This is a genomic window from Cellulosimicrobium sp. EB106-03-01-XG111 (assembly GCF_058792115.1).
This window is the reverse complement of sequence record NZ_JBYTEQ010000022.1, coordinates 55,938-99,053: the sequence shown is the minus strand read 5'-3', so window position 1 is coordinate 99,053 and position 43,116 is coordinate 55,938. Positions and strand designations below refer to the sequence as shown.

38 protein-coding genes (1 of these 38 cut by a window edge) are annotated in these 43,116 nt (G+C 74.2%); 7 read left to right on the top strand and 31 right to left on the bottom strand.

From position 1 onward, the window contains the following. Positions 1-88: 88 nt before the first annotated feature. The 26 genes from pyk to AC3WT4_RS16650 all read right to left on the bottom strand — a co-directional run bounded on the left by pyk (position 89) and on the right by AC3WT4_RS16650 (position 32,338). A complete protein-coding gene (gene pyk / locus AC3WT4_RS16775) occupies positions 89-1,519 on the bottom strand; it encodes a pyruvate kinase (RefSeq protein WP_021480418.1) in 1,431 nt (476 codons plus the stop codon). A gap of 112 nt (positions 1,520-1,631) precedes the next feature. After that, positions 1,632-3,098, bottom strand: a complete 1,467-nt coding sequence (locus tag AC3WT4_RS16770) for a glutamate synthase subunit beta (RefSeq protein WP_108046872.1) — start codon at positions 3,096-3,098, stop codon at positions 1,632-1,634. Continuing rightward, a complete protein-coding gene (gene gltB / locus AC3WT4_RS16765) occupies positions 3,091-7,674 on the bottom strand; it encodes a glutamate synthase large subunit (protein WP_492315969.1) in 4,584 nt (1,527 codons plus the stop codon). The genes AC3WT4_RS16770 and gltB overlap by 8 nt, the downstream gene beginning before the upstream one ends. Before the next feature lie 138 nt (positions 7,675-7,812). Beyond that, positions 7,813-8,826, bottom strand: a complete 1,014-nt coding sequence (gene lgt / locus AC3WT4_RS16760) for a prolipoprotein diacylglyceryl transferase (protein WP_074806739.1) — start codon at positions 8,824-8,826, stop codon at positions 7,813-7,815. Next, positions 8,823-9,719, bottom strand: a complete 897-nt coding sequence (gene trpA / locus AC3WT4_RS16755) for a tryptophan synthase subunit alpha (protein ID WP_074806742.1) — start codon at positions 9,717-9,719, stop codon at positions 8,823-8,825. The genes lgt and trpA overlap by 4 nt, the downstream gene beginning before the upstream one ends. Beyond that, complete coding sequence (gene trpB, locus AC3WT4_RS16750; RefSeq protein WP_492315973.1) at positions 9,716-10,972, bottom strand: tryptophan synthase subunit beta; 1,257 nt, start codon at positions 10,970-10,972, stop codon at positions 9,716-9,718. Before trpB ends, trpA begins: the two co-directional genes overlap by 4 nt. Before the next feature lie 139 nt (positions 10,973-11,111). Beyond that, on the bottom strand, positions 11,112-11,924 hold the full coding sequence (trpC, locus tag AC3WT4_RS16745; RefSeq protein ID WP_074806749.1) for an indole-3-glycerol phosphate synthase TrpC: 813 nt from the start codon (positions 11,922-11,924) through the stop codon (positions 11,112-11,114). A 185-nt stretch (positions 11,925-12,109) separates the two neighbouring features. Further along, a complete protein-coding gene (locus tag AC3WT4_RS16740) occupies positions 12,110-12,541 on the bottom strand; it encodes a DUF2752 domain-containing protein (RefSeq protein ID WP_492315968.1) in 432 nt (143 codons plus the stop codon). 12 nt (positions 12,542-12,553) lie between these two features. Further along, positions 12,554-13,087 carry a DUF4190 domain-containing protein gene (locus tag AC3WT4_RS16735; RefSeq protein WP_492315967.1) on the bottom strand — a complete coding sequence of 178 codons (534 nt, stop codon included), beginning with the start codon at positions 13,085-13,087 and terminating at the stop codon, positions 12,554-12,556. Further along, a complete protein-coding gene (locus AC3WT4_RS16730) occupies positions 13,084-13,359 on the bottom strand; it encodes an HGxxPAAW family protein (protein WP_228075274.1) in 276 nt (91 codons plus the stop codon). The genes AC3WT4_RS16735 and AC3WT4_RS16730 overlap by 4 nt, the downstream gene beginning before the upstream one ends. Before the next feature lie 87 nt (positions 13,360-13,446). Beyond that, entirely contained in the window at positions 13,447-14,088 is a 642-nt protein-coding gene (locus AC3WT4_RS16725) for a Trp biosynthesis-associated membrane protein (protein WP_492315966.1), read from the bottom strand. Then, on the bottom strand, positions 14,085-15,662 hold the full coding sequence (locus tag AC3WT4_RS16720) for an anthranilate synthase component I (protein WP_257419014.1): 1,578 nt from the start codon (positions 15,660-15,662) through the stop codon (positions 14,085-14,087). Before AC3WT4_RS16720 ends, AC3WT4_RS16725 begins: the two co-directional genes overlap by 4 nt. Then, entirely contained in the window at positions 15,659-16,114 is a 456-nt protein-coding gene (hisI, locus tag AC3WT4_RS16715; RefSeq protein ID WP_108046887.1) for a phosphoribosyl-AMP cyclohydrolase, read from the bottom strand. The genes AC3WT4_RS16720 and hisI overlap by 4 nt, the downstream gene beginning before the upstream one ends. A gap of 85 nt (positions 16,115-16,199) precedes the next feature. After that, the gene (locus AC3WT4_RS16710) at positions 16,200-18,092 is read right to left on the bottom strand and encodes an ABC transporter ATP-binding protein (protein WP_492315965.1); all 1,893 of its coding nucleotides are present in this window, start codon (positions 18,090-18,092) and stop codon (positions 16,200-16,202) included. Then, positions 18,089-19,996, bottom strand: coding sequence for an ABC transporter ATP-binding protein (locus AC3WT4_RS16705; protein WP_492315972.1), 1,908 nt, complete (start codon positions 19,994-19,996; stop codon positions 18,089-18,091). The genes AC3WT4_RS16710 and AC3WT4_RS16705 overlap by 4 nt, the downstream gene beginning before the upstream one ends. 252 nt (positions 19,997-20,248) lie before the next feature. Next, positions 20,249-21,019, bottom strand: coding sequence for an imidazole glycerol phosphate synthase subunit HisF (gene hisF, locus AC3WT4_RS16700; protein ID WP_108046891.1), 771 nt, complete (start codon positions 21,017-21,019; stop codon positions 20,249-20,251). Then, entirely contained in the window at positions 21,016-22,119 is a 1,104-nt protein-coding gene (locus AC3WT4_RS16695; RefSeq protein WP_492315964.1) for an FKBP-type peptidyl-prolyl cis-trans isomerase, read from the bottom strand. Before AC3WT4_RS16695 ends, hisF begins: the two co-directional genes overlap by 4 nt. A 13-nt stretch (positions 22,120-22,132) precedes the next feature. Then, a complete protein-coding gene (pafA, locus tag AC3WT4_RS16690; RefSeq protein WP_074806769.1) occupies positions 22,133-23,494 on the bottom strand; it encodes a Pup--protein ligase in 1,362 nt (453 codons plus the stop codon). A 6-nt stretch (positions 23,495-23,500) separates the two neighbouring features. Continuing rightward, entirely contained in the window at positions 23,501-24,292 is a 792-nt protein-coding gene (gene prcA / locus AC3WT4_RS16685) for a proteasome subunit alpha (RefSeq protein WP_492315963.1), read from the bottom strand. Then, entirely contained in the window at positions 24,289-25,212 is a 924-nt protein-coding gene (prcB, locus tag AC3WT4_RS16680; protein WP_083385061.1) for a proteasome subunit beta, read from the bottom strand. The genes prcA and prcB overlap by 4 nt, the downstream gene beginning before the upstream one ends. A gap of 19 nt (positions 25,213-25,231) precedes the next feature. Continuing rightward, complete coding sequence (locus AC3WT4_RS16675) at positions 25,232-25,432, bottom strand: ubiquitin-like protein Pup (RefSeq protein WP_021479766.1); 201 nt, start codon at positions 25,430-25,432, stop codon at positions 25,232-25,234. 150 nt (positions 25,433-25,582) lie between these two features. Continuing rightward, positions 25,583-27,220, bottom strand: coding sequence for a depupylase/deamidase Dop (gene dop, locus AC3WT4_RS16670; protein ID WP_492315971.1), 1,638 nt, complete (start codon positions 27,218-27,220; stop codon positions 25,583-25,585). 85 nt (positions 27,221-27,305) lie between these two features. Further along, positions 27,306-28,964 carry a proteasome ATPase gene (gene arc, locus AC3WT4_RS16665; RefSeq protein ID WP_400111152.1) on the bottom strand — a complete coding sequence of 553 codons (1,659 nt, stop codon included), beginning with the start codon at positions 28,962-28,964 and terminating at the stop codon, positions 27,306-27,308. Between the two features lie 180 nt (positions 28,965-29,144). Beyond that, positions 29,145-30,176 (bottom strand): tRNA (adenine-N1)-methyltransferase, encoded by a 1,032-nt coding sequence (locus tag AC3WT4_RS16660; protein WP_492315970.1) that lies wholly within the window; start codon positions 30,174-30,176, stop codon positions 29,145-29,147. A 206-nt stretch (positions 30,177-30,382) separates the two neighbouring features. Continuing rightward, entirely contained in the window at positions 30,383-31,561 is a 1,179-nt protein-coding gene (locus AC3WT4_RS16655; RefSeq protein ID WP_074806777.1) for a site-2 protease family protein, read from the bottom strand. Between the two features lie 72 nt (positions 31,562-31,633). Next, entirely contained in the window at positions 31,634-32,338 is a 705-nt protein-coding gene (locus tag AC3WT4_RS16650) for an HAD family hydrolase (protein ID WP_492315962.1), read from the bottom strand. Positions 32,339-32,562: 224 nt separating this feature from the next. On the opposite strand from AC3WT4_RS16650, the gene AC3WT4_RS16645 reads away from it, so the two are divergent. The 3 genes from AC3WT4_RS16645 to AC3WT4_RS16635 all read left to right on the top strand — a co-directional run bounded on the left by AC3WT4_RS16645 (position 32,563) and on the right by AC3WT4_RS16635 (position 35,247). Continuing rightward, positions 32,563-32,826: a helix-turn-helix transcriptional regulator gene (locus AC3WT4_RS16645; RefSeq protein WP_108046903.1), complete on the top strand. Its 264-nt coding sequence runs from the start codon at positions 32,563-32,565 to the stop codon at positions 32,824-32,826. Further along, the gene (locus AC3WT4_RS16640; RefSeq protein ID WP_492315961.1) at positions 32,823-34,241 is read left to right on the top strand and encodes a type II toxin-antitoxin system HipA family toxin; all 1,419 of its coding nucleotides are present in this window, start codon (positions 32,823-32,825) and stop codon (positions 34,239-34,241) included. Before AC3WT4_RS16645 ends, AC3WT4_RS16640 begins: the two co-directional genes overlap by 4 nt. A 139-nt stretch (positions 34,242-34,380) precedes the next feature. Beyond that, positions 34,381-35,247 carry a PAC2 family protein gene (locus AC3WT4_RS16635; protein ID WP_074806789.1) on the top strand — a complete coding sequence of 289 codons (867 nt, stop codon included), beginning with the start codon at positions 34,381-34,383 and terminating at the stop codon, positions 35,245-35,247. A 49-nt stretch (positions 35,248-35,296) separates the two neighbouring features. On the opposite strand, the gene mshC is transcribed toward AC3WT4_RS16635, so the two are convergent. Further along, complete coding sequence (gene mshC / locus AC3WT4_RS16630; RefSeq protein ID WP_108046908.1) at positions 35,297-36,571, bottom strand: cysteine--1-D-myo-inosityl 2-amino-2-deoxy-alpha-D-glucopyranoside ligase; 1,275 nt, start codon at positions 36,569-36,571, stop codon at positions 35,297-35,299. Between the two features lie 119 nt (positions 36,572-36,690). Between mshC and AC3WT4_RS16625 the strand changes: the two genes are divergently transcribed. Further along, positions 36,691-37,824 carry a magnesium and cobalt transport protein CorA gene (locus tag AC3WT4_RS16625; protein ID WP_108046910.1) on the top strand — a complete coding sequence of 378 codons (1,134 nt, stop codon included), beginning with the start codon at positions 36,691-36,693 and terminating at the stop codon, positions 37,822-37,824. A 16-nt stretch (positions 37,825-37,840) separates the two neighbouring features. On the opposite strand, the gene AC3WT4_RS16620 is transcribed toward AC3WT4_RS16625, so the two are convergent. After that, positions 37,841-38,716 (bottom strand): undecaprenyl-diphosphate phosphatase, encoded by an 876-nt coding sequence (locus tag AC3WT4_RS16620; protein ID WP_074806793.1) that lies wholly within the window; start codon positions 38,714-38,716, stop codon positions 37,841-37,843. A gap of 143 nt (positions 38,717-38,859) precedes the next feature. On the opposite strand from AC3WT4_RS16620, the gene AC3WT4_RS16615 reads away from it, so the two are divergent. Further along, on the top strand, positions 38,860-39,828 hold the full coding sequence (locus AC3WT4_RS16615; protein ID WP_108046914.1) for an aldo/keto reductase: 969 nt from the start codon (positions 38,860-38,862) through the stop codon (positions 39,826-39,828). Between the two features lie 31 nt (positions 39,829-39,859). Here AC3WT4_RS16615 and AC3WT4_RS16610 read toward each other — a convergent pair whose 3' ends face one another. Next, positions 39,860-40,186, bottom strand: a complete 327-nt coding sequence (locus AC3WT4_RS16610; protein WP_074806798.1) for a primosomal protein — start codon at positions 40,184-40,186, stop codon at positions 39,860-39,862. A 101-nt stretch (positions 40,187-40,287) separates the two neighbouring features. On the opposite strand from AC3WT4_RS16610, the gene AC3WT4_RS16605 reads away from it, so the two are divergent. Together AC3WT4_RS16605 and AC3WT4_RS16600 are read left to right on the top strand one after the other, a co-directional pair. Further along, positions 40,288-40,521: a DUF5703 family protein gene (locus tag AC3WT4_RS16605; protein WP_009861400.1), complete on the top strand. Its 234-nt coding sequence runs from the start codon at positions 40,288-40,290 to the stop codon at positions 40,519-40,521. A 24-nt stretch (positions 40,522-40,545) separates the two neighbouring features. Beyond that, positions 40,546-41,394, top strand: coding sequence for a fructosamine kinase family protein (locus AC3WT4_RS16600; RefSeq protein ID WP_108046916.1), 849 nt, complete (start codon positions 40,546-40,548; stop codon positions 41,392-41,394). Positions 41,395-41,412: 18 nt separating this feature from the next. Here AC3WT4_RS16600 and AC3WT4_RS16595 read toward each other — a convergent pair whose 3' ends face one another. Together AC3WT4_RS16595 and AC3WT4_RS16590 are read right to left on the bottom strand one after the other, a co-directional pair. Continuing rightward, a complete protein-coding gene (locus AC3WT4_RS16595; protein WP_492315960.1) occupies positions 41,413-42,786 on the bottom strand; it encodes a M20/M25/M40 family metallo-hydrolase in 1,374 nt (457 codons plus the stop codon). Positions 42,787-42,874: 88 nt separating this feature from the next. Further along, positions 42,875-43,116 carry the 3' portion of a multicopper oxidase family protein gene (locus tag AC3WT4_RS16590; protein ID WP_492315959.1) on the bottom strand. 1,423 nt of this gene lie beyond the right edge of the window, so 242 of the gene's 1,665 nt are visible here — the last part of the coding sequence; its start codon lies off the right edge, out of view; it ends in the stop codon at positions 42,875-42,877.

The window sequence follows — 43,116 nt, the reverse complement described above, 5'->3', positions numbered from 1 at the left end:
AGTTGGCATCGTCGGCAGCGTCAGATGTGGAGAAGAGACAGCGCCCGGGTCGGGCGCGCGGCGTCAGCTCCGGTGAGAGCTCCGGACGTCAGTTCCGGGTGTCGGAGTGGTCGCCGATCTTGTGCACGAGGATCGAGTTCGTCGTGCCCGGCTGGCCCACGGGGGCGCCGGAGACGACGACCACGAGGTCGCCGACCTCGGCGAGGCCGTTGGCCTGCAGGGTCGTGTCGACCTGGCCGACCATCGCGTCGGTGTTCTCCACCTCGGGCACCTGGTACGTCTGGGTGCCCCACGTGAGCGACAGGACGTTGCGCACGTGCTCGCGCGGCGTGAACGCGAGCAGCGGGATGGACGAGCGCAGGCGCGACATGCGGCGCGCCGAGTCGCCCGACTGCGTGAACGTCGCGAGGTACTTCGCACCGAGGATCTCGCCGATCTCGGCCGCCGCGCGCGTGATGGCGCCACCGCGGGTGTGCGGGGTCGAGCCGAGCGGCGCGATGCGCTCGCGGCCCGCCTCCTCCGTCGCCTCGATGATCCGGGCCATCGTCTGGACCGTGAGGATCGGGTACTCGCCCACGCTCGTCTCGCCCGAGAGCATGACCGCGTCGGCGCCGTCGAGGACGGCGTTGGCGCAGTCGGACGCCTCGGCGCGCGTCGGGCGCGGCGAGTTCGTCATGGACTCGAGCACCTGGGTGGCGACGATGACGGGCTTCGCGTTGCGACGCGCGAGCTCGACGATGCGCTTCTGGACGAGCGGCACCTGCTCCAGCGGGAGCTCGACCGCGAGGTCGCCACGGGCGACCATCACGCCGTCGAACGCGTCGACGATCTCGGCGAGGTTCTCGACGGCCTGCGGCTTCTCGATCTTCGCGACGACGGGGACCGTGCGGCCCTCCTCGTCCATGATCCGCTTGACGTCCTCGAAGTCCTTCGCGGACCGCACGAACGACAGCGCGATGATGTCGGCGCCGAGCGCGAGGGCCCAGCGCAGGTCGTCCTGGTCCTTCTCGGAGAGCGCCGGCACGGAGACCGCGACGCCCGGGAGGTTCAGGCCCTTGTTGTTCGACACCGGGCCGGCGACCTCGACGCGCGTGACGACGCGCGGGCCCTCGACCGCGGTGACGCGGACGAGCACCTTGCCGTCGTCGATGAGGATCGGGTCGCCGACGCGGGCGTCGCCCGGCAGGCCCTTGTGCGTCGTGGAGACGAGCTCCTTGGTGCCGACGACGTCCTCGGTCGTGATCGTGAAGGTGTCACCCTCCTCGAGCCAGTGCTTCTCGTCTCCCGCGAAGCGGCCCAGACGGATCTTCGGCCCCTGGAGGTCGACGAGGACCGCCACGGAGCGGCCCGACTCGGCGGCGGCCTCGCGCACGCCGTGGTAGACGGCCGCGTGCTCCTCGGCGCTGCCGTGGCTGCGGTTGATCCGCGCCACGTCCATGCCCGCGTCGACGAGCGCGCGGAGCTGCTCCTTCGACTCGGTCGCGGGTCCGATGGTGCAGACGATCTTTGCTCTGCGCATATCTCCAGCCTCTAGTCTTCCGACCGGCCAGGGGCCGGTCGTCGCGGGGTGCCCCTCCCTAGGATGCCCCGCTCATCGTCCCGGCGCCGGACATCCGACGTCGGGGTGCACGTCAAGCGCGCAAGGACACGGTGTTCGCGCGCACGGGCGCGGGCAGCTCGGTCCCTCCCTGAAGGTAGGCGTCGACGGATGCCGCCGCCGCCCGCCCCTCGGCGATCGCCCACACGATCAACGACTGCCCACGACCGGCGTCGCCGGCCACGAAGACCCCGGGCAGCGACGACGCGAAGTCGTCGCCGCGCGCCACGAGGCCGCGCCCCGTGAGGTCCGCGCCCGTCTGGGTCGTGAGGGCAGCCGTCTCCGGCCCCGTGAAGCCCATCGCGACGAGCACGAGGTCCGCGGGGATCTCGCGCTCGGTGCCCTCCTTGGGCACGCGACGGCCGTCGGGCAGGTACTCGGTCTCCGCGACGCGCAGCGCGCGCACGGTCCCGTTCTCGTCACCCAGGAACGCGACGGTCGACGCGAGGAACTCTCGCTCGCCGCCCTCCTCGTGGGACGAGGACACCTCGAACACGATCGGGTCCGTGGGCCACGGCTGGGTCGCGGACCGCTCGAGCGGCGGCTGCTTGCCGATCGCGAGCGTCGTGACGCTCGCCGCGCCCTGGCGCAGCGAGGTGCCGAGGCAGTCCGAACCCGTGTCGCCACCACCGATGACGATGACGTGCTTGCCGGTGGCCGTGATCTGGTCGGGCACCTCGCGCCCGGCCACGACGGCGTTCGCCTGGTGCAGGAAGTCCATCGCGTAGTGGATGCCGCCCAGCTCGCGCCCCGGCACCGACAGGTCGCGCGGCACGGTCGCGCCGGTCGCGACCACGACGGCGTCGTACCGCGCCCGCAGGTCGTCCCACGTGATGTCGACGCCGATCTCGACGCCGGGGCGGAACCGCGTGCCCTCGGCCTCCATCTGCGCGACGCGACGGTCGATGTGGTGCTTCTCGAGCTTGAAGTCGGGGATGCCGTAGCGCAGCAGACCTCCGACGGCGTCGTCGCGCTCGTAGACCGCGACGGTGTGCCCGGCGCGCGTGAGCTGCTGCGCGGCGGCGAGCCCGGCGGGACCGGACCCGACGACCGCGACCGTGAAGCCCGTGAGCCGCTGGGGCACCTGCGGCGTGACGTACCCGCGCTCGAACGCCTCGTCGATGATCGAGACCTCGACGTTCTTGATCGTCACCGGCGGCTGGTTGATGCCGAGCACGCAGCTCGACTCGCACGGCGCCGGGCACACACGACCGGTGAACTCCGGGAAGTTGTTCGTCTCGTGGAGGCGGTCGATCGCGTCGGCCCACTGCTCGCGGTAGACGAGGTCGTTCCACTCGGGGATGAGGTTCCCGAGCGGGCAGCCCTGGTGGCAGAACGGGATGCCGCAGTCCATGCAGCGGCCCGCCTGCTCCTTGAGGAACGGCTGCCCCTCCTCGAGGTGCGCGTGCACGTCCTTCCAGTCCCGCAGGCGCACGGCCACCGGGCGGTTGGGCGGGAGCTCGCGCTCCCGCACCTTCAGGAATCCGCGGGGGTCAGCCACGGGCCACCTCCAAGATCTGGTCCCACACGCCCGGCGCGGCCGGGTCGAGACCGGCCGACTCGGCCTTCTCGAGCGCCGAGCGCATGCGGGCGAAGTCGGTCGGCAGCACGCGCGTGAAGCGCTGCACCGCCGTGGTGAAGTCCTCGAGCAGCTCGGCCGCGAGCGGCGAGCCGGTCTCCTCGTGGTGACGGCGGACGAGCTGCTCGACGAGCTCGACCTCGGCGTCCTCGAGCGGGCTCAGCCCGAGCTCGCCGGTCGCGAGCGCGCTCGTGTTCACGGCGCTCTCGCGCAGGTCGAGCACGTAGGCGGTCCCACCGGACATGCCGGCGCCGAAGTTGCGCCCGGTCGGGCCGAGCACGACGACCGTGCCGCCCGTCATGTACTCGCACCCGTGGTCGCCCACGCCTTCGACGACGAGCGTCGCACCGGAGTTGCGCACGCCGAAGCGCTCGCCCACCCGGCCGCGCAGGAAGATCTCGCCCGACGTCGCGCCGTAGCCGATGACGTTCCCGGCGACGACGTTGCTCGACCCCGTGAGGACCGCGTTGCGGTCCGGCCGCACGACGATCCGGCCGCCCGACAGGCCCTTGCCGACGTAGTCGTTCGCGTCGCCGAACAGGCGCAGCGTGACGCCGCGCGGGAGGAAGGCGCCGAGCGACTGGCCGGCGGACCCGGTGAGGGTGACGTCGATCGTGTCGTCCGGCAGGCCCTCGCCGCGGAAGCGCTTGGTCACCTCGTGGCCGAGCATCGTGCCGACCGTGCGGTTGACGTTGCGCACCGGCAGCGAGATCCGGACCGGCTCGCGCCGCTCGAGCGCGTCCTCGGCCAGCGCGACGAGCTGGTTGTCGAGCGCCTTCTCCAGGCCGTGGTCCTGCGTCGTGGTGTTCCGCAGCGACGCGCCCTCGACGGGGACGGGCTTCTCGAGGATGGGCGCGAGGTCGAGACCCTGCGCCTTCCAGTGGTCGATCGCCTGGCGCGTGTCGAGGTACTCGACGTGGCCGATCGCCTCCTCGATGCTCCGGAACCCGAGGCGCGCCAGGTACTCGCGCACCTCCTCCGCGATGAACTCGAAGAAGTTCACGACGAACTCCGGCTTGCCCGTGAACCGTGCCCGCAGCTCCGGGTTCTGCGTCGCGACGCCCACCGGGCACGTGTCCAGGTGGCACACGCGCATCATGACGCAGCCCGAGACGACCATCGGCGCGGTCGCGAAGCCGAACTCCTCGGCCCCGAGCAGCGCGGCCACGACGACGTCGCGCCCGGTCTTCATCTGCCCGTCGACCTGCACGACGATGCGGTCGCGCAGGTTGTTCAGCACGAGGGTCTGCTGCGTCTCGGCGAGGCCGATCTCCCACGGCGTGCCCGCGTGCTTGAGCGACGTGAGCGGGCTCGCGCCCGTGCCGCCGTCGTGACCCGAGATGAGGACGACGTCCGCGTGCGCCTTGGACACGCCCGTCGCGACCGTGCCGACGCCGAACTCGGAGACGAGCTTGACGTGGACGCGCGCCGCCGGGTTCGCGTTCTTCGCGTCGTGGATGAGCTGCGCGAGGTCCTCGATCGAGTAGATGTCGTGGTGCGGCGGCGGCGAGATGAGGCCGACGCCCGGCGTCGAGTGCCGGGTCTTCGCGACCCACGGGTACACCTTGTGGCCCGGGAGCTGACCGCCCTCGCCGGGCTTGGCGCCCTGGGCGAGCTTGATCTGGATGTCGTCGGCGTTCGTCAGGTACTCGCTCGTGACGCCGAAGCGTCCCGACGCGATCTGCTTGACCTTCGAGCGACGCTCCGGGTCGTACAGACGCTCCGGGTCCTCGCCGCCCTCGCCCGTGTTCGACCGGCCGCCGAGGCGGTTCATCGCGATCGCGAGGGTCTCGTGCGCCTCGGCCGAGATGGAGCCGTAGGACATCGCGCCGGTGTTGAAGCGCTTGACGATCTCGCTCACGGGCTCGACCTCGTCGAGCGGGACCGCCGGGCGCTCGCCCTCGCGGAGCTCGAGGAGGCCGCGCAGCGTCATGAGCCGCGAGGACTGCTCGTCCACGCGGTGCGTGTACTCGCGGAAGATGTCGAACCGGCGCTCGCGCGTCGAGTGCTGGAGCCGGAACACCGTCTCCGGGTCGAACAGGTGCTCCTCGCTGTCGCGGCGCCACTGGTACTCGCCGCCCGTGGTGAGGCGGACGTGCGGCCGGTGGTTGCCGGAGCGCGGGTAGGCGTCCACGTGGCGGGCCGCGACCTCGGCCGCGACGACGTCGAGCCCGATGCCGCTGAGACGCGACGTCGTGCCCGTGAAGAACGCCTGCACGAGGTCGTGCGACAGACCCACGGCCTCGAAGACCTGGGCGCCGCGGTACGAAGAGATGGTCGAGATGCCCATCTTGCTCATGACCTTGAGGACGCCCTTGCCGAGACCCTTGATGAGGTTCGCGACGGCCTTGGCCGGGTCGACCGCGAGGTAGCCGCGGCGCGCGAGGTCCTCGACGGTCTCCATGGCGAGGTAGGGGTTCACCGCGGCCGCGCCGTAGCCGATGAGGAGCGCGACGTGGTGCACCTCGCGCACGTCGCCCGCCTCGACGACGAGCGACACCTGCGTGCGCGTGTGGCGCCGCAGGAGGTGGTGGTGCACCGCGCTCGACAGCAGGAGCGACGGGATCGGCGCGTGCTCGGCGTCCGAGTCGCGGTCCGACAGCACGATGAAGCTCGCGCCGGCGGCGACGTGCGCGTCGACCTCGGCGAAGATCTCCTCGAGCCGGGCGAGCAGCGACTCGCCGCCGCCCGCGACGCGGTACAGGCCCTTGATCGTCACGGCGCGGAAGACGCCCGCGAGGTTCGGGTCCTTGTCGACGCGGATGATCTTCGCGAGCTGGTCGTTGTCGAGCACCGGGAACGGCAGCATGAGCTTGCGCGCGTGCTCCGGGGTGTCGACGAGCAGGTTCGGCTCGGGGCCGATCGCGCCGCCGATCGACGTGACGAGCTCCTCGCGGATCGCGTCCAGCGGCGGGTTCGTGACCTGCGCGAACATCTGCGTGAAGTAGTCGAAGAGCAGGCGCGGCCGCTTCGCGAGGACCGCGATGGGCGTGTCCGTGCCCATGGCGCCCAGCGGCTCGGCGCCCGTGTTGGCCATCGGCGTGAGGATGACCTTGAGCTCCTCCTGCGTGTACCCGAAGGCACGCTGGCGGCGCTCGACCGACGCGGGGCTGTGCGCGACGTGCTCGCGCTCGGGCAGCTGGTCGAGGTAGACCGCGTTCTCCGCGACCCACCGCGCGTACGGGCGCTGCGCGGCGAGCTGAGACTTGATCTCCTCGTCCTCGATGATCCGGCCCTGGCCGGTGTCGACGAGGAACATGCGGCCCGGCTCGAGGCGGCCCTTGCGGACGATCGTCGCCGGGTCGAGGTCGAGCACGCCCGCCTCGCTCGCGAGCACGACGAGGCCGTCCTCCGTGACCCAGTAGCGCCCGGGGCGCAGGCCGTTGCGGTCGAGGACCGCGCCGATGAGGGTGCCGTCGGTGAAGTTGAGGCACGCGGGGCCGTCCCACGGCTCCATGAGCGTCGAGTGGTACTCGTAGAACGCGCGCAGGTCCGGGTCCATCTCGGCGTGGTTCTCCCACGCCTCCGGGACCATCATGAGCACGGCGTGCGGCAGCGAGCGGCCCGACAGGTGCAGCAGCTCCAGCACCTCGTCGAAGCTCGCCGAGTCGCTGGAGCCGTCGGAGCAGACCGGCAGCAGCGGCGCGAGGTCGCCGAGGGCGTCGCTCGCGAGCGTGCCCTCGCGCGCGGCCATCCAGTTCCGGTTGCCGCGCACCGTGTTGATCTCGCCGTTGTGCGCGATCATCCGGAACGGCTGCGCGAGCGGCCAGGACGGGAACGTGTTCGTCGAGAACCGCGAGTGCACGAGCGCGATCTCGCTCGCGTACCGCGGGTCGGACAGGTCCGGGAAGAACGGCTCGAGCTGCGCCGTCGTGAGCATGCCCTTGTAGGTGAGCGTGCGGGCCGACAGCGACGCGAAGAAGAGACCGAGCTCGTTCTCCGCCCGCTTGCGCAGGCGGTAGGTCCGGCGGTCGAGGTCGACCCCGGCGAGCTCGCGCGACGGGTCGGCCACGACGACCTGACGGAACAGGGGCATCGACGCTCGGGCGCTCGGGCCGACGAGGTCGGCCGTCACGGGCACGTCGCGCCAGGCGAGGACCTCGAGCTTCTCCTCGGCGGCGATCGCCTCGACCGCGCGGGCGGTGGTCGCGGCCGTCTCGGGGTCCTGCGGGAGGAACGCCATGCCGATGGCGTAGTGCCCGGCGGGCGGGAGCTCGGCGTCGACCACGTCGCGCACGAAGGCGTCGGGGATCTGCGTGAGGATCCCCGCGCCGTCGCCGCTGTTCTCCTCGGCGCCGACCGCGCCGCGGTGGTCCAGGTTGAGCAGGGCCGTGAGCCCCGCGTCCACGATGTCGCGTCCGGGCGTGCCGCGGAGCGTCGCCACGAAGGCGACGCCGCACGCGTCGTGCTCGGCGGCGGGGTCGTACAGACCGGATGCCGTGGGAGGGGCGGACAGGGCGGGTGCCCGGTGCGCGTCCCGATACTGCGGCGTGGTCATCAACACCGTCCTCACAGGCGCCCGACCGAGACGGCCGGGCTGGTTCCAGCTGGGGGGTTCGGGACGTCGTCGGCCCTGGTGGACATGACGGAACCACCGGGCGGTCGCCCGGCGGATTCGCCGTTGAGTGACGGAGGCTCAGCGACCGGGGTCTGGTCGCGCGGCATCTGCCTGCTCGGACTCCTCCGAGTCGTCGGAGTCCGCGGTCTTCTCGGGGTCCGCGGCGTCGGTCGACTCCTCGACCGGCTCCGTGGGCTCCGTGGCGGGCGCCTCGCCCGGCGCGTCGAGGGACACCGTCTCCTCGCGCCCGGGGTGGCGACGCCCGACAACGATAAACGCTACCAACGCACCGACTCCGACCAGGATCGAGGTCCAGACGTTCAGCCGGAGACCGAGGACGAGCTCGGCCTCGTCGATGCGCAGCATCTCGATCCACACCCGACCGAGCGTGTAGACGAAGACGTAGAGCCAGAATACCCGACCATGACCGAGCCGGAACCGACGGTCCAGGTAGATCAGGAGCAGGGCAGCGGCGATGTTCCAGACCATCTCGTAGAGGAACGTCGGGTGGAACAGCGTGCCCGGCGGGTAGCCGGCCGCGGCGGCGACCGAGTCGTCGACCCGCAGGCCCCAGGGCAGCGTCGTGGGCGAGCCGAACAGCTCCTGGTTGAACCAGTTGCCGAGGCGGCCCACGGCCTGCGCGAGCAGCAGGCCGGGGGCGAGCGCGTCCGCGAACGCCGGGAAGCTCACGCGCTGGCGCCGGCACCCGATGTACGCGCCGACGGCACCGAGCGCGACCGCGCCCCAGATGCCGAGGCCGCCCTCCCACACGTACAGCGCGCGGACGGGATCCCCGTTCGGGCCCCAGTACGGGTCGGGCGTCGAGAAGACGTGGTAGAGCCGCCCGCCGACGATCCCGAACGGGACCGCCCAGAAGGCGATCTCCAGGACGTCGTCGGCCTCTCCCCCGCGCTCGACCCAGCGGCGGCGCGTGAGCCACAGGGCGACGCCGATCCCGGCGAGGATCGCGAGCGCGTAGGCGCGGATCGGGAACGGACCGAGGTACCAGGTGTGCTGGGGCGGGCTCGGGATCGCGGCGGGCAGGGCTCCCGCCGCCTCCACGAGCTGCCCGACGGCGAGCGCGGCGCTCATGCGACCACCCCGCCGGGCGTCGTCGTCCCGGGTTCCGCGGCGCGGGCGGAGCGCACCCCGGCGGCCAGCGAGGCCGCGACCGTGCGGAGCGCGGCGAGCCGCTCGTCCCACGGCGCGTCGCCCAGCAGGGGTCGGACGAACGCCGAGCCGACGATGACGCCGTCGGCGTAGCGCGCGACCTCCGCGGCCTGCTCGGCCGTGGAGACGCCGAGGCCGACGCACACGAGGTCGGCGCCCGCCGCCCGCGTGTCGGCGACGAGCCGTGCGGCCTGGGGCCCGACGGCGGCACGCACGCCCGTGACGCCCATCGTGGAGGCGGCGTAGACGAAGCCGCGCGACGCGCGCGCCGTGAGCTGCAGGCGCTCCGGCGTCGAGCTCGGCGCGACGAGGAACACGCGGTCGAGACCGTGCGCCTCGGCGGCGTCCAGCCAGTCGCGGCCCTCGTCGGGGACGAGGTCGGCCGTGATGAGGCCGGCTCCCCCGGCCGCGGCGAGGTCGCGCGCGAACGCGTCGACGCCGTAGCGCAGCACGGGGTTCCAGTACGTCATGACGAGCACCGGCACGCGCCCGCCCGTGCGCTCCGTGACGGCCGCGACGACGCGGAAGACGTCGGCGACGCGCGCGCCGCCGTCGAGCGCCGCCTGAGCAGCGGCCTGGATGACCGGGCCGTCCATGACGGGGTCCGTGTAGGGGATGCCGAGCTCGAGCACGTCGACGCCCGACTCGACGAGCGCGAGCGCCGCCTCGACGGAGCGCTCGACCGTCGGGAACCCGACGGGCAGGTAGCCGACGAGCCCCGCGCGTCCCTCCGCGCGCAGCTCGAGCAGGCGACGCGCGGTAGCCGACGCCGTCGCTGGCGCCCCGGGTGCGTCCTGGGTCTGGGCGGCGCTCACAGCTGTCCCTCCGTGCCCGTCGCCGTCTCGGCGATCGCGTCGTCGTCCACGAGGTCGAACCACCGGGCGGCGGTCGCCACGTCCTTGTCCCCGCGCCCCGAGAGGTTCACCAGGATCACGTGGTCCGTGCGGCCCGCGGCCACGGCCTCGCGCCCGATCCGCAGCGCGCCCGCGAGGGCGTGGGCCGACTCGATCGCGGGGATGATCCCCTCCGTGCGGCACAGCAGGCGGAAGGCGTCCATCGCCTCGGAGTCGGTCACGGGCAGGTACGTCGCGCGCCCGAGGTCGTGGAGCCACGAGTGGGCCGGGCCGACGCTCGGGTAGTCGAGGCCCGCGGACACCGAGTGGCTCGGCAGCGTCTGTCCGTCCTCGTCCTGGAGGAGGTACGAGCGCGCGCCGTGCAGGACGCCCGGCGCACCGCCGCTGAAGCGTGCCGCGTGCCGGCCCGTCTCGATGCCCTCGCCGCCCGCCTCGAAGCCGAAGAGCTCCACGCCCTCGTCGTCGAGGAAGGCGTTGAAGAGCCCGAGCGCGTTCGAGCCGCCGCCCACGCACGCCGCGAGCGCGTCGGGCAGGCGCCCGATCCGGTCGAGGATCTGCGTGCGCGCCTCCTCGCCGATGACGCGGTGGAACTCGCGCACCATCTCGGGGAACGGGTGCGGCCCGGTCACGGTGCCCAGCAGGTAGTGCGTCGTGTCGACGTTGGCGACCCAGTCGCGCAGCGCCTCGTTGATCGCGTCCTTGAGGGTGCGCTGGCCGATCGTCACGGGGACGACCTCGGCGCCGAGCAGGCGCATGCGCGCGACGTTCAGCGCCTGACGTCGCGTGTCCTCCTCGCCCATGTAGACGACGCACTCGAGGTCGAGCAGGGCCGCGGCCGTCGCCGTCGCGACGCCGTGCTGGCCCGCGCCCGTCTCGGCGATCACGCGCTTCTTGCCCATGCGCTTCACGAGCAGCGCCTGGCCGAGGACGTTGTTGATCTTGTGCGAGCCCGTGTGGTTGAGGTCCTCGCGCTTGAGGAACACGCGCGAGCCCCCGGCGTGCTCCGCGAAGCGCGGCACCTCCGTGAGCGGGCTCGGGCGGCCCGTGTACTCGCGCTGCAGGCGCGCGAGCTCCGTGACGAACGCCGGGTCGTCGAGCGCCTTGCGGTACTCGGTCTCGAGCTCGTCGAGCGCGGCGACGAGCGCCTCGGGCACGAAGCGCCCGCCGAACTCGCCGAAGTAGGGACCCTCCTGGGTCGCGAGGGAGCGCGTCAGGTCGGCACGGACGGAGTGCGCGTCGCTCCGCGGGCTGGTCGATGGTGTCGAGTCGGGCACGGGGCCGGTCCTCCTGGATGGTGGGGTGTGCTGGGCCGGGGCGCGGCGCCTGTGACGTGACGGACGGTGCCGTCGTGCCTCAGGGCCGCACGGACCACAGCGACGGGTGCGACCCGGCCGCGACGAGGTCGGCGACGGAGGCGCGCGGCGCGTCGTCGGTCACGAGCGCCTCGCCGACGAGCACCGCGTGCGCGCCGGACCGGGCGTAGTCCATGACGTCGTGGGGGCCGCGCACGCCGGACTCGGCCACACGGACGACCTCGTCGGGGATCGCGGGCGCGAGACGCGCGAAGGTCGTGCGGTCGACGTCGAGCGTCTTGAGGTCGCGCGAGTTCACGCCGACGACCCGGGCCCCGGCGTCGAGCGCGCGCGTCACCTCGTCGAGCGTGTGGACCTCGACGAGCGCGGTCATCCCGAGCGAGTGCACACGCTCGACGAGCGACGTCAGCACCGTCTGCTCGAGCGCGGCGACGATGAGGAGCACGATGTCCGCGCCGTGCGCGCGCGCCTCCCACACCTGGTACGGCGTCACGACGAAGTCCTTGCGGAGCACGGGGACGTCGACCCGCGCCCGGACGGCGTCGAGGTCCGCGAGGCTCCCGTTGAACCGCCGCTGCTCGGTGAGCACCGAGATCGCGGCGGCGCCGCCCTTCTCGTACTCCCCCGCGAGCTCGGCCGGGTCGGAGATGGACGCGAGCGCGCCCTTGCTGGGGCTCGACCGCTTCACCTCGGCGATGACGGCCACGGCGTCGTCCGCCTTGAGGCGGCTCACGCACTCGAGCGCACCGGGGACGCGGGCGGCTCGTTCCTTGAGCTCGTCGAGCGAGGTCGTCGCCTGGCGTGCCGCGAGGTCCTCGCGCACACCCGCGACGATGTCGTCCAGCACCGTCATCGTCCCACCACTCCCCGTGTCGTCCGCCCCCTGCCGGGCCGGTCGGCCGGCGTGCACCCACAGGTTCGGGCCGACCCGTTGACAGGGAGGTACCTGCCATCGTAGAGCCGCCCCCGAGTGACGATGACCACGGCCCAGCCCCCGAGACGCGCGCGGCGCGGCAGCTCGTGGTCGCGGCCGTCGGCTCAGGCGGCCACCGGACCGAGCCACGGGACGAGGGCGGGCACGTTGCGCAGCACCCCGAAGAGCACGAGCACGGCGAGCGACGTCCACGCCACCCACGCCGGCACGCGCGGTCCGGGACGCCCGCGCCAGGCGCGCACGAGCCACAGGCCCCACAGCACGACGAGCAGCGGGGCGACGACGACCCACAGCGGGTTCATGGACCACGCCGCGGCCAGGTCGAGGTGCACCAGCTCGTGGGTCGCGCGCAGGCCTCCGCACCCGGGGCACGCGAGGCCCGTCAGGGCGAGCAGCGGGCACGTGACGTAGTGGCCGGGGCGGTTCGGGTCGACGGCGCCCACGTAGGCGGTCGCGGCGGCGACGAGCGCGCCCACGGCGAGCGGGGCCACGGCCTCGCGCGGCACCCGCCGTCGGCCCACCGCCTCGGAGGTCACGTGACCGTCCCGTCAGTACTGGTCGGGGATCGTGCCGACCCAGGCGAGGACGGCGGGGAAGAACACCAGCAGGAGCAGCAGGCCGAGCGCGGACAGGCCGATCGCGACCCAGCCGAGGATGATCCCCGCCGTCGCCATGCCGTCGTTGTCCGCCTGACCCTCCGCGACGGCACGCTTCGCCGCGTTGCCCACGATCACCGCGGGGATGCCCGTGAAGAAGCCGCAGCTGAGCACGAACGCGGCGATGCCCAGGACGAGCGACCAGATCGCGAGGTTGTTCTTCGGGTAGTACGGCGGCGGCGCGTAGGCGCTCGCCGGGTACTGCTGTCCGGGGTACTGCTGGCCGGGGTACTGCTGGCCCGGGTACGCCTGCTGCGGCTGGCCGGGGTACGGCTGGCCGGGCTGCTGCTGCCCGGGGTAGCCCTGGTCGGGCCCCTGCGGGCCGGGGTGCTGCGGGCCGCCGGGCACCGACGAGCCGTACGGCGCCTGCGACCCGTCCTGCGGGGGCGTGCCGTCGTGCGGTCCCGGTCCCGGCGGCTGGGTCACCGCGCGTCCTGCTTCTTCTGCCCGTAGCCCATGTTGCGGAGCACGAGGCCGCCGACGAGCGCCACGGCCACGACGCCCATGCCGACCCAGAACAGCCAGACAGCGGCGACCACGACACCGATCGCGGCCACGAGGGCGCCGACCATGATGCCGATCATGGTGAACCACGCGGCGACGGTGTGGCCGTGGTTCGTGGGCGGTGCCGCGGGCGGCAGGTAGGCGATCTCGGTGGTCTGCTGGTTCTCGGCCATGAGGGTCGTGCCTTTCGTCAAGATGTGGTCAGAGCCTATCGGACCGGGCCGGGGCCCGTCCCGTCGCGGGGCGCGGGGCGCACGTCGCGTCGGACACGTCCGCGCTGCTCAGCGGTCCGTCGGGTCCTCGCCGCGGGAGAGCGCGTCCCACGCGTCGTGGTCGGAGACGTCGTCGACGTCGCTGGGGCCCGCCGCACCCGGGGCCTCGGGCCCCCCGCCCACCGGTGTGCCGGCTGCCGTCGCGGGCGCCGCCCCGGCCCGCTCGTGCCGGGTCGAGGCGCCTGCCCACGACCGTGCGCCGAGGGCGACCCACACCACGACGAGCACCGTGAGCACACCGAGCACGGCCGCCGCCCAGGGCGCCGCGGTGAGCTCGACGGGTGCGGTCAGCTCCGTCACGCCCGTCGCCTCGGCCACCGCCGACCGGGCGGTCGGCTCCGGGTCGATCGCGACGCTCAGGGCGGAGACCGTGGCGACGACGCCGCTCGCCGCCGCGACCGCCAGGACGACCCACCGGCCGACCCGCCCCACGAGACCGAGCGCGAGCGCGGCCGCGACGAGAACGAGCGCGGCCGCGCTCACGCCGGGTGCGGCCGACGTGCCGGCCACCGCGACGTCGACCTGCGGGTCCAGCGCGGTGGCACCCGTCGTCCGCAGCCACGTGGGCACGGCCGCCGCGAGGGTCGCGCCACCGAGGAGCAGCAGGACCCAGATGGCCCTGCGGCGGGCCGGGCCGCCCGGGCGGCTCACGCGAGCCCCCGCAGCCGCGCCGCGACCTGCACGGCGCGGACCGCCGCAGCCGCCTTGTTGCGCGACTCCGCGTACTCGAGCGCGGGCACGGAGTCGGCGACGATCCCGCCCCCGGCCTGGACGCTCGCGCGCCCGTCGCGGATCAGCGCCGTGCGGATGGCGATCGCCATGTCCATGTTCCCGTCGAAGTCGAAGTACCCGGCCGTCCCACCGTAGATCCCGCGCGAGGCGGGCTCGAGCTCGTCGATGAGGGCGATCGCGCGCGGCTTGGGCGCGCCCGAGAGCGTCCCCGCGGGGAACGTGGCCCGGAAGGCGTCGAGCGCCGTCGCGCCGTCGCGCAGCGTGCCGACGACCGTCGAGCACAGGTGCATGATGTGGCTGAACCGCTTGGTCGCCAGGAACTCCACGACCTCGACCGACGTCGGCTCGCAGACCTTGACGAGGTCGTTGCGCGAGAGGTCGACGAGCATGATGTGCTCCGCGAGCTCCTTGGGGTCCTCGCGCAGCTCCTCCCCGAGCGCGACGTCCTCCTCGGGCGTCGCGCCGCGCGGCCGCGAGCCCGCGATGGGGAACGTCGTGACCCGCCCGTCCTCGACCTTGACCAGCGTCTCCGGGCTCGACCCGACGACCGCGAAGTCGCGCCCGTCGGCGTCCGTGAGCTGGAAGTAGTACATGTACGGGCTCGGGTTGATCGTGCGCAGCGCCCGGTAGACGTCCAGCGGGTCCGCCGGGCAGTCGAGGTCCAGGCGCTGGGAGAGGACGACCTGGAAGACCTCGCCCTCGCGGATCGCGTCCTTGCCCGCCACGACGGACGCCTCGAACTCGTCGCGCGTCGAGCGGAACTCCAGCTCGGGCTCGATGGCCTCCGCGGCCACGACCGACGCGACGTGCGCACCGCCCGCGACGAGGCGCGCCTGCATCGCGTCGAGGCGCCGCACCGCGTCGGCGTACGCCTCGTCGACCCGCTCGTCCGTGTCGTCGAAGTTGATCGCGTTCGCCACGAGCCACACGCTGCCCTCCGCGTGGTCGACGACCGCGAGGTCCGTCGCGAGGCACAGCGTGAGCTCCGGGACGCCCAGCTCGTCGGGCGCGTGCGACGGCAGCGTCGGTTCCCAGTGCCGGATGACGTCCCACCCGATCGCCCCGGCGAGCCCGCCCGTGAGCGGCGGGAGGCCGTCGACCGCGGGCGTGCGCAGCACGTCGAGCGTCGCCTCCAGCACGTCGACCACGTCGCCCTCGCGCGGTACCCCGGCGGGCACGTCGCCCGACCACACCGCACGGCCGTCGCGTGCCGTGAGGGTCGCGCGGGACGCGACGCCGACGAACGAGTACCGGGCCCAGCGCCCGTCCGACTCCGCGGACTCGAGCACGAACGTGCCCGGGCGCCCCTGCGCGAGCGTGCGGTAGAGCCCGACGGGCGTGACGTCGTCGGCCAGGAGGCGCCGCACGACCGGGACGACCCGGCGGGAGCGGGCGAGGGCGCGGAAGCCGTCGAGCACGGGCCACGTCGTGCCCCAGGCGGGCCCGCCCGCGGGGACGGTGGTGGTGCCGGCCGGGTCGACGGTCGTGCTCACTGGTTCTCCTCCTCGGGGTCCGGTCCGGGGGCAGCGCCCGGGGCACCGGGCGCGGACGGCAGCTCGCCGACGACGGCGCCCAGGTCTCCCCCGGCCTCGAAGCACGTGCGCGTGCCCGTGTGGCACGCGGCGCCGACCTGGTGCACGCGCACCAGGAGCGCGTCGCCGTCACAGTCGAGCGCGACCGAGCGCACCACCTGGACGTGACCCGACGTGTCGCCCTTGCGCCAGTACTCCTGGCGCGACCGGCTCCAGAACGTCACCCGCCCGGTCGTCAGGGTGCGGTGGAGCGCCTCGTCGTCCATCCAGCCGAGCATGAGCACCTCGCCGGTGTCGTGCTGCTGGACGATCGCGGCGACCAGTCCGGCGTCGTCGCGCTTGAGCCGCGCGGCGACCTCGGGGTCGAGCGCGGACGGGGTCGTGGTCTGCGGGCCGGTCGTGGAGTCGGGCACCCGAGAATCCTGCCAGACGCCGGGCCGCCGCCGGTCCCCCGTCTCGCCCGACCGGGCGTGACGTCGGTCGCCCGGCCAGGGCGGGTCAGCGGGTCTGGGAGACCCAGGCGTCGTGCATGCGGGCGTAGACCCCGCCCGCGCGGGCGAGGTCGTCGTGGTGGCCCACCTCGACGACGTGGCCGGCGTCGACGACGACGACCAGGTCGGCCGCCTCCGCCGTGGAGAGGCGGTGGGCGATCGTCAGCGTCGACCGGCCCGCGGTGAGCGACGCGAGCGCCCGCGCGATCCGGACCTCCGTCGCCGGGTCGACGGCGGACGTCGCCTCGTCGAGGACCAGCAGGTCCGCCTCGGCCAGGTACGCCCGCACGAGCGCGACGAGCTGCCGCTCGCCCGCGGAGAGGGACTCGCCACGCTGCCCGACCGAGGAGTCGAGCCCGTCCGGGAGGTCCGCGACCCAGTCGGTGAGGCCGAGCCGCTCGACGGCCGCCTCGATCCGGGCGCGACGCGCGGCCGCCGGCTCCTCCTCGGCGGCACCGCGGAGCCCGTAGGCGACGTTGTCGGCGAGCGTCCCGTCGAAGAGGAAGCCCTCCTGCGGCACGAGCACGACGCGCTCGCGCAGGGACGCGACCGACAGGTCCCGCAGGTCGGTGCCGTCCAGGAGGACGCGTCCGCCCGTCGGGTCCATGAGCCGCGTGACGAGCTTCGCGATCGTCGTCTTGCCCGAGCCGGTCGCGCCGACGACGGCGACCGACGCACGCGCCGGGAGGTCGAGGTCGACGCCGTGCAGCACCTCGGGCCCGTCGGGATAGGCGAACCGGACGTCCTCGAGACGCACGTGGGCCGGGCCGCGCGGGCTGCGCACGCCGTCGGCGCCCTTGTCGACGACCTCGACCGGCGTCTCGAGGACGGCGAGGACGCGGCGCCAGCCCGCCACCGCGTTCTGCAGCTCGTTGAGGATCTCCGTCGCCATCTGGACCGGGCCGGTGAAGAGCTGGACGAGGAACAGGAAGGCGAGGAGCTGGCCCACCGAGATGTCGCCCGCCACACCGAGCAGCGAGCCGACGACCACGACGACCGCGAGCACGAGGTTCGCCACGAGCACGCCGCTCGAGAAGACGACGGCGACCAGCTTCTGCGCCCGGACCATCGCGCGCCGGGTCGCGTCGACCGCGGCGTCGACCCGACGCGCCGTCCGCGCCCCGGCGCCGTACGCGCGGATGGTCTCCGCACCGACGACGGACTCCGAGATGGCGCCGAGCATCGCGCCGACCCGCGCGCGGACCTGGGTGTACGCGTCGTTGACCCGCGCCTGCGCGGGGCGCAGGACGACGAACAGCGGCACGAAGCACGCCCACACCACGAGCGTGAGCTGCCACGAGTAGACCGCCATGAGCACCGTCGCGACGCCGATCTGGAGCACCGAGACGAGCAGCATGATGCCGCCCCACTGCACGAACAGCGAGATCGTGTCGACGTCGCTCGTGACGCGCGAGACGAGCGACCCCCGTCGCTCGGAGTTCTGCGTGAGGACCGACAGGTCGTGCACGTGGCGGAACGCGCGCACGCGCAGCGCGGCGAGGCCGGCCTCCGTCGACCGGAACAGGCGCACGTTGACGAGGGCCGAGCACAGCCCGGCGAGGACGAGGATCCCGGCGGCCACGCCGACGAGCACCGCGACGCGCGTGGTGTCCGGACCGCCGTCGGCGAGCACGCCCGTGTCGATGGTCTGCTGCACGGTCACGGGCACGACGACCCGGCCCAGCGCGGCGGCGACGGCGAGTCCGAGGGTCACCCAGATGCCGGTGAGGATCTGCGGCGACACCTGCACGCCGCGACGCAGCGTCGCGAGGACGCCCAGGGAGCTCGCCGAGGCGATGCGCGCGTCGCCGGTGCGGACGTCCGCGGCACCGTCGTCGACGGCGGCACCCGGGTCCCGGCGGGACTTCCGCCCGGGTCGGGTGGTGGTGGTCCGGGTCATTCCTCCAGCGCCCCCGTCTCGACGTGCCGCACGACGTCGTCCTCCTCCGTCTCCTCCTGCCGCGCGAGGTCGTCCTCGCGGCGGCCCTCACGGACCTGCTCGTCCTCGCCCGCGTCGCGGACGGAGTCGTCCGTGGCGTCGGCGCGCTCGTGCTCGCGGCGCTCCGCCTCGCGCGCGTACGCGGTCGCGAGCTCGCGGTACCCGGGGTCGCGGGCGAGCAGCTCGTCGTGCGTGCCGACGTCCACCACCCGCCCGGACTCCACGTGCACGACGACGTCCGCGAGCGCGACGCTCGACATGCGGTAGGCGACCATGACGACCGTCGGGCGGTCGTCGCCGCCCCGCGCGACGCCCGCGAGGATCTCCTGCTCGACCCGTGGGTCGACGGCCGAGGTCGCGTCGTCGAGGACGAGCAGGCGCGGCCGCCGGACGAGCGCCCGCGCGATCGCGAGACGCTGGCGCTGGCCACCGGACAGGTTGGCCCCCCGCTCCCCGAGCGGGGCGTCGAGACCCTCCGGGAGCCGCTCGACGACGTCGTCCACGCGCGCGAGGCGCAGCGCCGCCCAGACCTCCGCGTCGTCCGGGCCGGGGTCGCCCTCGTCGACGAGCGTGACGTTGGCGCGCACCGTGTCCTCGAACACGAAGGCCTGCTGCGCGACGAGGGCGACCTGCGTCGTGAGGTCCGCCTCGCGCACGTCCCGCACGTCGGTGCCGTCGAGGAGCACGCGCCCGCGCGTCGGGTCCGAGAGCCGCGCGAGGAGCGAGACGAGCGTCGTCTTGCCGGCACCCGTCGGGCCGACGACGGCGACCGTCGTCCCCGGCGCGACGGTCAGGTCCACGCCGTCGAGCAGCGTGAGCTCGCGGCCGCCCGCCCGGACGTCGACCCCGACGCCCTCGAGCCGCACGCCCAGCCCGGCACCGGACCCGGTCAGGGCCGTGGTCCCGGGGCGCAGCACGCCGCCCGCGTCGACGACGCGGCTGATGCGCTCGTACCCGACGAGCGCGCGCGGGAGCTCGCCGAGGACCCAGCCGAACGCGCGGACCGGCACGGCCATCACGGTCAGCAGGTACGCGGCGGTGATGATGTCGCCCGGCGCGACGTCGCCCGCGGTGAGGCGCACCGTCCCCACGCCGAGCACGAGGAGCGTGCCGAGCGACGGCAGGAGCTCGATGACGGGGTCGAAGAACGCCCGCACGACGCCGACCCGCACGTTCGCGGCGCGCAGCTCGTCGGTGCGCTCGGCGAAGCGGCGCTCCTCGCGGTCCGCGGTGCCGAGCGACGTGACGAGGAGCGCGGCCTCGAAGCTCTCGTGCGCGACGTCCGAGACCTCGGCGCGCAGCTGCTGCGCCCGCGTGATGGCCGGCGACATGTAGCGCTGGAACACGATGTTCACGGCGACGGCGACGGGGATGACGACGAGCGCCGCGCACGCGAGCCAGACGTCCACCCGGAAGAGCATCACCGCGGCGACGCCGATCATGACGACGACGCCCAGCGCGAACGGCAGCGGGTTGAAGACGCCCGTCGCGGCCTCGACGTCGGAGTTCGCGTTCGAGAGCAGCTGCCCGGCCGGGTGCGAGCGGTGCCACGACATCGGCAGGCGCAGGTACTGGCGGGTCACCGCGGTGCGGTGGCGCGCCTGCAGCGCGGCGTACCCGTTGCCCGCGAAGATGCGCCGCGCGGCGACGCTCACCGCGAGCGAGAGCGCGATGCCGGCCAGCACGAGGCCCGCGACCCAGATGCGGCTCCGTGCGGCCGCGTCGCCGGCGAGCGCGGGCACCACGACCTCGTCGGTGACCCTGCCGACCGCGCTGCTCACGGCGACGGTCAGCGCGCCGAACAGCGCGGAGGACCCGATCGCCAGCACGTACGTGCGCGGCTCGTCGCGGATGCCGCGCCCCATGAGCGCGAGCGAGCGGCGGACGCGGGAGCCGGTGAGGGCGTGCGGCCGCCGGACCGACGGCTCGGCGGGGAGCCGGTCGCGGGGCTGGTCGTGCCGGGCGGCGGTGGCCGGCGGGTCGGTCGGGGCGGGCGGGGCGTCGGCGCCGGTGGGGCGCGTCCTGCTGCCGGGCACGGGACGGTCCTCGTCTTTCGTTCAGGGGGTGGCCCGATCCTCTCACGGGCTCCCGACACCGCCGCCGGGCGTCCGCGCCGGTCAGCGCACCTGCACGCCCTGCGCCCGCATCGCGTCCTTCACCTGGCCGACGGTGAGGGCGCCGAAGTGGAAGACGCTCGCGGCGAGCACCGCGTCCGCCCCGGCGCGCGCCGCCGCCACGAAGTGCTCGGGCGTGCCCGCGCCGCCGCTCGCGATCAGGGGCACCCGCACCTCGGAGCGCACCGCGGCGAGCATCTCGAGGTCGAACCCGGCGGTCGTGCCGTCCGCGTCCATCGAGTTGAGCAGGATCTCCCCGGCGCCCAGCCCCGCGGCGCGGGACGCCCACTCCACGGCGTCGATCCCCGTGCCGCGCCGCCCGCCGTGGGTCGTCACCTCGTAGCCGGACTCCGTCCGCACGTCGCCGGTCGTGCGGCGCGCGTCCACCGAGAGCACGAGCACCTGGCTCCCGAAGCGGTCCGCGATCTCCGCGATGAGCTCCGGGCGGGCGATCGCCGCCGTGTTCACGCCGACCTTGTCCGCGCCCGCACGCAGGAGGCGGTCCACGTCGTCCGCCGAACGGACCCCGCCACCGACCGTGAGCGGGACGAAGACCTGCTCGGCGGTGCGGCGCACGACGTCGTACGTCGTCTCCCGGTTGCCGGACGACGCGGAGACGTCGAGGAACGTCAGCTCGTCGGCACCCTCCGTGTCGTAGCGGGCGGCGAGCTCGACGGGGTCACCCGCGTCCCGCAGGTTCTCGAAGTTCACGCCCTTGACGACGCGTCCCGCGTCGACGTCGAGGCACGGGATCACGCGGATCGCGACGGTCATGGGGACTCTCCTCGGTCGGCCGGCGCTCCGCCGGTCGTGTCGGTGCCGGTCGTGTCGGTGCCGGTCGTGTCGGTGCCGGTCGTGTCGGTGCCGGTCGTGGTGCCGGTCGTGTCGTCGGCCGTGCCGGTGCCGCCCTCGCCGTCGGGCGTGCTCCCCTCGGTCACGGGGAACTGGGCGTCGAGGATGTCGACGACGTAGACCAACGTCTCGCCGGCCAGCGGGTTGGCGGTCGCGCCGTAGGCGAGGTCGGGCGGCACGACGAGGAGCACCTGGCTCCCCACCGACTGCTCGAGGAGCCCCTGCTCCCAGCCCTCGATGACCTCGCCGATGCCGATCATCACCGACAGGGGCGCGGTCCCCTCCGTCCACGTCGAGTCGAAGACCTCGCCGTCGGACCAGCGCACGCCCGTGTACCGGACGGTGACCACCTGACCGACCTCGACCTGACGGCCGTCGCCGCGGACGAGCGGCTGCACCACGAGGCCTGCGGGCGCCGCCGCCTCCGACGGGACGGCGACGCTCGGCGCGCCCTCCGCGTCGAGCGTGACGGTGGGCAGCCCGTCGATCGGCTCGACCGCCTCCCCGGACGCGCGCGTCGGCAGGACGTCGACGACCAGGGCGACGGGGACGCCGTCGTCCACCTCGAGGCGCAGGAGGCGCGCCCCCACGCGCTGCCCGCGCAGGAGGTCGCGCAGCTCGCGGCCGACCGACTCGTCGGTCAGGGTGCGCCAGCGCGGCGCGTCCGTGTACGTGTTCTGCAGGACGGTGCCGTCGCGCAGGTCCTCCGCGTAGAGGTTGAGCAGCAGCGGCCCGCCGTCCACGAGCTCGGCGCCGGCGCCCGGCCACACCACCTCGGACGACGCGTCGGGCACGTCGAGCGGCGCGCGGTACTCGAGCGCCGGGGGCGCGCCGGACGAGCCGGCGACCGTGAGGTCGGTGTTGAGCGGCGTCTCCGTCGCGTCCTCGGGCTCCGTGCACGCACCGAGCACGACGGCGGCGAGGAGCGCCACGAGCAGCACGAGCACGGCCCGGGACGCGGGCGCACGACGAGCGCGCCGGACGCCCGGAGGGCGCCCGGCCGCGAGGGCCAGGTTCGTCACATCACGTCCTGCATCACATCGACTCGATGAGGCGCTCCACGCGCTCGTCGACGTTCCGGAACGGGTCCTTGCACAGCACGGTGCGCTGCGCCTGGTCGTTGAGCTTGAGGTGCACCCAGTCCACCGTGTAGTCGCGGCGGGCCTCCTGGGCGGCGCGCACGAAGTCGCCGCGCAGCTTGGCTCGCGTGGTCTGCGGGGGCACGGCCGTCGACTCGAACACCTCGAGGTCGGTGGTGACCCGCTCGACCATGCCGCGCGCCGCGAGCAGGTTGTACAGCCCCTCGGTGCGCGAGATGTCGTGGTAGGCGAGGTCGAGGCGCGCGATCCGCGGGTCGTCGAGCTCGAGACCGTGCTTGGCCTGGTAGCGCTGGATCAGGCGGTACTTGATGACCCAGTCCAGCTCCCGGTCGACGAGCGAGAGGTCGCCCGTCTCGAGGGCGCGCAGCCCGCGCTCCCACAGGTCGAGCACCTGCTTGACGACCGGCGTCGGCGAGACGTCCTGCTCGACGAACTCGCGCACCCGCTGGAGGTACTCCCCCTGGAGGTCGATCGCGGTGACCGTCCGGCCGCTCGCCAGCTGGACGGGGTGCTTGCCCGTCATGTCGTGGCTGATCTCGCGGATCGACCGGATGGGGTTCTCGAGCGCCAGGTCCCGCATCGGGACCCCCGCCTCCACCATCCGCAGGATGAGGTCGGTCGAGCCGACCTTGAGCATGGTCGTCGTCTCCGCCATCGAGGAGTCGCCGACGATGACGTGCAGGCGGCGGTAGCTCTCGGCGTCGGCGTGCGGCTCGTCGCGCGTGTTGATGATCGGGCGCGACCTGGTCGTCGCGCTCGACACCGCCTCCCAGATGTGGTCGGCGCGCTGGGACAGGCAGTACACGGCACCGCGCGGAGTCGCGAGGACCTTGCCGGCGCCCGTGAGGACCTGGCGCGTGATGAGGAACGGCACGAGGACGTCCGACAGGCGAGCGAAGTCGCCCTGCCGTCGCACGAGGTAGTTCTCGTGGCAGCCGTACGAGTTGCCCGCCGAGTCGGTGTTGTTCTTGAACAGGTGGATCCGGCCGGGCAGGCCCTCGTGCTCGAGCCGCTGCTGCGCGTCCGCGACGAGGCCCTCGAGGATCCGCTCGCCGCCGCGGTCGTACGCGACGAGCTGGCGGACGTCGTCGCACTCGGCCGTCGCGTACTCGGGGTGCGAGCCGACGTCGAGGTACAGCCGGGAGCCGTTGCGCAGGAACACGTTCGACGAGCGGCCCCAGGCGACCACCTTGCGGAACAGGTACCGGGCGACCTCGTCCGCCGAGAGCCCGCGCCCGTCGTCGGACGCGCACGTCACGCCGTACTCGGTCTCCAGCCCGAAGATCCTGCGGTCCATGCGGCGCTACCCCTCGTCCGTCGGGCCGGCGCCCGTCGCGTCGTCGGGCGCACCCTCGGCGGGCCCGTCGGTGGCGCTCGCCGCGTCGTCTCCGTCAGCATCAGCGTCAGCGAGGAGGCCCTCGAGGACGGCGCCCGTGAGCCGGCGGAACGCGCGCCGGGGTCGCGTGCGGTCGAGGACGGCCACCTCGAGCTGCGCGGCCGGGATGGTGCGCGTCTCGTCCCTGTCGCCGCCGGACGCGAGCGCGTGCACCGCCAGGCGCAGCACCTCGGCGAGGCCGAGACCGGGCCGCCACGCGTCCTCGAGCACCCGGCCGAGCTGGTCGGCCTGGCCGCCCATGACGACCACGCCCTGCTCGTCGGCGACCGAGCCGTCGTAGGAGATCCGGTAGAGCTGGTCCTGCTCCGCCGTGCGACCGACCTCCGCGACGACGAGCTCGACCTCGAGCGGCTTCGACTCCGTGGTGAACACCGTGCCGAGCGTCTGGGCGTACGCGTTCGCCAGGCCGCGCGCGTTGACGTCCGTCCGGTCGTAGGAGTAGCCGCGCAGGTCTGCGTACCGCACCCCGGCGACGCGCAGGTTCTCGAACTCGTTGTACTTGCCCACCGCGGCGAACGCGATGCGGTCGTAGATCTCCGAGATCTTGTGCAGGGCGCGCGACGGGTTCTCCGTCGCGAAGGCGATGCCGTCCTCGTACGCGAGGACCACGACGGACCGGCCGCGCGCGATGCCCTTGCGCGCGAAGTCCGCCCGGTCCTTCATCAGCTGCTCGGGCGAGACGTAGAAGGGCATGTTCACGCGTCGTCACCTCCGGTCGGGTGGTCCTGCGGGAGGTCGTGCGGGACGGCCTCGGCGTTCGTCACCGGGGGGCGGCCGCGCTCCACGCCCGCCCCGGAGCGCTCCGCCACGATCTGCTCGACGACCGCCGCGAGCTCGTCGTCGGGCACGCGCTCGTAGCCGTCGGCCGTCACGACCGCGACCACCGGCCAGATCCGGCGGACCGGGTCCGGGCCGCCCGTGGCCGAGTCGTCGTCCGCCGCGTCGTAGAGCGCCTCGACCGCGACGCGCACGGAGGCCGCCCGGTCGAGACCCGTGCGCCACAGCTTCTTCAGGGAGCCGCGCGCGAAGACCGAGCCCGACCCCACCGAGTGGTACGCCCGCTCCTCGTACCGGCCGCCCGTGACGTCGTACGAGAAGATCCGGCCGGCGCCGCGATCGAGGTCGAACCCCGCGAAGAGGGGCACGACCGCGAGGCCCTGCATGGCGAGGCCGAGGTTCTGCCGGATCATCGTCGACAGGCGGTTGGCCTTGCCGTCGAGCGAGAGCAGCGCGCCCTCGATCTTCTCGTAGTGCTCGAGCTCGAGCTGGAACAGCCGCACGAGCTCGACGGCGATGCCCGCCGTCCCGGCGATGCCCACGGCCGAGTACTCGTCGGCCGGGAAGACCTTCTCGATCTCGCGGTTCGCGATCATCGAGCCCATCGTCGCGCGACGGTCCCCCGCCATGACGACGCCCGCGCCCACGCCCTCGGCGCCGAACGTCAGCGCCACGATCGTGGTGGCGTGCGGCGCGTCGGGCATCGTGCCGGACGCCGCGTGCCCGGCCGTGCGGTGCGACGGCAGCAGGTCGGGGGCGTGCCCGGACAGGAAGTCCAGGAAGGACGACGACCCGGGGGTCGTGAACGCGTCGGGCAGGCGCCCGGGCTGGTCCGTGCTCATCGGGTTGCCGTCACCCTTCCTACTCGCCGCCCTTCTGCACGAAGCCCCGGACGAAGGACTCCGCGTTCGTCTCCAGGACCTCGTCGATCTCCTCGAGGAGCGCGTCCACCTCCGCGTCGCGCGACTGCGCCTGCGGGGCGACCGGGGTCGCCGGGGCCTCGGGCTCGTCGTCAGGACGCCGGTCCTCGTGCGACGCGTGCGTGCGTTCGGTACCCGCCATGGCTGCCTCCTCGTCCGTCGGCCGGCCTCGCGCCGACGCTCTGTCCGTTCCAACCCCGTCCGGGCTCGCGCCCTTCCCGGCCCTGCTCGCACGCGGCGCCCGTTCCACGGAGGGCGGGCGCCGTCGTGCGTCCAGCCTAGTCGCCGCCGGTCACGACGGGCCTGCGAGACCCGCCAGCAGCGCGGCCGCGTCCGGGCTCGCGTCGAGGAGCGCGCCGATGTGGGCGCGCGTCCCGCGCAGCGGGTCCATCATCGGGACGCGCTGGAGCGAGGGCGCGCCCGGCACGTCGAAGATCACGGAGTCCCAGCTGGCCGCGGAGACCTGGTCGCCGTAACGCGCCATGACCTCGCCGCGGAAGAACGCGCGCGTGTCCTCGGGCGCGTGGTGCACCGCCGCGCCGACCTCGCGCTCGGTGACCACCCGGTCCACGGCGTCCGCGGCGAGCAGACGGTGGTAGATGCCGCGGTCGGGCCGCACGTCGGACCACTGCAGGTCCATGGCCGCGAGGCGCGAGTGGCCCCAGTCGAGACCGTCGCGCTCCCGCAGACGGTCGAGCAGCCGGAGCTTCGCGACCCACTCGACGTCGCGCACGCACGCGTCGCGGTTGGTCGCGAGGCGGTCGAGCACCGAGCGCCACCGCGAGAGCACGTCGCGCGTCGGGGCGTCGACCCCGTCCGGCCCGGCGAGGCGCTCGGCCGCGTCGACCGCCACCTCCAGGTACTCGCGCTGGACCTCGAGCGCCGTCAGCTCGCGCCCGTCCGCGAGCGCGAGGCGCCGCGTCAGGTCGAGGTCGCGGCTCACGCGCTGGACGTCCGCGACCGGGTCCGCGAGTCGCAGCCCGGCCAGGCGGGCGCGCACGTCCTGCCCGAGCTCCTCCAGGTGCTCGACGGCGAAGAGCACGAGCGACGTCGTGCCCGTCTTGAGGTACGTCGCCGTCTCGAACATGTTCGCGTCGCCGATGATGAGGTGCAGGCGGCGCCAGCGCTGCCGGTCCGCGTGCGGCTCGTCGCGCGTGTTGACGATGGGCCGGCGCAGCGTCGTCTCCAGCCCGACCTCCGCCTCGACGTAGTCCGCGCGCTGGGAGATCTGGAACCCGTGCTCCTCGCCCGCCGGGCCGAGCCCCACGCGTCCCGAGCCGGCGAACACCTGCCGCGTCACGAGGAACGGCGTGAGCATCTCGACGAGGACGCCGAACGGCACCTCGCGGTCGACGAGGAAGTTCTCGTGGGTGCCGTAGCTCGCGCCCTTGCCGTCCACGTTGTTCTTGTAGAGCACGACGCCGCCGCCCGGCACCTGGGCCAGCTCGCGCGACGCGGCGAGCATGACCCGCTCCCCCGCCACGTCCCAGCACACGACGTCGTGCGGCACCGTGACCTCGGGCGAGGAGTACTCGGGGTGCGCGTGGTCGACGTAGAGCCGGGCGCCGTTCGTGAGGATGACGTTCGCCGCGCTCGGGTCGTCGTACTCCTCCGTGGTCGGGCGCGCGACCTCCTGCAGCGAGGCCTCGGCGGCGCCGCCCTCCGCGGCCCGACCGACCGGGCCCGACGGCGCGGGCCGCGACGGGTCGTCCGTGAGGAGGGACGGGTGCGCCGACGCGCGCGGCACGTGGAACCCTCGTGCGTCCTGCAGCGGGTCCTCGTCGTCGTAGTCCCAGCGCGCCCGGCCCCGGGCGCCGTCGCTGCGCGCGGCGAGCGCTCGGTACGTGGTAACGACCTGGCTCGACATCAGCATCGGGTTCGCCATCGGCTTCCCCGGCTGCAGGACGCCGTACTCCGTCTCGATCCCCATGACCCGTCGTACGCTCACGCGCTCACCCTATGTCGGCCCCCCGACGCCGCGCCGCGCTGTCCACGGGCGTGCCGACCGCGCCCTGCTACAGGTACTGCCCGGTGTTCGTGACCGTGTCGATGGTGCGCGGCGAGCCGCCCTCGCCCTTCTTCTGGACGATCGTGCGGATGAAGACGATGCGCTCGCCCTTCTTCCCGCTGATCCGCGCCCAGTCGTCCGGGTTCGTGGTGTTCGGCAGGTCCTCGTTCTCCTTGAACTCGTCGACGCACGCCGCGAGCAGGTGGTCGACGCGGATGCCGCGCTGCCCCGTGGCGAGGAGGTCCTTGATCGCGGACTTCTTCGCCCGGTCCACGACGTTCTGGATCATCGCGCCCGAGTTGAAGTCCTTGAAGTACAGGATCTCCTTGTCGCCGCTCGCGTAGGTGACCTCGAGGAACTGGTTCTCCTCCTCCTCGGAGTACATGCGCTCCACGACCGAGCGGATCATCGCGTCGAGGGCCGCACGCTGGTTCCCGCCGTGCTCGGCGAGGTCGGCCGCATGGATCGGCAGGTCCTCCGTGAGGTACTTGGCGAAGATCTCCTTCGCGCCCTCGGCGTCGGGCCGCTCGATCTTGATCTTCACGTCGAGGCGCCCCGGCCGCAGGATCGCGGGGTCGATCATGTCCTCGCGGTTCGACGCCCCGATGACGATGACGTTGTCCAGCCGCTCGACGCCGTCGATCTCGGCGAGGAGCTGCGGGACGATCGTCGTCTCGACGTCGGACGACAGACCCGTGCCGCGGGTGCGGAACAGCGACTCCATCTCGTCGAAGAAGACGACGACGGGCGTCCCCTGCGAGGCCTTCTCCCGCGCGCGGGCGAAGATCAACCGGATGTGCCGCTCGGTCTCGCCCACGTACTTGTTGAGCAGCTCGGGGCCCTTGACGTTGAGGAAGTAGCTGCGGGCGGCGCCCGAGCCGTCCGCGACCTGCTCGCCCCGCGCCCGCGCCACGGTGTGCGCGAGCGAGTTGGCGACGGCCTTGGCGATGAGCGTCTTGCCGCACCCGGGCGGCCCGTACAGCAGCACGCCCTTGGGCGGGTGCAGACCGTGCTCGCGGAAGAGGTCGGGGTGCGTGAAGGGCAGCTCGACGGCGTCGCGGATCTGCTCGATCTGCGGGCCGAGGCCACCGATGTCCTCGTACTCGATGTCCGGGACCTCTTCGAGGACGAGCTCCTCGACCTCGGACTTCGGGATGACCTCGAACACGAAGCCGCTGCGCGTGTCGATCGTGAGCGAGTCCCCGACGCGGAGCGCCGTGCGCGCGACCGAGCCGGCGAGCCGCACGACCCGCTCCTCGTCGGCGCGACCGACGACGAGCACGCGCTCGGCGTCGAGGATCTCCTTGACCGTGACGATCTCGCCCGTGCGCTCGTAGCCGCCCGCGGCGACGACGGTCATCGCCTCGTTGAGCTTGACCTCCTGGCCCGGGCGCAGCCGCTGGACGTCGAGGCTGGGGCTCGCGCCGACGTGCATCTTGCGCCCCGCCGCGGAGACGTCGACCGACCCGTCCGGGTGCGCGGCGAGGAACACCGCGTACGTCCCCGGGGGCTTGGCGAGGTCGTCGATCTGCCGCTTGAGGTCGAGGATCTGGTCCCGGGCCGCGCGCAGCGCCTCCGCGAGCCGCTCGTTCTTCGCGGAGAGCAGCGCGAGCTCGCGCGCGCTGCTCTGCGGGGCCTCGTCGCTACGGCCGAATGTCTCGCTCATCGGGTGTCCCTCTCGCCGCCGGCTCGCCCGACCACGAGTGGACGGCGGACGACGGGCCACGCGAGGCGCCCGTGCCGACCATCGTCCGGCGGTCGGGTGTAGACCTTAGGCACAAGTCTGGCCCGTGCACACGGACGACACCCAGGGTGAGACGGCGGCGTCCCGATCGTTACCGGACCGTCACGCGCCCGACACGTCGGGCGCCTCGCCTGCCTCGTCCGCGACCCGCTGCACGCCGTGATCCGCGACGCCGTCCACGTCCGGCCCGGCGCCCGGGCCGGTCGCCTGCTCGGGGCCCTGGCCGACGTCGCGCCGCACGCGCCGGATCTTCTTCTCGGAGACCGGCCGCTCGCCCAGCTCCTCGGGCGACCACTGCTCGGCGTCGGTCGGGTACGCGCCCTTGGCGGGGCGCCGCTTGCGCTCGGGCGGCGCGACGCCGTCCGCGAGGCGCCGTGCGGTGAGCAGGAACCCGGTGTGCCCGATCATGCGGTGCTGCGGCCGCACGGCGAGGCCCTCGAGGTGCCAGCCGCGCACCATCGACTCCCACGCGACGGGCTCCGCGTAGCGGCCGTCGGCCCGCAGGTCCTCCGCGAGGCGCGAGAGCTGGGTCGTCGTGGCGACGTAGCAGACGAGGACGCCGCCGGGCACGAGCGCGCGGGCGACGACGTCGAGGTTCTCCCAGGGCGCGAGCATGTCGAGCACGACGCGGTCCACCGTGCCGTCCTCGGCGACCGTCGGGAGCACGTCGGCGAGGTCGCCGACGGACAGCGTCCAGGCCGGGTGCGCACCGCCGAAGAACGTCTCGACGTTGCCGCGCGCGATCGCGGCGAAGTCCTCGCGCCGCTCGATCGAGTGCAGCTCGCCCGCGTCGCCGACGGCGCGCAGGAGCGACATCGTCAGCGCGCCGGAGCCCACGCCCGCCTCGACGACGCGCGCGCCCGGGAAGATGTCCGCCATCGCGACGATCTGGCCGGCGTCCTTCGGGTAGACGACCGCGGCGCCGCGGGGCATCGAGAGCACGTAGTCCGCGAGGAGCGGGCGCATCGCGAGGTACTCGATCTCGGCGGTGTTGCGCACGACGCTGCCCTCGGGGCGGCCGATGAGGTCGTCGTGCCGCAGGTAGCCCTTGTGCGTGTGGAACGTCGCACCCGGCGCGAGCGTGATGGTGTGCAGACGCCCCCGCGGGTCCGTGAGCTGGACCTTGTCGCCCACGCGCAGCGGGCCGCGGCGCTCGTCCGCGCCCGTCGCGCCGGGGCGGTCGGACGCGCCGTGCGCGGGGGCGGCTGCGCCGTCCCCACCGGGCTGCGGGGTCGGGTGGCCGGGCGTGGTGGCGGGCTCGGAGGTCACGGGCGACCATCCTACGGGCCGCCCGCCCCGCACCCGACGCCGGTCGGTCGCGCCCGCGGACGACCCGGCGGTCACCGCCCGCGCCGGGCGTCTCGCAGCGCGGCGACGACCCGGGCGACCTCGAGCGCGCCGACGACGCGGCCGCCGTCGGTCACGACGACGACCGCCGCGTCCCGCCCGACGCGCGAGAGCTCGGCGAGCATGTCCTGCCCCTCGCGGTGGGCGTCGATCGTCGCGTCGCCGGGCAGGGGCACGGCGACGGCGCCCACCGGGGTCGTCTCGGCGGCGTCGGGCGGCACGGCCGCGGCCGCGGCCGGGTCCACGTACCCGAGGGGGCGACCGGTCCCGTCCACGAGCACGGCGACCACGTGCGGTCCGCCCGCGAGCGCCACCGCGCGCCCGACCGCGCCGACCGTCGCCGTGGACGGCACCGCGACCGCGGGCCGCGCGAGGCTGCGGACGGTCAGCCCGGACACGGCTTCCCGGGTGCGGCCGACGGAGATGGCCTGCCCCGCGCCGCTCCACAGGAACGCTCCGATGAGCGCCGCCCACGCGACGGTCCACAGGTCCGGCCGCCCGCCGTAGGACAGCGGCCACACGAGCGCCCACGCGACGACCCCGACGGCGACGGCGCGCCCGACCCAGCCGGCCGCGACCGTCCCCTTCGTCCGCGACCCGGTCGCGGCCCACACGGCGGACTCGAGGATCTGGCCGCCGTCGAGCGGGAGGCCCGGCAGGAGGTTGAAGAACCCCACGAAGGCGTTGGAGAACGCGCCCGCGTACAGCAGGAGCGCGGGCACGGAGAACGTCGGCTGCGCCTGGAACGTCACCCAGAACACGACCGCGAGCGCCAGGTTGGTCAGCGGGCCGACGACCGAGATGAGGAAGCCGTCGAGCGGGCGCGCCGACGTCCCGGAGTAAGCCGTGTGGCCGCCCCAGAGCGTCACCGCGAGCTCGGTCACGTGCTGGCCGCGGGCGCGCGCGACGAGCGCGTGCGCGACCTCGTGCAGGAAGACGGACGCGAACAGCAGCAGCACGAACGCGAACGACACGAGGTAGATCTCGGGGCCGAGGTGCGGGGCGAGCCGCTGCACCGTCGGCGCGAAGAGGACCGTGAGGATCGCCGCGGCGAGGAACCAGGACGGCGTGAGGATCACCGGTGCGCCGACGACCCGGCCAATCACCCAGCCCTTCGTGCGCGGGCCTGCCGGTGCGGGCGTGCGGGGTGCTCGAGGTTGGGGTCCGTCCACCCTGGAAGCCTATGCGCTCGGCGGGCACGGCCCGACGCCGTCGGGCGGCGGTCGGCACGGACAGGGGACGCCTCAGGCGGCGTCGTCCTCCATGAGGTCGACGACGTCGCCCGCGACGAGCCGCGACAGGAGCGCGACGTCGACGAGCTCGAGCGACGGCGTCCGGCTCAGGCCGGGTGCCGGGAGCACCGGGACGACCGCCTCGACGCCGAGCGTCGCGGCCCCCGCGGCGCGGGCCGAGGCGATGCCCGCGGGCGAGTCCTCGATCGCCACGCAGCGCGTGACGTCGACGCCGAGGCGCTGCGCCGCGAGGAGGTAGGGCTCCGGGTCGGGCTTGCCGCGCTCGACCTCGTCGCCGCAGACCAGCACCTGGAACGCGTCCGGCGGCGCCATCTCGGCGACGGGCTGGGCGAGCTCCCGGTAGGACATCGTGACGAGCGCGCACGGCACGCCCGCCTCGCGCAGCGCCGAGAGGAGCTCGCGCGCGCCGGGCTGCCACGGGACCTCGACGCGCACCTGCTCGATCACGCGGCCGATGAGGAACGCGACGATCTCGTCGATCGGCAGGTCGACGCCGCCGCGCTCGCGCAGGATACGGGCCGACTCGCGCAGCGGGTTCCCGACGAGCGACATCGCGTCCTCGTGCGTCCACGTGCCGCCGTGCGCGGCGACGAGCTCGTGCTCCGCCGCGATCCAGTAGGGCTCGGTGTCGACGAGCGTCCCGTCCATGTCCCACAGGACGGCGGCGGGCAGCGCCGCGCTCCCGGACGGCTCCACAGAGGGCTGACCTGCGGAAGTACTGGCGGAACGAGAGGACAAAGCGGTCTCCATCGGTGGTCGTGCAACGAGCCCTGCAACGTCCGACCCTAACCGCACTGCGCCGGGGAGAAGGGCCGGGAGCGGCCCGGCTCGCATGGGAGCCAGCGGTATGTCACAGATCCATGACAACGCGCCCTGTCACAGAACTATGACCTCTGAGCGTGTCACGGTACCGTGACCTTATGGGGAGCATCGCGAACGAGATCCAACTGGGTGCCGCGCTGCGCGAGCGTCGCGAGCGCGCCGGACTCACCCAAGGCCACCTCGCGGAGCGCGCCGGCGTCTCGCGTGCCTTCCTCATCGACCTCGAGCGCGGCCGACGCCCGCGCGCAGAGCTGGGCCGCGTGCTGTCCGTCATGCGTGCCCTGGACGCGGCCATCACGCTCGTCGACGCCGAGCGCCGCGACGCCGAGGACGCGCTCGCCGACCTGCTGGGGGACCTGTGAAGCTCGCGTTCGCGCTGTACGGCCGGGTCGCCGGCACCATCGAGCGCGACGGCGGTGCTGTCACCCTGCGCTACGCACCGGACTACCTCGACCTGCCCGACCCCACCCCGCTGTCGCTGTCGATGCCGGTCAGCACCACGACGTACCGCTCCCGCCCCGTCGAGGCCTACCTGCGCGGCCTGCTGCCCGACCACGAAGAGGTCCGCGACCGCTGGGCCAGAAAGGCCGGCGTGCGCCCGGGCGACACCCTCGGACTGATCGCCCACGTCGGCATGGACGTCTCCGGCGGCGCGATCTTCGCCCCCGCGGACGAGATCACCGACGCTCTGGCACGGCCGGGCACCCTGGAGCCTGCGGCGGACTCCGACATCGCGGAGCGCCTCCGGCGGGTGCGTCAGGACGACGCCGCGTGGCACGCGGACGAGGACGCCGAGCACTGGAGCCTGGCCGGCGCGCAATCGAAGTTCACGCTCGCCCGCAGCGAGGCGGGCTGGGCGTTCGCCGAGGGCAGCGCACCGTCGACCCACATCGTCAAGCCCGGCATCGACCGCATCCGCGCGCAGGCGCTGTCCGAGCACGTCAGCATGCGCGCACTGGCCATCGCGGGCCTGCCGGTCGCCGAGACGCAGTACCTCACGTTCGAGGACCAGGACGCGATCGTGGTGACGCGGTTCGACCGCCGTGCGGCGCGGTCGGGTGCGATCGCGCGCGTGCACCAAGAGGATCTGGTCCAGGCCTTCTCGCTGGATCCGAAGCGCAAGTACGAGTCCGACAGGGGTCCGGGGGTGCAGGCCATCTCCGACCTGCTGCGTGGGTCGGCCGGCCCGGCCTCCGTCGAGCGGTTCGCCCGCGCGGTGATCGCCAACCAGATCCTCGGCGCGCCGGACGCGCACGGCAAGAACTACGGCGTGCTGCTGGTCGGCTCGAGCGCCAGCCTCACGCCGTTGTACGACGTGGCCACCGGCCTGGTGCCGGACGCCGCCGGGCGGCTGCGCTACTCCAAGGGCGCTATGTCGATCGGCGGCGAGCGCCGGTTCGGCGACGTCGAGCGGGGTCACTGGGAGAAGTTCGCGCGCGCCGTCGGCCTGCCCGCCGACCAGGTCGTCGACTGGGTCGACGAGCTCGCCACGACCATCCCGGCCGCCTTCGAGCAGGCGGCCGAGGCGGTGGACGCGCCCGACGCCGACTTCCTGGCAGGCGTCGTCGCTCAGAACATCGCCGCGGTCGCTCGGCAGACCCGCGAAGGCCTACGGTCCACCCGGCGTACCGGCGGGCGGATCGTCACGCCTTTCATGGCGACGCTCCCCGGGCAGGGGCGGGCGACCGGCCTGCGCGGTGGGGGCGCGCCGTCCGACGTCGAGGTCAGGGCGTCCGACGCCGACGACGAGCAGTGGGACAGCCTCGGCACCCCCTGACGCGGCGCTGCGCGACAGCGGACGTTCGACCCCGACAGGCGATTCTCTGGCACCCGGATGGACGCTGCGCCCTGCCCGTACCTACGCCGGGCGCGAACCCGCCCCGACGCCGTCGGGCCCGGCCGCATAGGCTGGGGTGATGACCGAGAACGCGACCGAGGGCACCCGCCAGACCGTGATGATCGCGGCGTTCGAGGGCTGGAACGACGCCGGGAGCGCCGCCACGGCCGCCCTGCAGCACCTGCACGAGGTGTGGGGCGCCGAGGACGTCGACGAGCTGGACCCGGAGGAGTACCACGACTTCCAGGTGAACCGCCCGGTCGTCACGACGGACGACGACGGGCGCCGCGAGATCACGTGGCCCACGACGACGATCGCGTCGGCGGTCCTCTCGCCGACGGGTCGGCGCGTGGTGCTCGTGCACGGCATCGAGCCGTCCATGCGCTGGCGCCGGTACTGCCGCGAGCTGCTCGACATCGCGGAGGAGCACGACGTGCGCACGGTCGTCACCCTCGGGGCGCTGCTCGCGGACGTGCCGCACACGCGGCCGATCCCCATGACGGCGACGTCGGAGAGCGTGGGCCTGCAGGCCGTGCTCGACGTCGAGCCCAGCACGTACGAGGGCCCGACGGGCATCGTCGGCGTGCTCCAGCACGCCGCGGCGGAGCGTGGGATGCAGTCGGTGTCGCTCTGGGCGGCCGTGCCGCACTACGTGGCGCACCCGCCGTCGCCCAAGGCGACGCTCGCGATCCTCGCGCGCATCGAGGAGCTGCTGTCCGAGCCGATCCCGCTGGGCGACCTGCCGGAGGACGCCGAGGCGTGGCAGCACGGCGTCGACGAGCTCGCGGCGGAGGACGCCGAGATCGCGGAGTACGTCCAGCAGCTCGAGGAGGCGAAGGACACCGCGGAGCTCCCCGAGGCGAGCGGCGAGGCCATCGCGCGCGAGTTCGAGCGCTACCTGCGCCGCCGCGACCGGGGCAACCCGGGCAAGGGCCCGACGGTCTGACGCACGGGCCGCCCCGCGGGATGGCAGCGTCAGCGCGCGGGGCGGCTCGTCAGAGCCGGACGCCCAGCAGGGCGTTCACCGCGCGCGCGACGACGCCCGGGGCGCCCTCCTCGTCGCGCGACGTGTCGCGACCGGGGCGCAGCGACTCCGCGGCCCAGGCGTCCACCGCGGCGAGCGCCGTCGGGGCGTCGAGGTCGTCGGCGAGCGCCGCGCGCACGGCCGCGAGCGTCGCGGTCGCGTCGGGTCCGCCGTTGCCGGACACGGCGTCGCGCCACGTCTCGAGACGTCGCGCGCCCGCGGGCAGGTCGTCGTCGGTCCACTCCCACTCGCCGCGGTAGTGGTGGGCGAGCAGCGCGAGGCGGATCGCCATCGGGTCGACGCCCGTGGCCCGCAGGTTCGACACGAGCACGAGGTTGCCGCGCGACTTGCTCATCTTCTCGCCCTCGTACGCGACGAGGCCGGCGTGCACGTGCGCGCGGGGCGCACCGCCACCGGTGAGCATGCGGTCGTGCGACGACGACATCTCGTGGTGCGGGAACAGCAGGTCCGCTCCCCCGCCCTGCACGTCGAACGGCAGGCCGAGCCCGTCGCGCGAGATGACCGCGCACTCCACGTGCCAGCCGGGGCGGCCGGTGCCGAGCGCGCCGCCGTCCCACGCGGGCTCGCCCGGCCGCTCGCGGCGCCACAGCAGCGGGTCGAGCGCGTCCTTCTTGCCCTCGCGGTCGGGGTCGCCGCCGCGCTCGGCGAAGAGGTGCTCCATGACGTCGCGCGCGAGGCGCGAGACCGACCCGAACGCGCGGTCGGCCGAGAGGTCGGCGTACACGTCGCCCAGGCCGGGGTCGGTACCGCCCGCACCGGGCTCGACCGGGACCCGGTACGCGAGGCCCGCGTCGAGGAGCTGCGTCACCGCGTCGACGACGACGGGGATCGTCTCCACCGCGCCCTCGTAGACGTCGGGCGGGACGACGCCGAGCGCCGTCATGTCCTCGGCGAACAGCGCGGTCTGCTCGACGGCGAGCGCGCGCCAGTCGACGCCGGTCGCGGCGGCGCGCTCCAGCAGGGGGTCGTCGACGTCGGTGACGTTCGACGCGTACCGCACGCGGTGCCCGGCGTCCGTCCACGCGCGCACGAGCAGGTCGAACGCGACGTAGGTGGCGGCGTGACCGATGTGCGTCGCGTCGTAGGGCGTGATGCCGCACACGTACAGGGTGGCGTCCTCGCCCGCGGCGGCGACGACGAGCTCACGGGTCGACGAGTCGTGCACCCGGACCGGGAGGCCTCGTCCGGGGAGCTCGGGGATCTGCGGGGCGGGCCAGCTGTGCACGCGTCAACCTTAGCCGTCGGGGCGCGGGCGACGGACCGTCGTCCGGCACGCGGGCGACGCACGGCGCCGCGCCCGACGGCGACCGGGCAGGTCCGTGCGGGGCGCGGGACAATGCGGACGTGACGAACCCCACCGAGCCGCGGACGAGCACGCCGCCCGACGGCGCACCCACCCCGGCGTCCCGACGACCGACCGTGCACGCCGTCGCGGCGTGGACGGTCGCGCCCGGGGCGGACGGCGTGCACCCGGCCGACCCCGGCGCCCTGGCGGCGCCCGGCACCCCGGCCCCCGGCTCCCCCACGACGGACGCGCACCCGGGCGGCGACACCGCCGCGGGCGGGGACGACGACCGGCGCGCGGCCCGCGCCACGGTGACGTGGGCGCGCCTGGAGGACCTCGACGCGGTGCTCGACGCCGCCGCGCAGGTCGCGACCGGGACGGGCCCGACGTGGCGGGGCCTCGCGCGGCGCGACGGCCACCCCCTGGCGCACGTGCACCGCGTCGCGGCGGACTGGCTCCTCCTGGTGACGCCGACGGCGTGGTTCACCGAGTCGGACCGCCAGGTGCACACCGGCCAGTTCGCCGCGCTCCTCGGCCCGGGGCTCGTCCTCACCGCCGAGGAGGGCGACGCGGACGTGCACGCGCTCATGCTCGACAAGCTCGGCGCGCCCGGCGACCCCCACGGCTCGCCCGTCCAGCGGATCGTCTCCGCCGCGGTGCTCGCGATCGTCGGTGGCGCCTCGGACGTCGAGCTGGGCCTGGGCGACGCCGTCGCCGACACCGAGCGCGTGGTGTTCGACCAGCAGCGCGAGGACCCGGTCGAGCGCATCTACGACCTCAAGCGCGAGATCACCGAGGCAAGGCGCGCCCTCATGCCCGTCACGGCAGAGCTGCCCGAGCTCCTCGACCCCGACGTCCCGGACCACCTCGGGGTCAACCGGCGCATCCTCGAGCGCGTCGTCACGACGGTCGAGCGGATCGACCGGCACCTCGACGCGCACGACGACCTGCTCTCGGACATGCTCCAGGTCCACATGACCCAGGTCTCGGTGCGTCAGAACGAGGACATGCGCAAGATCTCGGCGTGGGCGGCGATCCTCGTGTACCCGACGATCGTCGCGGGCGTGTACGGCATGAACTTCCGCAACATGCCGGAGCTGCACTGGGCGTTCGGCTACCCGTTCGCGCTCGGCCTCATGGCGGGCGGCTGCGTCGTCCTCTACCGCGTCTTCAAGCGGGTCGGCTGGCTCTGACCCCGGCCGCCGAGGGTCACGGCGTCGAGACGGTCGTCCCGCCCGGCTCCAGCACGCCGACGAGCAGGAGCAGCACGACGAGCGCCGCGAGCACGAGGCGGTAGACCACGAACGGCGTGTAGCTGAAGGTCGAGACGATCTTGAGGAACGCGATGATGACGAAGTACCCGACGACGAACGCGACGAGCGTCGCGATGAGGGTCGCCCCGGCGCCGGGGGCCCCGGGCGCCGGCTCGTCCGCAGACTTGAAGAGCTGGTAGAAGCCCGAGCCCATGACGGCCGGGATCGCGAGGAGGAACGAGTAGCGCGCCGCCGCCTCGCGCGTGAAGCCCATGAGCAGGCCCGCGGTGATCGTGCCACCCGAGCGCGAGACGCCCGGGACGAGGGCGAGCGCCTGGGCGAACCCGAACGCGACCGCCTGCCCGGCCGAGAGCTCGCGCAGCGTCCGGCGCTTGGCGCCGACCCGGTCGGCCCAGCCGAGCAGCAGCGCGAACACGGCGAGCATGAGGGCCGTGAGGTACAGGTTGCGGAACGTGTTCTCGATCGCGTCCTGGAACAGCAGGCCGAGCAGCACGATGGGCACGGAGCCGAGCGCGATGTACCAGGCCATCGCCGCGTCGTGGTCGTGCCGGCCGAGCCGCGCCCGCCAGTCCGTGCCGTGGTCGCCGCGCACGGACCGCCACCATGCGACGCAGATGCGCGCGATGTCCCGGCGGAAGTAGAGCAGCACCGCCGTCTCGGTCCCGATCTGCGTGATCGCCGTGAAGGCGGCGCCCGGGTCCTGCGACCCGATCAGCTCGCCGACGATGCGCAGGTGGGCGCTCGACGAGATCGGGAGGAACTCGGTCAGGCCCTGGACGAGGCCGAGGAGGACGGCTTCCCACGCGTTCACGAGCGGTCACGATACCCGCTCGGGCGCGCGCCGGGGCGCGCGCGTGGCGCCTCGTCGCCGAGCGGGTGAACCTGGGCCGACCCGGTCCCCGACCGCGCGCCCCGACGGTCGCCCGCAGTCCCCCGCCGGTACCCTCGGCAACCATGGAGAACCGCCACCTCGGCAGCACCGGCCTGCGCGTGTCCGAGCTCGGGCTCGGCACCATGACGTGGGCCCGGGACACGGACGAGCTCGACGCGGCCGAGCAGCTGCGGGACTTCGTCGACGCCGGCGGCACCCTCGTCGACACGGCCGCCTCCTACGCCGACGGCGACGCCGAGTCGCTCCTCGGGTCGCTCCTCGGCGCGAAGGTCGACCGGCGCGACGTCCTGCTGTGCACCAAGGCTGGCGTGCGCCACACGCCCTCCGGCCCGGTCGTCGACGCGTCCCGCGGCGCGCTCCTCGACTCGCTCGACGACTCGCTCGCGCGCCTGGGCACCGACCACGTCGACCTGTTCCTCGTGCACGCGCCCGACCCGCGCACGCCGTTCACCGAGACGCTGTCGGCCCTGCGCCACGCGGTAACGTCCGGGCGCGCGCGCTACGTCGGGCTGTCGAACCACCCGGCGTGGGCGACCGCGCGCGCCGCGACCCTGCTCGGCGCGACCGACGACGTCGGCCTCGCCGCCGTCCAGCTCGAGTACTCGCTGCTCCAGCGCGGCGCCGAGCGCGAGGTCGTCCCGGCCGCCGAGTCGCTCGGTCTCGGCCTGCTCGCGTGGTCGCCGCTCGGGCGCGGCGTCCTCACCGGCAAGTACCGACGCTCGCTCCCCGCCGACTCGCGGGGCGCGTCGCCGCACCTGGCCGGGTTCGTCGAGCCCTACCTCGACCAGGCGTCGTCGGGGATCGTCGAGGCCGTCGTCACGGCCGCGGAGGGCCTGGGCCGAGCGCCGCTCGACGTCGCGCTGTCCTGGCTCCTGGGGCGCCCCGCCGTCGCGAGCGCGGTGGTCGGTGCGCGCACCCCGGCGCAGCTGCGCACGTCGCTCGCCGCGACCGACCTCGTGCTGCCCGACGCGGTGCGCGCGGCGCTCGACGACGTGAGCGCGCTCGACGTCGGCTACCCCGAGCGGTGGTGACCCCGCTCTTCTCTCGAAGGTCTCGGGCCGCTCAGCGCGCGCCGTCGGTCTCGAGCTCGCCGGACAGGACGTCGTCGTCGAGCGTGTCGTCGAGGTCGTCGTCGAGCGCGTCCTCGTCCTCCTCCGCGTCGTCGTCCTCGTCGTCCTCGTCGTCGTCCTCCTCCGCGAGGTAGAACGGCGTCGCCTCCCCGTGTACCTGCCCCAGCGCCTCGTCGTACACCTCGAAGGCGTCCCCGAGGACGTAGTAGGCGTCGTCGACCGCGGGGTCGTCCTCCCCGCGACGTGCGGCGACGGCGTTGTAGTGGGCTTCGAGCGCGGCGATGAACCGGTCGAGCGCGGCACGCGGGTCAGCGGTCATACCCTGACGGTAGCGCCGAGAGGGGCACAATGGCACTCGTTGGCCGGGTCGGTCCCACCACCCGGCCCGCGACCGAGTCAGGCGAGAGAGGACGGTGGCACGTGGAGGAGAGGCCGACGTCACGCCGGAGGTCCGGATGGGCCGCGCACGGCGGGCAGTACGAGTACCGCGTCCTGACGATCGACCGCTCCACGAGCCGGTCGGACGCGAGCAGGCTCCTCACCGACGAGGCGGAGTACGGGCGCTGGGAGCTGGCTCGCACCCGGCTGTACGTCGGGGGCGAGCGCCGCGTCTGGCTGCGGCGCAAGATCATCCGGGTCAGCTCCACGCTGTGAGCACGATCCGGTGAGCGCGGCCCGGTGAGCGGCGAGCACGAGGCGGCGCGCGACGTCTTCACGAAGTCGCGCGCCGGGGCCCCGGCGGGGTTCTTCCGGTGCGAGGCCGCCGGGCTGGCGTGGCTCGACGTCCCCGGCGGCCCGCGCGTCGCCCGGGTGCTCGACGTCGGCCCCGACCACCTGGACCTGGAGCGCGTCCCGACGACGGCGCCGACCCGCGAGGCGGCCCGGTCGTTCGGGCGGGCGCTCGCCGTCGTGCACGACGCCGGGTCGCCGGCCTGGGGCGCGGCTCCGCCCGGGTGGTCGGGCGAGGCGTTCTTCGGCCCGCTCGACGACCCGCTGCCGCTATCCACGGGGGCGTGGCCGGACTGGCCGACGTTCTACGCCGAGGCGCGCCTCCTGCCGGTCACGCGGCAGGGCCGCGACCGGGGTGCGCTCGACGCCGAGGACGCGCGGCTGCTCGACCGCCTCGCCGAGCGCCTGCCCGACCTCGCCCGCCCGGCGCTCGACGACACGCCCGCGCGCGTGCACGGCGACCTCTGGTCGGGCAACGTGCTGTGGTCACCCGTCCAAGACGGCGGGCCGGACGACCGCGCGGGCGCCTCGGCGCGAGCGGTCGAGGCCGTGCTCATCGACCCGGCCGCGCACGGCGGGCACCGCGAGGCCGACCTCGCGATGCTCGCGCTGTTCGGCGCGCCGTTCCTCGACGAGATCCTCGCCGGGTACGACGCCGCGCACCCGCTCGCGCGCGGGTGGCGCCACCGCGTCGCGCTGCACCAGGTGTACCCGGTCGCGGTGCACGCCGTGCTGTTCGGCGGCGGCTACCGCGCGCAGCTGCGCTCCTCCGTCCGGGCGCTGCTCGGCGAGACCTGACCGCGCGACGCCCTCCGGTCAGCAGGTGCGCAGGAGCCGGTCCAGGACGCGCACGCCGAACCGCAGCGAGTCGACGGGCACGCGCTCGTCGACGCCGTGGAACATGCCGGAGAAGTCGAGGCCGGCGGGCAGGCGCAGCGGCGCGAAGCCGTAGCCCGTGATCCCGAGCCGGGCGAGCGACTTGTTGTCCGTGCCGCCGGACAGCGTGTACGGCAGCACCGTCGCCTCCGGGTCCTCCGCGAGCAGCGAGTCGACCATCGCGTCCACGAGGTCGCCCTCGAACGGCACCTCGAGCGCGATGTCGCGGTGGATCTCCTCGACCCGCACGTGCTCGCCCGCGAGCGCGCGGAGCGTCGCGAACCCGTCGTCCTCGTGGCCCGGCAGGAGGCGCGCGTCGATCGCCGCCTCGGCACGGCCGGGGATGACGTTCGCCTTGTAGCCCGCGGAGAGCTGCGTCGGGTTGGACGTGTGCCGCACCGTGGCGCCGACGAACCGCGACGCCGGGCCCAGCGCGGCCACGAGGGCCTCGATCGACCGGGAGTCCTCGGGGTCGTAGCGCAGGCCCGTGAGGTCCGCGACGCCGCGCAGCAGCTTGTCGACGGTCGGCGTGAGCGTGTTCGGCCAGTGGTGCGTCCCGATGCGCGCGACCGCCTCCGCGAGCCGCGTCACCGCGTTGTCGTCGTTCACCTGCGACCCGTGCCCGGCGCGCCCCTCCGCGACGAGGCGCAGCCAGGCGATGCCCTTCTCCGCCGTCTGGAGCAGGTAGGCGCGCCGACCCCCGACCTCGACCGAGAACCCGCCGACCTCGCTGATCGCCTCGGTCGCGCCCTCGAACAGCTCGGGCCGGTGGTCGACGGCGTAGCGCGCCCCGTAGGCGCCGCCCGCCTCCTCGTCCGCGAAGAACGCGACGACGACGTCGCGCGCAGGCTTGCGGCCCTCGCGCACCATCTGGCGCACGACCGCGAGGATCATCGCGTCCATGTCCTTCATGTCGACGGCGCCGCGCCCCCACAGCAGGCCGTCGATCTCCTCGCCCGCGAACGGGTCCACCGACCAGTCGTCCGCCTGCGCGGGGACGACGTCGAGGTGACCGTGGAGCACGAGCGCCGGGCGCGTGGGATCCGCGCCCTCGAGCCGCACGACGACGCTCGCCCGGCCGGGCTCCGACTCGAACAGCTCCGGGTCGAGGCCGACCTCGTGCAGCAGCCCCATGACGTACTCCGCGGCGGCGCGCTCCCCCGGGCCCGACCCGTCGCCGAAGTTCGACGTGTCGATCCGCAGCAGCTCGCGGCAGATCCGCACGACCTCGTCCTCGGCGCGCGGCACCGCGCCGGCGGTCGCGTCGGTCGCCGCAGGGGCGCTGGCCAGGGAGTCCGGGTGCGGAGCGGTCATGGGCGACACGCTACCCGCCGCCGTCGGACGCGCCGACCGCCGGGCCCGACCGCCCACATCCCGGACGCGCCGTCGTCCGGCGTACGGCTCAGTGACCGCCGTGCGGGTCCCGAACGAGGCTGCGGGGGCCCGTGCCGCCGAGGGGCGCGGCGTCGTGACCGCGGTGCGGGGAGCCGTCGGGCGCGTCGAGGCGCGACGGTGCCTGCTCGCCCGGGGCGACGACGACGAGCTGGCCCATCATGCCGCGGTCCTCGTGCGTGAGCAGGTGGCAGTGGAACATGTACGGGGTCGTCGGGTCGGTCGCGCCCTCGGCGGCGTCGAACCGCACGA

Excerpts from the sequence above, each read along its gene's own strand:
- pyk (WP_021480418.1), bottom strand. The coding sequence starts at position 1,519 with ATGCGCAGAGCAAAGATCGTCTGCACCATCGGACCCGCGACCGAGTCG.
- gltB (WP_492315969.1), bottom strand. The coding sequence starts at position 7,674 with ATGACCACGCCGCAGTATCGGGACGCGCACCGGGCACCCGCCCTGTCC.
- lgt (WP_074806739.1), bottom strand. The coding sequence starts at position 8,826 with ATGAGCGCCGCGCTCGCCGTCGGGCAGCTCGTGGAGGCGGCGGGAGCC.
- trpC (WP_074806749.1), bottom strand. The coding sequence starts at position 11,924 with ATGACGGTGCTGGACGACATCGTCGCGGGTGTGCGCGAGGACCTCGCG.
- AC3WT4_RS16710 (WP_492315965.1), bottom strand. The coding sequence starts at position 18,092 with ATGACCCGGACCACCACCACCCGACCCGGGCGGAAGTCCCGCCGGGAC.
- AC3WT4_RS16705 (WP_492315972.1), bottom strand. The coding sequence starts at position 19,996 with ATGGGGCGCGGCATCCGCGACGAGCCGCGCACGTACGTGCTGGCGATC.
- hisF (WP_108046891.1), bottom strand. The coding sequence starts at position 21,019 with ATGACCGTCGCGATCCGCGTGATCCCGTGCCTCGACGTCGACGCGGGA.
- pafA (WP_074806769.1), bottom strand. The coding sequence starts at position 23,494 with ATGGACCGCAGGATCTTCGGGCTGGAGACCGAGTACGGCGTGACGTGC.
- prcB (WP_083385061.1), bottom strand. The coding sequence starts at position 25,212 with ATGAGCACGGACCAGCCCGGGCGCCTGCCCGACGCGTTCACGACCCCC.
- AC3WT4_RS16675 (WP_021479766.1), bottom strand. The coding sequence starts at position 25,432 with ATGGCGGGTACCGAACGCACGCACGCGTCGCACGAGGACCGGCGTCCT.
- dop (WP_492315971.1), bottom strand. The coding sequence starts at position 27,220 with ATGGGGATCGAGACGGAGTACGGCGTCCTGCAGCCGGGGAAGCCGATG.
- arc (WP_400111152.1), bottom strand. The coding sequence starts at position 28,964 with ATGAGCGAGACATTCGGCCGTAGCGACGAGGCCCCGCAGAGCAGCGCG.
- AC3WT4_RS16645 (WP_108046903.1), top strand. The coding sequence starts at position 32,563 with ATGGGGAGCATCGCGAACGAGATCCAACTGGGTGCCGCGCTGCGCGAG.
- AC3WT4_RS16635 (WP_074806789.1), top strand. The coding sequence starts at position 34,381 with ATGACCGAGAACGCGACCGAGGGCACCCGCCAGACCGTGATGATCGCG.
- AC3WT4_RS16615 (WP_108046914.1), top strand. The coding sequence starts at position 38,860 with ATGGAGAACCGCCACCTCGGCAGCACCGGCCTGCGCGTGTCCGAGCTC.
- AC3WT4_RS16610 (WP_074806798.1), bottom strand. The coding sequence starts at position 40,186 with ATGACCGCTGACCCGCGTGCCGCGCTCGACCGGTTCATCGCCGCGCTC.
- AC3WT4_RS16595 (WP_492315960.1), bottom strand. The coding sequence starts at position 42,786 with ATGACCGCTCCGCACCCGGACTCCCTGGCCAGCGCCCCTGCGGCGACC.